The organism is Aquimarina sp. Aq78, assembly GCF_900299525.1.
Taxonomy (GTDB): Bacteria; Bacteroidota; Bacteroidia; order Flavobacteriales; family Flavobacteriaceae; genus Aquimarina.
In genome coordinates this window covers 1-57,671 of sequence record NZ_OMKA01000029.1, presented here as the reverse complement: position 1 = coordinate 57,671, position 57,671 = coordinate 1, and the positions used below count along the sequence as shown (strand labels likewise).

Here is a 57,671-nt window from a genome sequence, read left to right as displayed (position 1 = left end):
TATTTATTTCAATACTATTTATTGCCGGAAGTTTTTTTGTAATGAATGAATTAGGAATGGATAAACATGTCGAAATAGCTATAGAGGCAAGTAAAGATCAATTCGGGAACGAGTTAAGTAACACCTCTAAACAGCGAGGAATAAATTATACTGCTGCTATTATAAGCCCACTCTTAATTGCTGGTGCAATTATTACTCCTTTCCCTTCATTATTGGATTTTGAAGCTGCACAATTAGGTATCTATTCGCATTTTCAAAATGAAATAGTACGAAACTGCTTATACTTTTTTGTATTTCTTGGATTGTATAACGCTTATAAAACCAAAAATAGAAAAGTCATTTTTGTTGGCGGATTTGCCATCATATATATTGTAATTCTTGCTGTATCTGGTATATCATTTCAGGATCGATTTCAAATACTATCCCTACCATTTTTAATCATTTTTATGGCAGACGGTATCGCTACAAAATATCCTAAGCGTAATCAGCATTGGTTGAGTTATTTAACATTCATTTTTGCAGCAATATTGATGTGGAATTTATTTAAACTATCAAATCGAGGACTATTATAAACAGGAAAAGCTATGGGCGATTTTATACTACTTAACAAAAAGTTGATTTCTAAATCAGAGGAAAAAAAATTACTCCAGTTAACTGCTGATTGGTATTTGTCATTTACCAGTGCAAACTATTTTGAATATAATATTGGAAATTTTAAAGTAATAGTTATTGGCGATTATATTGGCTCTGTCGAAGAAGTTTTTAGTGTTAATGACTATGAAATTGCTAAACTTAAAGGTCATTTTTATGCAATCGTAGCAAAAGAGAATTCTATAAAAATATACAATAGCTTTTTTAGCATGTTACCTATTTATTATGCGAATAATGATTGCCTAATCTCATCATCATTACACTTAATTAAAGAACATCTTACTACAAAACTAGAAATAGACAAAAAGTATATTCTAGAAAACCTTTTGTTTAACTACGGCTTTTTTAATAGAACACTATATAAAAATATCAACTTACTTGCCTGTCATTCTTTTATTACCTTAAAAAACGATAAAATTACTGTTACCAAACATTTTGATATTTCTAGTTTGTTTGTTCCGTATCCAAAAGGAGGTAAAAAAACAGTAGATCTCTTAAGTAATCTATTCATAAAAAATACAAAACAATATTTTCCGAAAGAAGAATTCGATATTGCATTTACGAGTGGTTTTGATGGGAGAACATTGGTTAGTTGCGCTACATATCACCATCAAAAGTTTAAAACATTTTCCTTTGGTAAACCAGAAAATGATGATGTAAGTATTCCACTGGCCAATGCCAAAACTCTAAAAATACCATATCAATATTTTGATCTTGGGGGTACTAAATATACAGCGTCAGAGTATTACCAAAATGCACTAGAATACACAACTTCTGGTTATCTGGGAAATGGGTTTTTATATCCTCATTTTTTATATAGCACAAAAAAAATATCAGAAAACTCTAAATATTTACTGTCTGGAGCAGGAGGTAGCGAATTGTTTAGAGCATTACATGCTGCTGGTGCAGTTACTTCAGAAACATTGACAAATGTTTTTAAAATACAAAACGAAGAAGAATTAGTAGAAACTATTAAAAATGCAGAGCCTCTTCGCGTTTTAAATAGATCCGAATTTACTGTAGAATTAGATGAGCTTATTGAAGAAATTATAGAATATAAAAAATCTCTTCCTCAAAATATAACGAGGAATCAACAATTTTACATTTTTGTATTTGAAGAGATATTCAGAAAATTCTTTGGACAGTGGATTACACTACAGCAAAAATACGTTTCGGTTAGAACACCATTTCTAGATTACAATTTTGTAAAAATATTACTTACTACAAAGTATGCAGGCGCTAATAATGATTTTTTTACAGACAACCCTATAAAAAGGATGAAAGGTCAATACTTGTATACAGATATCATAAAGAAAACGAATCAACAAATTTACACCCAGGTAACAGGAAAAGGATATCGTCCTATAGACGTAAGAGACCCTAAGTATATTTATAATATTATTCTTCCGTTTTTAAAGAAAAAACTACTTAAAAAAGTTACAAAAACCAATTTGGACAATCTGGGTATCATTTCTGGAGTCAAAGCAAATGAGAAAGAGTTACGCTCGATAATGAATAATGATCAATTGCTTTTTGATAGTAAGCTATTAGATACAATGTTTACCAATTTATCTCCCTATACACCAGAAAAAAATCGAGACACATTATTAATGTCTTTATCGATACTACATAATATGTCTAATCATTCTGTTTCATCAAAAATAAACACCTATGAAGTCTATAATAGCATTAATGGATTATAAAGCAAAATTTGGATCTAAACATTTTGATAGTCCTTATCGTAGCGGGATGGATAAAGATAAACTGTCTGATTATTTTAGTGATATAGGATTTCGGTTGGAGTATATGTATTTCAACAAAATTAGCCTGAGCAAAAATACTTTTAAAGGTAAAGATGTGATCTACACCTCTTCAGAGGATATAGGGTATAAATATAAATCCTATATAGAAGATATGATTTATGCATTAGAGCTATCTGGTGCTAATGTAGTTCCTGCATACAAACACTTAAGGGCTAATAATAATAAAGTTTTTATGGAACTCATGAGGCAGTTCGAAGACTTAACAAACAATATTAATGCTCAGGTCTATGGCTCTATGAAAGATCTTTTGATGCATTTGGATAAGATCACTTACCCTATTGTTTTTAAAACTTCTGAAGGGGCTTCGGGAACAGGAGTTTGCTTAATAAAATCCGAAAAAGAACTACTCGCTAAAGTAAAACAAATAAATCAACGTGATTATAATAGTGACCTAAGAGATTATGGAAGATCTCTTAAACATAAAGGATACATAAGAGAATCCTTATATCGGCAAAAATTTATACTACAAGATTTTATACCAAATCTTCAAAATGATTGGAAGATTTACATTTTTGGAGAAAAACTATATGTGTTTAAAAGACCATTGCTAAAAGGGCGTGGTATTAAAGCCAGTGGAGGAGGATATGATAATTATTTCTACGGATTAGAAGCCGAAGCACCTGATGGCCTTTTTGATTTTGCACAAGAAATCTATACCAAAATGAATGTTCCTCATATCTCGATTGATATTGTATTTGATGGAAACGAATTTTATCTGATTGAGTTCCAATCCCTGTATTTTGGTACAGCAGGGATTCCCTATTCTGAAGGATATTTTACGCACAAAAATGACAACTGGGAATTTGTAACCAAAAAACTAGAGGTAGAGAAAGTATATGCAGATAGTATCGTGCAACATTTAGAAAAAAAGAAAATAAAAAATACCGAGCATATATATCACAGTTAATAATTAAATAATAATGCCTTTTATGGAAGTACTTTTTGTAAGTAGCGGAAATACAAAGAATGGAATATCCCCTATTGTTTTTAATCAAGGTAATTCTCTGATTAAACTAGGGCATGATGTTTCTTTCTTTACCATCAAAGGTAAAGGACTTAGTGGATATCTAAAACATGTTTTTATACTAAGAAAATTTCTGAAACACCATTCTTATGATATTGTTCATGCGCACTATTCCCTTAGCGCTGTAGTTGCAGCTTTGGCAGGAGGAAAACCATTGGTGGTCTCACTAATGGGAAGTGATGTAAAAGCTTCTTTTTTATTAAAATACCTGATCAGAATATTCAATTTCTTTTTCTGGAAAAGGATTATTGTAAAATCCCAGGATATGAAAGCATCTTCTGGTATTAAAACAGCAAATGTCTTACCCAACGGAGTAGATTTTAAAAAATTTAGACCATTTTCGAAGAAAGAAGCCTTAGAAATTACGCAATGGGATTCTAATAAACGACACATCCTTTTTGCAGCAAACCCAAAAAGAAAAGTGAAAAACTATCAGTTAGCAAAAAGTGCTTTCGAATTGCTTAATCACGAAAATATAGAATTACAATCACTCGTAGATATTCCTAACAAACAAATGCCCGCATATTTTAATGCAGCAGATGTAATTGTTCTAACAAGTTTTTGGGAAGGTTCTCCCAATGTAATTAAAGAAGCAATGGCATGTAATTGTAAAATTGTAGCTGTTAATGTAGGGGATATAGAAGAGACTATTAGAAATACACCTGGATGTTTTGTTACCAATTTTAGCAAAACAGATATAGCTAATAAAATTGATGAAGCATTGCAATATCCAAAAAGAACGGAAGGTAGAATTCGTATCTCTCATCTGGATTCAGAAGTTGTTGCTCCTAAACTAATATCTATTTATAAAGAAGCTTTATAATGACTAAAACGCTCACCATACATACAAGTACCAGCGGACTAGATCCTAAGCAATTAGAAGTGCTTTTTGAAAATGATTCTGCAAGTTTTTTCCAAACACCAGAAGCAATTTCCTTTTTTATCACTGCTGGACATGAGACCTTTACTTTTGCTATAGAGTATGACAAAAAAATCACTGCATTTGTTTCTGGAATCATTCAAAAGGAAAATGGAATTAAATCTTCTTTTACTCGTAGGGCGATCATTTTCGGAGGACCTGTTTTTTCTAAAGAAGTAGAAGAGCTTCATGTTACAGAACTGTTTAAAACGGTGATTAAACATTTAAAACATAAAGTAATTTATATCGAAACTCGCAATTTTAATGATTATAACCAATATAAAAATGCTCTAAATACAATAGGGTTTGTGTACCACCCTCATTTAAATTTTCATGTAGCATGCGATACAGAAGAAAAAGTAAAACAGAGGATTAGCAGTAGTAAACTAAGGCAAGTTAAAAAGAGTTTAAAAGAAGGCGCAGTAGTACGAGAAGCCAAACATCAATCAGAGATAGAAGCATACTATACAATTCTTGAGGATTTATATAAAACAAAAGTAAAAACACCACTTCCAAAATTGTACTTCTTTACCACTTTATGGAGTCAGAGAGTAGCTAAATTTCTTTTGGTTTTTTATAAAGATGAAGTTATTGGAGGGATTGTTTTTCCAGTTTTTAGAGATAAGGCAATCTATGAATGGTATGTGTGTGGTAAAGATAGAGAATATAAGAATATGTACCCTAGTATTCTGGCTACATGGTCTGCTATGTTATATGCATGTGAAAATAACATAAGGAGATTTGATTTTATGGGAGCAGGAAAACCAGAAGAGGATTATGGAGTAAGAGAATTTAAATCAAAATTTGGGGGAGATTTAGTAGAGCATGGTAGGTTTATTTATGTAGCTAATCCATTTTTGTATAGTTTGGGGAAAAGGGCAGTTAAAATTTTAAAAAACAATTGATTAGAAAATAAAAAACTAAACGCATATGAAGATCCTTATCGATATAGGTCATCCAGGTCATGTTCATTTGTTTAAAAATTTTGCACTTGAGATGCAAAAAAAAGGACATGAATTCCTTTTTACATGCCGTGAAAAAGAATTTGAGATCGAATTATTGAAAGCTGCTGGGCTTCGCTTTATTTCATTTGGTAAAAAATATAATACCACTATTGGAAAAATATTTGGCTTAGTAAAGTTCGATATTATGGAAATTCTTCATGGATTAAAGTTTCGTCCAGACATTTTGATGAGCCATGGCTCTCCTTACGCAGCACATGCATCGGCTATATTAGGAAAACCACATATATCAATGGAAGATACAGGAAATATGGAACAAGTACGTTTATATTTACCTTTTACAAATAGTGTGTTAACGTCTAATGCGTTTCATAAAGATTTGGGAAATAAGCAAATATGGTATAATGGATACCATGAATTGGCCTACCTACATCCTAATAGGTTTGTTCCTGACCCTGGTATTTATGATATTCTAAAAATTGATCCTGATACTAAATTTGTTATACTCAGATTTGTATCATGGAACGCAAGTCATGATGTAAATCAATCGGGGTTGTCTATACAAGAAAAACGAGAGCTAATCGATTATTTAGAAAAGAAATATACTGTCTTTATATCTTCTGAAGGCAAATTACCCGATGAGTTCAAAAAATATCAGATAAGTATACCCCCAGAAGAGATGCATAATGTATTGGCTTATACCTGTATGTTTATTGGAGAAGGAGCTACAATGGCTTCAGAATGTGCCGTGCTTGGTACACCTGCACTATATATAAATAGTATCATGGCAGGAACAATCAGGGAACAAGAAAAATACGGGTTGCTGTTTAGTTTTAAAAATGGAAAAGGTGTATTGTCTAAAATTAAAGAACTTGATGAGATCCCGGATGTGAAAGAAGTTTTTAAAAAAAGACTAGAGAAATTATTAGAAGACAAAATTGATGTTACCTCTTTTATGGTATGGTTTGTAGAAAATTATCCCCAAAGTAAAAAAGCTATAATTGAGAATCCAAAAATACAACTTGAGTATAAATGATAGATTTTACCGTACAGCGATATAGAGAACTGCTACGAGCATTAATGAACAATGGTTATCAATTTCAAACTTTTGCAGAATTTATAGCAAAACCAGAAAAGAAAAGCATTGTTCTAAGGCATGATGTAGATTTATTACCTAAGAACTCATTGGCTTTTGCAAAAATTCAGACTTCTAAAGGAATTAAGGGAACCTATTATTTTAGGGCAGTTCCAGAAAGTTGGAATGAAAAAATAATCTTAAAAATTGCAGAACTTGGCCATGAAATAGGATATCACTATGAATGTTTAACAACTACACAAGGCGATTTGAAATCTGGAATTCAGGATTTTAGAAATAACCTTTTTGCGCTAAGAGAACTTGCTCCTGTATCTACTATTTGTATGCATGGTTCACCATTATCTAAACATGATTCTAAAGACCTATGGAAAACATATCAATATCAGGATTTTGATATCATTGGAGAACCTTATTTTGATGTAGATTATGATAAAGTGTACTACTTAACAGATACCGGAAGAAAATGGGACGGTCATAAAACCAGTGTAAGAGATCGGGTACACACTAAATTTACCAAAACTTTTCATAGCACTCCCGAAATTATTGAAGCATTAAAAAATGGAGCTTTTCCTAACCAGGTCATGTTTACATTTCATCCTCAACGATGGAATGATAATATCATAAAATGGAGTAAGGAATTAGTTTTACAAAATGTAAAAAATATAGTTAAGAAGCATTTTTATGTAAAAAACAGCTTATGATTTTTAATTCAATCGATTTTGCATTATTTATACCAATCGTATTTGTATTGTATTGGTTTATATTTAATAAAAATCTAAGAATACAGAACCTTCTTATCGTTATTGCCAGTTATATTTTTTATGGCTGGTGGGACTGGAGGTTTTTATCCTTGATTTTTTTTAGTAGCATCGTTGATTATTCTGTTGGATTGGGATTAAAAAAATACGAAGAAACATCCAAACGAAAGCTATTACTGTGGACAAGTATTTTAGTCAATCTCGGGTTTTTAGGTTTTTTTAAATACTATAACTTTTTCCTGGATAATTTTATCACAGCTTTTACTTTTTTGGGAGCCAACATTAAAGGCAATTCACTCAATATTATTCTTCCGGTCGGAATTAGTTTTTATACTTTTCAAACACTAAGCTATACCATTGATGTTTATAGAAATAAATTGGAGCCTACAAAATCTTTTATTGCATTTTCTGCTTTTGTTGCTTTTTTTCCTCAACTGGTTGCAGGGCCTATAGAAAGAGCTACTAATCTCTTACCCCAATTTTATAAAAAGAGAAGCTTTAGTTATGATAAAGCCACAGATGGTTTACGACAGATTTTATGGGGATTATTTAAGAAGATAGTTATTGCCGATACTTGTGCAGGGTATGCAAATACGATATTTAATGATTCAGAAATGTTCTCAGGCGGTACTTTAGTTATCGGAGCCTTGTTTTTTACATTTCAGATTTATGGAGATTTTTCTGGATACTCAGATATTGCAATTGGTACTTCTAGATTATTTGGATTTAATCTTAACCGTAATTTTGCCTACCCTTATTTTTCGAGAGATATTGCCGAGTTTTGGAGACGATGGCATATTTCATTATCTACCTGGTTTAGAGATTACCTATACATCCCATTGGGAGGAAGTAGAGGAGGGAGTTGGATGAAAATAAGAAACACCTTTATTATTTTTCTTGTTAGTGGATTTTGGCATGGCGCCAACTGGACCTTTATTATTTGGGGTGCATTAAATGCTATATATTTTCTTCCACTTCTTTTATTGAACAAGAACCGTTCGAATCTTAATGTTGTAGCTTCAAATAGTGTTCTTCCTTCCTTTCGTGAACTAATAAGTGTCCTTGTCACCTTTGGACTTACTGTTTTTGCCTGGATTTTTTTTAGAGCAGAAAACGTAACTCATGCCTTTAATTATATAGATGAAATTTTTTCTTTGTCACTATTTAAATACCCAGAAATATTTCCAAAAAAAGTGTTGTTACTCATTATCTTGTTTATGGGGCTAGAGTGGTTAGGTCGTAAAAACGAATTTGCAATAGAAAATATTAGCTATAGGCTTCCTATTCCTGTTAGGTGGGTTAGTTATCTTATGCTAATTGGAATGATATTTTATTACTCAGGAAAAGTACAACAATTCATTTATTTTCAATTTTAGTATGAAAAGGTTTATCATAAAAAGCTGCCTGTTTTTTGGTCTAGTAGTACTATTAGCTAGCACTTTGTTTTTGTTTGAAGAAAGCCATGAAAATACAACAGAGTACTTAGCTTCGATGACAGACAAACATCAAAGAATAAGAGATGTAAAGAGACAAAAAATAATCCTGGCGGGAGGCTCTAATCTGGTATTTGGAATTGATAGTCAACAAATAGAAAAGGAATTTAATGTTCCTGTGGTTAATTTAGGATTGCATGCAAAATTAGGTTTGACATTTATTCTAAATGAATTAAAAGATGTAGCTGCCTCCAAAGATGTTATCGTTCTATCCATAGAACATTTAATGACTGTAGAAGGAGATCGAGAATTACAAACGATGACTTCGTATTACAACCCATTTGCATACAAATATTACCATCAAAAGGATAACAATTGGAGTGCTCAATTTAAAATGGAACTTGATAATCACCACATGTTATTTAAAAAACTAATTTCAAATACTGTCGAAAAAGCTAAAAACGATCCTGTTTATACTAGAAATGGCCTAAATAAATATGGAGATGGTATAAATCATTTAGGGCTAGAAAAAAAAGATAAACTAGGAAGTAAGTCGATTATAAAAGATAATAAAGATGAAGAAATTAAAGTATTAAATGATTTTTATGCTTTTGCTAAAGACAAAGGAATAGAAGTCGTTTTTTCTTACGGAGCATATGAAGCATCAGAGTATAAAAAAAACATGAATGCACTTAAAAAAACACATAAAAAAATGAAACAAAATCTAAACATAGAAATGATAATGGATATTGACGATTTTGTATATCCGACCTCATATTTTTATGATAGTGTTTATCATCTAAATCAAAAAGGTCGATCGATTCATACAAAAAAAATGATTCAAAAATTAAAATCTAGTAGAGCATTAAAAAGCATCTAACAATAACATTTAAAAACAATGTTAATTACATACCATTTTCTTTTAACCATAGGATACTATTATACATTTTTAACTAGATGAAACTATTCTTTTTTAACTCAAGATCAATAATATGATTGTTGTGTAAAGTTATTTCATCTTTTTTTTGTATCATTTTGTCGATGTTTAATCGATTATTTAACAAAAAATGTAAGTTTTTTTTGTTAAGGTTAACTTTTCTTCCTGTTAAAACCCATTATTTTTCTTGGTTTTTACCTGTAACATCTTGTAAAACAAGATGTTTACATAACTATTTTGCGGTAAAACCGTTACCGATTTTACTCTTCTTGTAGTATCTTTAAACTGTTAACCAAATCTAAATACCTATGCTACTAAAACATAGTTTTCTGAGGACAAATTCACTTGTCTTCAGCTCATCAGATTGTTTGTTTTCTACATCGTTTCCATCTTTTAAATCTAGTATTGAAGTATGATTATCAGAACTATAAGTGCTGAAGCTTATGCTATTTTGGATAAGAAGAACAGAAATCTTACTAATTCTATTTCTTCTGGCACTAAATCTTATGCGCTAAGAGGTAAAAGTAAGGTTGCGATAGAAAAGATTATTACCAGAAAATTGGGTAATGATGCTTATGATTTTATAAGTAGTCATCTGCAAGAGTTCAGGCTATTTGATGTACTGCTTTGTGATACAAGAGATAAAGATAATATTGATGCTTATCAAAAAGAATCTTTTCGTGCAATTGTAAATTTACAGGAAGTCAATCACTACAGACGAATTAATAAATTTCTTGAAATGGTAAATAATAAACTACCAGAAGAAGGGTTGTTTATTAATTCTATCGAAACCTATGAAACTCGTAAAGAAAGGATACTTAAAAAATTTCCTAAGCCTTTAAATTACCTGTATTATTTAGGTGATTTTTTCTTTCATAGGGTTAGTCCGAAGTTAAAATGGTCTAAAAAATTATATTTTAATATTACAAAAGGCTATGGTAGAGTATTAACAAAGGCAGAAGTTTTAGGGAGATTATATAGTTGTGGTTTTGATGTAATAGAGGAAAAAATAATTGATAATAGATTATATTTTGTAGCAAAAAAGAAAAAGCTTCCTTTGTATGATATGAATCCTACCTACGGCCCTTTAATTAGTTTGAAACGTGTAGGCAAAAATGGAAAATTAATTAATGTATATAAGTTGCGAACCATGCATCCGTATTCAGAATATCTGCAGCATTATGTTTTTCAAAAAAACAACCTGAAAAAAGGAGGAAAATTAAAAAACGATTTTAGAATATCCAACGTAGGTAAATTACTTAGAAAATACTGGATAGATGAACTTCCTATGGTTCTTAATTTTTTAAAGGGTGATATGAAACTCATAGGAGGGCGCCCTCTTAGCAGCCATTACTTTAGTTTATATACCAAAGAATTACAGGAAAAAAGAATTAAATTTAAGCCAGGACTCATTCCTCCGTTTTATGCTGATATGCCCGAAACACTAGAAGAAATTATAGCATCTGAAATGAAATACCTAACAGCGTATGAGAGAAACCCAATTTTGACAGATCTTAATTATTTATTTAAAATCATTAAAAACATTGTAGTAAAAGGAAAAAGAAGTTTTTAAAACCATTGTTTTAGTTTTTGAACTTTTTAGAATATTCAGCTTCAAATACCTCATAGAATTTGAAATTCTTTCGTGATAGTTCGTATATAATAGTTAAATTTACAATAGTTAAATTCTCTTTAAACCGAAAGAATTCATAAAATGAATTATGAGATCGATGATGATTCTGAAAATCTATTCATCAAAGAATTACTAGAAAGATATATAGCTCATTGGAGGTTGTTTATTGTTTCTTTTGTAATTTGTTTTGTGATAGGTTTTTTCTATTTAAGATATACTCCTAAGATGTATCGCGCTACATCTACTATATTGATTAAGTCAGAAAATAATGGAGCAATGTCTGAACTTTCTGCTTTTGAAGACCTCTCTATTTTTAAAAATGCTAAAAGAGAAGTAGAGAATGAGATAGAAATACTTAAATCTCGACCTTTACTCGAAAATGTTGTTAGAAAACTACACTTAAATATTCAATATTTTAGTAAAACCAAATACTCTAAACGATTTGTAGAACTTACTAAAAATCCACCTGTTAAAGTTAAATTCCTGGAAGATTCATATTATGAACTGGGATTAAATTTTATCATAACGATCTTACCTGAAGGACAATTTGTTATTAAAGATGCTCAAGAAAATTTCATTCTAAAAGGGGAATATGGAAAATGTATAGGTTCTCCCTTTGGGGATATTTTGATTGAACCAGATTTTAAAATTCTTAATGAGTATGTTGGTACTAATATCTATGTAAATAGTACTCCTCTCTTGGATATGGTAGAAAGATATAAGTCGACGATAAAAATAGGCCTTACAGATCAAAATACAAGTGTGGTCACTTTAACACTAACTACAATAGCTCAAGATAGAGCTAAGGAAATTTTGAATAGCCTTATTGAAGAATATAATAAAGATGTTATTAAAGATAAAAACCAAATTTCTGCTAATACTGCCGATTTTATAAAAGAACGAATACATATTATTAATCAAGAATTAGATAACTTAGAAAAAAATGTCGAATTCTTTAAGACCGAAAACAACTTAACAAATTTATCTTCAGAAGCTTCTCTAATGTTAGAAAAGTCTTTTGTTAATGAAAAAGAACAGCTAGCCGCAACAATACAAATTGGATTAACAGATTATTTAATGGATTATTTAGAAAATTCTAAAAATGATCTCCTTCCTGTGAATCTTGGATTTGAAGACCGTAAGGCAGTTACAATGATTTCCCGGTACAATGATATAGCATTGCAAAGAAATAGAATACTTAAGAGTTCGGGGGTAGAAAATCCACTATTAATAAACTTGAATGGTAAGCTTTTTGATTTAAGAAAAAGCATACAACAAAGTCTCATAAATCTAAAAAAAACACTTCAGCTTAAAATTGATAATCTTAAACATAGTGATGCCAAAGTAAATGCTCAAATTTCATCATTACCAGAAAAAGAAAGAAAACTAAGAGATATACAGCGACAACAACAAATCAAAGAGACCTTGTTTCTGTATTTGTTAGAAAAAAGAGAAGAAACTGCGATCTCCCTTGCTGCAACCGTTTCTAATGTAAAGGTAATCGAAAGAGCATATATTTCTCGTAGCCCTATAAAACCGAAAAAAAATATTGTATTTCTAACGGGCGTTCTTGCAGCTTTAATTGCACCTATAGTTATCGTTTTCTTTAAGGATTTAATGAATACTAAAGTTAATGATATAAAGGAATTAAAAAAGAAGTTAAAATTACCACTACTAGGTAGTATTCCTTCATCTCCAGAGGATAAAAGATTGGTAACACCTAAGGCAGATAGATCAATATTAGCTGAGGCATTTAGACTGTTAGAAACCAATCTGGATTTCCTATTGGCACATTCTAAAGAAAAAGGAAAAACTATTTTGATTACTTCTAGTATTAAAGGAGAAGGGAAATCTTTTGCAGCCAGTAACCTAGGGATAACTCTTGGGCGTTCGGGAAATAAGGTAGCTTTGTTAGAAATGGATTTAAGATCTGCAGAGTTAAAAGAACGAATGGATGTTGATGGTAAAAAAGGAATTACCAATTACATTAGAGATGAATCTATACAGATCGAGGATATAATGTCTAATATGAAAGGCTTTAAGAATTTAGACGTTTTTACTTCGGGACCTAAACCTCCAAACCCTGCAGAATTATTAAAACATGAACGAATTGAAGAACTGTTTAAGTATCTAAAAAAAGAATACGATTATATTCTAATAGATACGCCTCCTATTACTGTTGTGGCAGATACATTATTATTAAGTTCTTATGCCGATTTGTGTGTCTATGTAGTAAGACAAAAGTTTTCAGACAAAAGACTTTTAGATATCCCTAAAACATTAAATCAAGAAAAACGATTTACTTCTATAGCAATTTTGTTTAATGATGTGGATTTTAGAAAAATTGGATACGGGTATGGATACGGGTATGGATACGGATACGGATACGGAGAAAAACAAAAGTCAGGATTCTTTAGAAGAGTGTTAGACTTAATGATTAGTAGATAATTTAAATATCTATAAACATTAGAATTTTAATAAACCAAAACCGTTTTATTCACTACACCTTATATATACTTTACAATAGTATGCACATAAATAATGATCTTAGTATAAAACAAGTTTCTTTATTGTATAAGAATTGAGTTTTTGCTATATTCATATTGTAAATACAGTCTGTCATATAATCTTTAATCAATCAAAAATTTACTCTAAAAGAAGTTTATGTCTTCTCAAGTAAATAAGTTGAATTACCAGTAGAATTTGTAATCATTATTTTGAATTACAAAACAGAAAACAACTTAATACAATTACATAGGACACTTGTGCTTTTATGTAAAAACGATATATAACAATGGCTGAAAAAATTTACACAGAAGAAAATAGCGAGTATTTAAAAAAGAATCCTACCTGGCACGCCGAAGACTCACCTTGGAAAGCTAAACAGATCATCAAAATGTTAGATCGTAATCCGGTTCATCCAAAATCTATTGCAGAAGTTGGCTGTGGTGCAGGTGAGATATTAAATCAATTACATGGATCAATGCCCGATGATGTAAGCTTTACTGGATATGACATTTCGAATGATGCTATCAATATTGCCAGACAAAGAGAAAAATCTAGATTAGAATTTAAATCTGAGGATTTTTTAAAAACAGATGCTAAATTTGATTTGTTACTCATGATAGATGTTTTTGAACATGTTGATGATTATCTGGGATTCTTAAAACTATGTAAGCATAAAGCAAAAAATACAATATTTCATATCCCGTTAGATATATCTGTTAACCGACTATTGAAAAATGATCTTATGTCTTTACGAAAATCTGTGGGACATTTACATCATTTCACAAAAGAAACAGCAATAGCTACACTGAAAGATTGCGGGTATGAAATCGTTGATTTCTTTTACACCACAAGTTTTCTGGATTTCCCAAGAAAAACGATAAGCTCAAAAATCACATATTTACCCAAAAAAATAATGTATAAAGCCAATAAAGATATAACCGTAAAACTATTAGGTGGATGTTCTTTATTGGTCATGACAAAATAGCGTTAATACAATCGTAGTGATTTGTATTTAGATACGCTTAATTTTTTAATAAAATTTCAGATACAGTCTATAGAGACAATTAAAACTCTGAGGTAAAATGAAACTCGATCGACGGATATTTTTGTTGCGTCATTTGTAGGCTAAAAGAAGAATCAGCCAAAAATACCAATTGATCGTGTTTATCTTTTGCCAGAAATTTACTTTTTACACGTTTAAACTCTTTAAACTCATCATTGTCCTGATCTTTAGCTTCTACCCAACAAGCCTTATGAACATTAAGATTCTCATAAGTACATTTTGCGCCATATTCATGCTCTAGCCTATATTGAATTACTTCATATTGTAAGGCACCAACCGTTCCAATAATTTTTCTTCCGTTCAATTCTAAAGTAAAAAGCTGGGCAACTCCTTCATCCATTAATTGATCAATCCCCTTTGCTAGTTGTTTAGACTTCATAGGATCTGCATTGTTGATATATCTAAAATGCTCTGGAGAAAAACTAGGTACTCCTTTATAATGCAAAATTTCTCCTTTGGTGAGCGTATCCCCAATTTTAAAATTTCCGGTATCGTGTAATCCAACAATATCACCTGGATATGATATATCTACAATCTCTTTTTTTTCAGCAAAAAAAGCATTAGGGCTAGAAAACTTAAGCTTTTTATTATGTCTTGTATGTAGATACGGAACGTTTCTTTCGAAGGTTCCGGATACAATTTTTATAAATGCCAGTCTATCTCTATGTTTTGGATCCATATTTGCATGGATTTTAAACACAAATCCTGTAAAATCTTTTTCTTCAGGATGCACTAATCGTACATCACTTTCCTTAGGTCTTGGTGGAGGAGCAATGGTAACAAAACAATCTAATAATTCTCTAACACCAAAATTATTTAATGCCGATCCAAAAAACACAGGTTGTAAATCACCATTCTGATACTGCTCTTTTTCAAATTTTGGGTATATACCTTCTACCAATTCTACTTCTTCACGTAATGTGTCTGCAGCAGTATCCCCGATTATATCATTGAGACCCTGAGAAGATAAATCAGATATTTCAATGGTCTCTTCAATGTTTTTTCTACTATCTCCACTAAAAAGATTAATATTTTTCTCCCAAATATTATAAATTCCTTTAAAGTCATATCCCATTCCAATAGGAAAACTTAATGGAGTAACGGTAAGGCCTAGTTTTTGCTCTATTTCATCCAGAAGTTCGAAGGCATCTTTTCCTTCACGATCCAGTTTGTTAATAAAAACAATCATAGGAATATTTCTCATTCTACAAACAGAAACTAATTTTTCGGTTTGTTCCTCAACACCTTTTGCAACATCAATCACAACAATTACACTATCCACAGCAGTTAATGTTCTAAATGTATCCTCGGCAAAATCTTTATGCCCGGGAGTATCCAGAATATTAATCTTAATGCCTTTGTACTCAAAAGCTAATACAGAAGTAGCAACAGATATACCTCTTTGACGTTCAATTTCCATAAAATCACTGGTAGCTCCTTTTTTAACTTTATTTGATTTTACGGCCCCTGCTTCTTGAATAGCACCCCCAAAAAGTAATAATTTTTCGGTCAATGTAGTCTTACCTGCATCAGGGTGAGAGATGATCCCAAAGGTTCTTCTTCTCCCAATTTCGTCTATAAATTTCATTTGATTTTGTTTATTATTCTAAATATTTAGATACACTCTCAATAGCACCAAATTTCTTATCAAAATAAGCTCTTAGCTACCTATTCATTTTATGATTCCTATAAGTTTGATGATATGTTTATTATCTGCCCTTATATCTAAATGAGGATGCAAATATAATATTAAAATAGACAATAAAGCTCCTACGATTTGATAGTGTAGGAACATTGAAATGTCTGGTACGAAAAAATAGATTTGAAGATTTGTCTGTATGTATTTAATCGATAAAAATAATTTTTTATCGATTATTTCAAAATTTGATATAAAGCTAAATGTTAAAACGATTAGATTTATATCTAGTTTCGTAATTATTAAGGTGTTATTGGGGAAGATTAATTAGCAGCTTATGCGTACAACTTCTTATATTTTGCTTGAAAAATGAAGATTATAGCTTTATAGAATTAGAAATGTTGAGTGCAATTAGAATTAAACAACAAGGAGGGGATTCCTTTTTTTAATATATATAAAAACTTTGGCGAGCATGTGTATTTCACCGGTTAAAAGTGATTTGCATCGAGAAAACTGGAAAATAAATTTTATTAAATAGTTAAGAAATTTATTTTCTTAGTTTTGTAACCATATTATGGTAAAACCGTATTTTTATTACGGTTTTACTGTGTGATACTAATTATGTTTTATAAATAATTTGTAAAAATTCATTTCATAGAATTTTTGTAAATGATATTATAAATGTTCGTCATATGAAAAAAATTACTTTTGGGGGAAATTCTGGATCAACATTCAGAATTAAAGTATTTGTATTATTTCTTTTTTTTAGTGCTTCATTTACAGGTGTTACAGCACAATGTCTTGGTAATTCTCAAACTTTTGATTGGAGTCTTTTGACTCCCAATCCATGGGATGAAACAACAATTCTAAACTCTACTTATACGACTTCGGTGTGTTCGGCTCCTGCAACATTAACATTAACGTTACAAGATCCTGATAATGTTTTAAGTACTAGTGGAACAGAAATCGATAATAAACGATATAAAATGGCTATAAGAGATGTAGCTGTAGGAGATCAAATGAGCCTTACTATAGATTTTTCTACGCCTGTTATGATCAATGATTTTAAGGTTGATGATATTGATTATAATGTTACTTTTGATGATAATGTAACTTTTACCGCATCTGTTGGAGGTGTAAATGTTCCTTTAATACTTACTGCAGCTGGAGATATACCTACTTTTACGATTATTGGACAAACGGCCGACGGACAATCAGATAATCCATCGAGTACGAATGATAACGGATCTGTATTGGTTAACTCTAATGGAAATGCAATTGATAAATTAGTGATTTCCTATGCCGCAGGAGTAGCAAGAAGTGGCTTAGATCAAACAATATGGATATCAGAAGATTATAGTATTTGTTGTCCTGTAATTGATTCATGTGACTCTACAATTTCAGGAAATATTGATACAGACGGAGATACTGTTTCAGATATATGTGATAATGATGATGATAACGATGGTATTTTGGATACAGAAGAAGGGATATGTACACCAATACAATCTGGAAATTGGAGTGGTACTGGCTTTAATAATACAACAGTAATTGCTCCAAATTTAATTGTTAGAGCTACTACAAATACAACCACGGCGTTTTCTAATGGAAATTTCAACCCTATAGGTACAGGTTTTTGGTCAGAAAATTTGGCAGGAAATGTTTCATTACAAAGCGATTATAATTGGAATTCAACACTAACTATTAGTTTTGAAGATGCTTTGGGAAATCCTGTAATTGTAGATAATCCAATATTACATTTAGATCGTATAGGATCATTTAGTGGGCCTACCCAAAATTCTGCAGATATTACTCTGCTGGGAGGATTAACATGGAGAAAACTAGGAGGAACGAATGATTTTCATACAACATCAACAACTGCAAGGGATGGAGGAGCAGACTCTTCTTTTTTAGGTATTTATACCAGAGAAAGTAGTATGAATGATGCCGATGGAACTGCTTCTGGTTCTTTACAGATACAAGGAGCGATTTCTTCTTTTACACTCCAATTTATTCAGGTTGGTGGAAGTGGAATAGGATATGATCGTTTAGAATTAATAGTATTTACCTGTAAAAGTACTGATACAGATAATGATGGGATTCCGGATTATCACGATCTAGATAGTGATGGGGATAATTGTAATGATGTTATTGAAGCAGGATTTACAGATGATAATGATAATGGGCTTTTGGGGAATGGTACTTTTGGAGCTGGACTTACCGTTGATGGAAATGGCTTAGTTACCTCGGGAAGTGATGGTTATACCGGGACTAATACTAATGTTATTACCGCTGGAGTTGCTCCGATTATTACTACGCAGCCATCTAATTCTACAATATGCGAAGGAACAGATACTACGTTTACCATATTGACTTCTAATGCAGATACATATCAATGGCAATTATTTAATGGTAGTTCCTGGGATGATTTAACAGATAGTGGTATTTATAGTACTACAACTACCAATACATTAACAATTACAAATGCTTCAGTATCTGATGATGGAAATCGATATCGAGTAATTGCCTCCAGTTCGACATATGCATGTGATTCTAAGATTTCAGCAGAAAGAATACTTACAGTTAATGCTGCTCCAACTATTAACGTGACAAGTGCTCCAACTTGCTCGGCTGATTCAACAACATATTCTCTAGAGGTAACCGTAGACTCGGGTACGGTGACTAGTACTTCGGGGACCGTAAACAATATTTCTGGTAATGTATGGAGTATTGAAGGGATAACCCCAGGAGTAAACATTGATGTTACAGCAACAGCGATTAATGGTTGTAAACGAATACTACCCGTTAATATACCTTTGTCATGCTTGATAGCAAATGATGATACGGTGACTATAGATGGTGATACAGGTGGTAATTCTATCAATGTTGTTAATGACAATGATATTTTAGATGGAAATGGAGTTACACTAGGGGTCGATGTTACGATAACAACAGTTGCAGATCCCAATCCGGGAGATGGTGTTAGCCTAAACCCAAGTACAGGAGAAGTAACAGTTTTACCAAATACTCCACCGGGTGATTATACCATTACCTATACCCTATGTAGTGTAGCGATCCCATTAGCCTGCGATGATGCAGTGATTACAATAACAGTAGTTACTGCTCCAAATGGTACTATAACTGGTCATTTGTATAGTGATTTAAATGATAATAGCACACAGGATATTGGTGAGCCAGACTTAGAAGGAGTGGATGTTAAAATTATCGATGTTAATGGGGTAGAACAAATCGTAGCTACAGATCTAAACGGAGATTATATTGCGAATGTTCCTGTAGGGGCAACTGTAGTAGATATCGACAATACAACACTTCCGTTAGGGAGTTTACAAACAGAAGGAACCGATCCAACAACAGTAACTGTAATAGGAACCGGAATAACGATAGAAGAAAATAATGGATTTGTTGTAATTGCTGATGTTGATGATCAAATTGTTGTATATACCGGGATCTCTCCTAATGGAGATGGTATTAATGATCAGTTTAGAATAGTAGGATTAGATAATTTTCCTAATAATACATTACAGATATTCAATCGTTGGGGAGTTAAGATATTTGAACAGGATCGATATGAACAATCCGGAACTAGATTCTTTGAAGGAATTAGCGAAGGAAGAGCTACAATAGGTAGTAATAAAGAACTGCCAGTAGGGACTTATTTTTATGTTTTAGAATATGAAAACGCTAGTGGAATCAACATGTCCAAAGCTGGTTACTTGTATATAAATAGATAAATGTATCTGGAATATCATATATTTGTTATTCCCTAAATCGAATTAAATACTTATGAATACATCGTCAATAATGTTTCTGCTTGTAGTTTTAGGTTTTGCTACAACTTCTATTTGCGCACAACAAGATGCCCAATATACCCAATACATGTACAATACGATAAGTGTTAATCCTGCTTATGCTGGTAGTCGTGGAGTATTAAGTATTATGGGACTTCATCGTAGTCAATGGGTTGGCTTAGATGGTGCGCCACGTACTCAAACCCTTACTCTTAATACTCCCATAGGAGGTAATGAACGTCTTGGTTTAGGTGTATCTATTGTTAATGATGAGATTGGCCCTACCGATGAAACGTATTTTGATATTGATTTTTCCTATTCTATTCCTACTTCAGAACAAGGAAAACTAAGTTTTGGATTAAAAGCGGGTGGTCATTTGTTAAATGTAGATTTTCAAAAACTAAACCGGTTTAATAGTAATGATGCTTTATTCGAAAACAATATTGATAATAAATTTAGCCCTAATGTAGGAGTTGGAGTCTATTATCATACAGATCGTTTTTATGTGGGACTAAGTGCTCCTAATCTACTAGAAACAGATCATTTTGATGAAAGTACTACAGATGTTAATAGTACGGCAGTGAGTTTTTTGGCAGAAGAGCGAATCAACTATTATTTGATAGCTGGTCATGTTTTTGATTTGAGTGATGATATAAAATTTAAACCTGCTGTTTTAAGCAAACTAGTATTTGGAGCACCATTGCAAGTAGACGTATCTGCAAACTTTTTATTGTATGATCGTTTAACCTTAGGAGCAGCATATCGTTGGAGTGCAGCACTAAGTGGTATGGTAGGTTTTCAGATATCAGACTCAATGATGATTGGATTTGCCTATGATCGAGAAACAACACAGTTAGGACAATCACAATTTAATGATGGAAGTTATGAGGTAATGCTGCGATTTGAACTTTTCAAAAAATATAATAGAATGCTGACACCGCGTTTCTTTTAATTAAGTATTTAAAATGTAATAGTAAAAAAATGGGGAAATATTTACTTAAATCATTATTGATTTTTATGTTGTTGTTTTTCGGAAACAATACTCTTTTATCTCAAGAAAAAAAACTCAAAAAAGCCAAAGAACAATACGACAAGTATCAATACATTGATGCACAGGAAACGTATCTTAAAGTAGCTAGAAAAGGATATAAGAGTGCGGATCTTTTTATGAATCTGGGAGATAGTTATTATTTTAATAGCCAGTTTGAAGAGGCACTAAAATGGTATGAAGAATTAATGAATTCTTATCCTGATCAAGTTGAGCCCGAGTACTACTTTAGATATGCGCAAACCCTAAAAACGGTAGAAAGGTATCAGGATTCTGATACGTACATGCAAAAATTTGCAGCTGCTAATGGAAATGACCAACGTGCAAAATTGTTTTTAGATGGATCTGATTATCTAAAACGTATCGATTTTCAATCAGGTAGATTTGAGATAGAAAATGCCTCAGTGAATTCTTCTTTTGTTGAATTTGGAACCGCTTTTTATGGAAAAAGTATAGTTTTTAGCTCTTCTAGGGATACATTAACATTTAAAAAGGCTATTCATCAATGGAATGGAGAGGCTTTTTTAAATCTTTTTGAAGCAAAATATGATTCTGTAAATAAAAGCTTTTCGAAAATAAGAAGGTTTGATAGAAAAATAAATTCCAAATTTCACGAGTCAACACCTGTTTTTACAAAAGATACACGAACTATCTACTTTACAAGAAATAATTTTGAAGAAGGAAAACTAGGTCGTGATCAAAGAGGAACAAATAAGTTGAAAATATATCGTTCCTATAAAAATCCAGAGGGAGGATGGACAACACCGCAAAATTTACCATTTAATAGTGATGAATATTCTGTAGCACATCCTACACTAAGTAGTGATGAAAAAATACTATATTTTTCATCAGATATGCCTGGAGGAAAAGGACTTTCTGATTTATATGAAGTAGCTATTAATGGAGATGGTAGTTTTGGAGAGCCAAAAAATTTGGGAGATAGAATTAATACAGAAGGAAAAGAGACATTCCCATTTATAGGAGCAGACAATGAGTTATATTTTTCGTCCAATGGACATGTGGGCTTAGGAGGACTAGATGTATACGTAACTAAGATTAATCCGCAAACAGACAAAGAAAAATTAGTAGTTAATGTTGGTAGACCAATTAATGGACCTAAAGATGATTTTGCGTTTATAATTGATGAAAACACCAAGAAAGGATACTTTTCATCCAATCGTGAAGGAGGAAAAGGAAGTGATGATATTTATAGCTTCGTAGAGCTAGAGGATTTAAAAGATTTTTGTGAAACTACAATTGCGGGATTGGTTACTGATAAGGATACTAACGAATTACTGCCAGGAACCAAAGTCTCTATATATGATAGTAATAATAACTTAATACAAAGTTTTGTTATGGGTGATGAGGCTACCTACTCACAACTAGTAGAATGTGAATCCAGTTACTTTGTAAGAGCAGAGAAAGAAGAGTATAACACTCTGGAGAAGCTTGTGAATACATCCGATAAATCTCAAACGATAGATACTCCACTTGCATTAGAAAAGAAAATTAAATCTGCAGATGTAGGAGACGACTTAACAAAGATATTATCGCTTAAGCCAATTTATTTTGATTTTAATGGATATACAATACGTTCTGACGCGAAAGTAGAACTGGCAAAAGTAATTGAAGTGATGAATCAATATACTGATATGAAACTAGAAATAAGATCACATACAGATAGTCATGGAGAAGATCAGTATAACTTGTATTTGTCTGAAAAAAGAGCTGAAGCTACAGTAAATTATATGATCAATAATGGTATATCTGCAGATCGCTTAACAGGAAAAGGATATGGAGAAACGCAATTGGTTAATGACTGTGGTAATGAATCGAATTGTAAAAAAGATAAACACCAATTAAATAGACGAAGCGAATTTATCATCATTAAATAATTTTTATAACGATAAATTCTGTACATATATAAAAGACGCCTCATACTGTTGAGGCGTTTTTTATTGAAAAAATTCTGTTTTTGAAAAACTACAGGATAATAAGCTCAAAATAAATATTAAAACCAATTCTGAGATATGGTAGATTTTTTGCTTTACTATTTTAAAATTTTATAGTAAAGTTTTCACTAAGAACAGATACAGCTAAATTAACATCTATAAACAAGATGGATTATGAATTACTCTTATGATTTTGTAATTTTGGAGCAATTAAAAGCAATGAAAGAAGAAGAAAAAGTTATCCTGGTTAACGAAAATGACGAGCAAATCGGGTTGATGCCTAAACTAGAAGCACATCAAAAAGCTGTATTGCATAGAGCCTTTTCGGTATTTATTATTAATAGTAAAAACGAATTAATGCTTCAGCAAAGGGCGCTTCATAAATACCATTCACCTGGTTTATGGACTAATACATGTTGTAGTCACCAAAGAGAAGGAGAAACTAATGTAGAAGCAGGAATACGAAGATTACAAGAAGAAATGGGGTTTACCACCTCATTAAAAGATTCTGTTTCGTTTATATATAAAGCTCCTTTTGATAATGGACTTACAGAACATGAGTACGATCATGTATTATTAGGAGAGTATGAAGAAGATCCCGTCATTAATACTGAAGAAGTAGTCGATTGGAAATGGATGCCTATAGAAGCTGTTAAACATGATATAGTAGTACATCCCGAACAATACACAGAATGGTTTAAAATCATTTTTGAAAAATTTTATTCACACATAACCTTATGAGGATTAAAGCCTGTAGAAAAGCTCATTTTAATGCAGCACATCGATTGTATAGAAAGGATTGGAGTGATGAAAAAAACCTTCAAATATTTGGCAAGTGTAGCAATCCAAAATATCACGGTCATAATTATGAACTTATTGTGGCTGTAATAGGAGAGACTGACCCAGAAACAGGTTTTTTGATGGATCTTAAGATTTTAAAAGAGTACATTAAAACAGAAGTCGAAGACTATATGGATCATAAAAATCTTAACGAAGAGGTTGAAGAGTTTGAGAGTTTAAATCCTACTGTAGAAAATATAGCCTTTGTAATATGGAATAGATTGCGTAAAAAGATAACTTCACAATACGATATTGAAGTTACACTATATGAAACACCTCGCAATTTTGTAATCTATAAAGGAGAATAGGGTATGGGGTTGCAAGTAGGTGATGAGATTCCCGAATTTATCGCTACTAATGATAAAGGAGAACAATTTTTGAGTTCTGATATTATCGGAAAAAAAAATCTGATACTTTATTTTTATCCTAAAAACTTTACTCCTGGTTGTACAAAAGAAGCCTGCAGCTTTAGAGATAGTTATGTAGACTTTGTAAACATGGGCGTAGAAGTGATAGGTATAAGTGCTGATAGTGTAAAATCACATGCGAGGTTTAAAAGTAAATATGCACTTCCCTTTATGTTCTTGTCTGATCCTAAAGGTGAATTACGAAATCTTTTTGGCGTGAAATCAGAGTTATTGGGATTACTACCAGGAAGAGAAACCTATGTGATAGATGAAAAAGGAATCATACAACTAAAATTTAATAGTATGAAAGCTTCAGAACATTTAGGTAAAGCAATAGAAAAAATAAAAGAAATGGCAAATAAGTAACAAGCTCTTTCTTAAAATGAACTCGTCTCGACTTTTTTGATTCAACCGAAAAATAAGATTTTTTTGTACAAGAGAAGGCTTTTTAGCGTTGCATAGCATCGCTACGGAACAATGAAAAGGCAATTTTGAGTAAAAAAAGACATTTTTATAAGAAATTATAAAAAGTCGAGACGAGTTCAATAAAAATTTGGGAAGGAGTTCGTCTTTTACATACTCATTATTGAATTGAAAACACTAATTTTGCACAAAACAAATTAGATATGGCAAATAAGAGAGACCTTAAAAAAGATATAAATTACGTTTTAGGAGATATTATAGAAGAAGTTTATATGTGGGAATTAGAAAATCCTGGTAAAGATGGTAAATCTGGAGAAGCAATCATTGATGAAGCAATTACATCTTTTGATGGATTTATGGCTAGGGCTAATGAACGAAAACTTGAAAACCCTAAAAAACATTTCAAATCTCTTCGTGAGGATTTAGAAAAAACGGCTAAGGCTTTGGTTAAAAAAGTAAATGCATTGTAATTTTCTTTAAAAAATATTTGTAAAAACGGTTGTAGAAATTATATTTGCAACCGTTTTTGCCGATATAGCTCAGCTGGCTAGAGCAGCTGATTTGTAATCAGCAGGTCGTGGGTTCGAGTCCCTCTATCGGCTCTTAAAAAAAAGTCCTAAACTTATGTTTAGGACTTTTCTTTTTCTAAATAGAGAATGAATTCAAAATGTCTTAAAAAAGAACGAATTATTCTGTTTAAAAAATCTAGATACAGCAACCGTTTGATGGATGATAAGAGCATCCAGGAATATAAGTAGCACCACAACTAGGGTTGTTTAATGCTACATGAGAAGTTGTACAGCATCGTAATGCAGGATTACAACATTTTCGAAGTACTGGAATACGACCACCGTTTATTCCTTTTTGTTCACTTTTTTTAAGACTTTTTGTTCCTTCTAAATTTAAGATGGTTTTTAACATGATGTTTAGGTTTTAAGTTTCATTACTAAATTAAGGAAAATACATATCGATGATATACGGTAATACCTCAATTAACATTTTGTGATAGTGGCAGGGTAATTATAAATCAAAATGGTAACAAGGTTAGATGAATATTATTTTTTCATTGATGCTCTTAACCATTTTTTTGTTTGCTTTCTTGGTAAAAAAGAATGAGAACCTTTTTTTGAATCTTTTAAAAAAGACAAAAAAACTCATTTTAGTCTTAATTATGAACATCTGATTTATGTATCAAAAAAACCTGTGAAGCTAGCTAGCTTCACAGGTTAAATATAAATTATCTAAAAATTGTCAATATATTTTGAATCCTTTTAAAATATATTCTTTCTGTTATTCTATCATACCCGCTCTAGGGCCTCCAGGGGCTAAGGTAGCTCTCATTCTGGTAACTTGCCCCTTAGTAAAGATGGTTAGGCATTCATCATGTGCATAGCTCATTAAATTCATGGTCATATCCAAAGATCCACAAGTATTTCTGTTGGGTATTCCTTCGCAAAGGAATTCGCCCCTCCTTGGGTTCGGTTCTGTCATTTTTGGGGTATCAGCTACATGGTCATCATCTCCAGAACCACAAGAACCTAGGAACGGATGATCTAAATTGAAATAATGACCCATTTCATGAACCAATGTTTTTCCTTGATTATAATCGCTAAGATTTCTTGGATTTATCCCAAAGTATCTATAATCGATTAATATCCCATCATATTTTTTTGAAGGAGCCATGCCTGGTTTATAAGCACTACCAGCGTAGTGTATATTACATACCCATATATTCACATACTTGTTTGGTTTGAAAGCATCAATACCATCTGTTGCAGAGTCTTTCATTTCGTCATTAAATACTCTCCAACTCTTTTTTACCGTTGTACGCTGGATTTTTTTTAAAACAAATTTTATTCTTGGATTTCCTCTTAATTTTGCAAATTGGTTTGGCAGATTATTAATTCTAGGACCTTTTTGGGTAAAGAATCTATTGAGAGTATTTAACTGCCCTATGATTTGACTACGTTCAATTGTATGCCAGTCATCTTGCCAACTTGATTCTTTTATTGGCTTAATAATGTTAAATACTACAGGTATGGTTATGATATTATTCTTAGATTTTTTGAATTCATCAGAGTTTATGATTTCTGCAATTTTGTCATTAGATTGCTGAATTATACTTTTTAGTTGTGGGTTTTTCTTTAGAGCTATTTTCTGTATTTCATCAACAGTACAGTATGTTTTTTTAGTTTGTTCTTGCTCGATCCTAGATTCGTTTATATCTTTTTCTTCAATTTGCTCTTCTGAACAAGAACTAAAGAATACTGCAAAAAATAGAAATGCCAAATAAAGAAAGTTACTTTTCATGAGTTTGTGTTTTTTTAAGTTAGTATTGATGCTAAGCTAAGAAAGGATATTAAGAAAAACTGTGATCGATGTCTCAATGGGACGTTGATCACAGTTCTTAAGATTTTTAGTTATTCGTATTTCTTTCTTATATTGGTTAGATTATTAACCTTTACATATATATCATGAAAAAAGTAGATATTAAGTCGTTAAAACTTAACAAAAAATCTATTTCTAAATTGGGTTTAACTCATATTAAAGGAGGGAGAGCAACTGACGATTGCGATTTTGAATCTTTTATGCGTACATGTCCTAAAAAATGTTGGCCATAAAACTTAGCGAACTTCGGTTCGCTTTTCTTTTTTTATGATTTCAAATTTTTGTGGAATTTACTTAATAGTTCTTGTATCGAAAACTTATGGCTTTAAGAATCAAAAAACACTTTAAATATTAGAAAATCTGCAGAATTTTAAAAAGTTATTCTTCTATATTAACCTTTACTTCTGCTTCTTTGGCTTTGCGATCATCAATATACTTAATCAATTGTTTTCCGTATAAAGATTTTTTTACTTTAGGACTTAAAGATCTGGCAACGGTATCCAAAAATTTTATGTTAGCATCAAAAACTTCATTAAGTGTGATATAAGGAGCAACTTCTAGCTTTCTATTTGTTACAGCAAAATTAATAGTATATAGATATTTTTGGCGCATTAAATTTTTGTATGCTTTATCATTTTCAATGAGTTTTTCATCATCTTTTTGCTTACTGGCTTCAAAATCTTCTTTAATGATTCTAAGATTTCTTTCATTGAATCGTTTAAGCATTTTTTTGTATTCAGTATACTTCTCTTGATTTTTTCCACCTTTTATTTTTACATCATTTTCAAAATCAAGTAAATTAGTGGTTATAGTAATCTCTCCTGGTTCTACAAAAAAGTCGATACGATCATTATATTGTTTTCCGTCGTTTTTGTCAAGGTATAGGTAATGAATTTCAGGTTCTTTAACCTCAGATGTAAGTACAAATTCAGAATTACCATCAATACTTACAGAATCCACATTCACCAATAGAGTATCCTGTATTCTTTGTAAGTATACTTTTCCTTTTTTTAATCCTTTGATGTTACCTATTACTGTTACATTCCCTTTCTTAGTAGGTGAACTGCAATTTGTTAATAATACAGTTAAAAATAATAGAATAGAAAAATACTTCATGTACTGATTTTTGTTTTTTAGTAGGGCCACAAAGATGCGAGTTTTATTTTAAATGAAACAAAAAAATAGAATCTAATGGTTAAAAACGTGCTCTCTTTTTTTATTAGCTTCCAGAAGCTATTTGCATAAGAATAGTACATAAAAGAGCTCCATATGTTCCTACAACATATCCAAAAACGGCAAGAAGTACACCTACTGTTGCCAGTGAAGGATGAAATGCTGCTGCAACTACCGGTGCAGATGCTGCTCCTCCGATATTAGCTTTACTGCCTACGGCAAGAAAAAAGTAAGGAGCTTTGATCAATTTTGCTACTCCTATAAGAAGCAAAACATGTATGGCCATCCAAACAAGTCCGATGGCGATAAGTCCAGGGTTTTCAAAAATCTTACCAATATCCATTTTCATTCCTATGGTAGCTACCAGGATATAGATAAAAACACTTCCTAGTTTACTAGCTCCAGCTCCTTCATATTGCTTGACTTTGGTATATGATAACAGAATTCCAATTGCAGTAGCAATGGTAATCATCCAGAAAAACTTAGAAGTAAACGAAGATAATGCAGAACTCTTATCGTTAAAGATTTCAAAATTATCAGATAATAGACTAGAAATTCCTGCTGCTCCCCAATGTGCAATTCCCACTACGGTGAATGCAATAGAAAGCATAATGATATAATCAGATAGAGTAGGGGTTCGGGTTATGCTTTCTGCATAACTGGATACTTTTTGTTTTAAGGCTTCGATGGCGCTATTATCAGCTTTTAACCAACGATCGATTTTATCACTCTTACCAATACCCAATAATAGTATGGCCATCCATATATTGGCAACAACAATATCCACCAATACCATTCCCCCATATTTTTCGGGATTATATTGATAAATTTCTAGCATAGCAGCTTGATTTGCTCCTCCACCAATCCAACTACCAGCTAAGGTGGATAAACCTCTCCAAATGGCATCAAAACCAGCTCCGCCAACAGTTTCTGGTGAAACGAGAGAAATAAGTAGGATTGCAATAGGACCACCAATAATGACACCAAGGGTTCCTGTTAAAAACATAATTAACGCCTTTGGACCTAAATTAAAAATACTTTTGAGATCGATGCTTAATGTCATTAATACCAAAGAAGCAGGAAGTAAAAATCTACTGGCAACATAATATACATTAGAAGATTTCTTTACTAATACCCCTTCTGCATCTAGTTCTTTCCATTCTGGAGAAATGATTCCTAACGAGTTGAATATTGCAGGTAATAAATAACAAAGTAGTAATGCAGGAACAAATTTATAGAAGGTTTTCCAGAAATTATTACGAATAGAAGATGTATAAAAAACTAACCCTAAACAAAGCATTAAAATTCCAAAAACTATGGTGTCATCTGTAAAAAAAGGAACGTTCTCCATTATTAATTATTTAGTTTTAAAAAAGATATCTCGCAAAATACATTTAATTTGAAGAAGCCAAAAATGATATCAAAATAGAAGTTTCTAGTCATTAATCCATTTTTTTAGTAACATCTTTTGTTGTTCTGAAATCTTTGGATCTTGTTCTAAAATTATTTTCTCTACAGTAGGTTTGGTTACATTGGATTTAAGCGTCATAATCTCGTTATTACGCTTAATTCTAAATGTAATTTCATCTCCTATTTTCCATTTATTAGAATCACCAAACAGATCGTATATATTATTAAGATTATATTCTTTTTTGTTAATACTTAGTAAAACATCTCCTTCTAAAATCCCAAGTTCTTTTAGAAAGCTATTAAATGGGATGTCTGATGTGAAAATAACTTCTTTGGTAACTTCTGAACCTGTTACAAAAGGGTCTTGTTTAAAAATAAAATAAGAAGAAGGTGCATTCTTTATTCCATAAAGTACTCCGGCTTTATTAAGATAAAATTCATAATCAATAGGAGTGTTGTTCATAACATGTGTTTGTAAAAAAGCACTCACCTCTGGATATGAATCTTCTTCTATTGCGTTAATAAGTTCTTTATCATCAAAAGGGACATCAATACCATATCGAACCGATAAATTTTTGATAAGATCAAGCAGTCCATAAACTCCGTCACTTTTTTCGCGCATTATAATATCCAGACACATAGAGATTAATGCTCCTTTTTCATAAACATTTCTGTAGCTATTACGATAAGGATCAACCAAAATGTTTTTACTCATAGTTGTAAAAGCTATAGAATCATCAAACGAGGAAGATGCTTCAATCTTACCAACGATTCGTTCAAAAAATTCATCTTTAGTAATAAGTCCTTGTGTAATTTGAAATAGCATTGAGAAATACTCTGTAGTACCTTCGTATAACCACAAATGCTCAGACATTTTTGGACTGTTATAATCAAAATTGTGAATTTCTTTAGAATGGATGGTTAATGGTGTTACAATATGAAAAAACTCATGAGAAACAACATCGATAAGTGCTTCATTAAGTTTTTCATGAGATAGTGATTCTGGCAATACCACTACCGTAGAGGTATTATGCTCTAAAGCTCCAAAACCATGTGCGTCATCCGATTTTGCAGAAGAAAGGTAAAGTAATATGCTATACTTTTTTGTAGAATTAATATTGCCCAGAAAATCCTTTTGTGCTCTAATCATGCGTTCCATCTGAGGCATTATTCTTGCTGCTTTGTGAGTTTTGTTTTTAGAATAAACACTTAGAAGTACTTCTATGTCATTGACTTTAAAGCTTGCTTTATCCGGAATAGAGTACATAATTGGATTATCTACTACATCGGCATATCTTTTAAACGCAAAATAATCGATATCGTTTTTAGAAGTATTTGTTGCGTTGTCAAAAAGTATTTCCTCGATAGAAGCCGAAGCTTCCAGAGAAGAAGGATGTTTAATAAATAATTTGTATTTATTTTCTTCCATCCCACCAAAATAACCTACAAACGCGTATAGATTTAGAATGTAATTTTTATCTTTTATAATATTAGACCCTGTTGGAGAGAAAACATCGTGAGAACTTTCAGAATCAAAAGTGTCATTTACCCAATATGTAATTTTATCTAATTGTTTGGCATCGCTTATTTTCCAACGATTGTCACCATATTTTTGAACATAAATAGAATTGCTCTCGTGATCAAATGCTTTAAGATCGTCAATATATTTTCCAAAGCTGTTATTTTGATAAGTACCGGGGACAATTTTTGGTAAGTAGTAACTTATTGTGTCCGAATTCAAGTTATCGATTTGGATTTCTACTTTTACTTTATCGTCTTTTACATTAACAAGATCAATAGAAGCGCGTATAGTAGATACGTTTTTTGATGTAACAGGATGTTGTGTGGTTTTGCAACCAGTAGCCAGATTAAATATAGCAAATGCAAATACTAGGTTTTTTATGGTATGAATCGTTCTTTGCACAGTTATAAAATGTTTTTTTGAATATACGTTGCTACTCCGTTTTCTTTTCCCGAAAGCGTAATAACATTTGCTACTTGTAACGTTTCTGGTTTTGCATTTGCTACAGCTACACCAGTTCCTACTGCTTGGAGCATTGCAATATCATTATAATTATCTCCAAATGCAACTGCTTCAGAAATAGGAATCTTAAAATAAGAGTCAAGCAGAATTTCTATAGCTGTTAACTTTGAAATACTTTTATGAGCAATCTCTATATATGTTGGTTTAGAACGGTATAAATGAAGAGTGTCTTTGAAACTATCTTCTAAAAAAGCATAAGCTTGATCTATATAGGATTCTTCACCCATACACATAATCTTATGGGCCCCTTTGTTATCAGTTTTCCATTCTTGTATCACATGTTGAGTTGGTTTTACCACCGGATTCACTTTGGTGTTATTTGCTTCTCGATTTGCCCAAAAATCCATCTCGGGAACAAACCAATCATTATTGTGATATAAACTTATATGAAATTTTTGATGTTTATTAAAATTACTTAATTCTTCTATAATATCTGGAGATATAAAAGTAGAATGAACAGGTTTTTGATCTATCAAAATTAACCCTCCATTATAGCATATCATTGGTTGGTCTTTTATATCTAGCTCTTCCTGCAAATGATTCATAGCATCTGGCATTCTGGAAGAGATTAAAACTACAGGTATAGTGTTCTTAACTCTCCTGATTTCTGAAATCGTAAGTTCAGAAAGCTCTCTTTCAGAATTTAATAGCGTTCCATCAATATCAGAGAATATAATGCGATGTGGCATTAGGTGTATTGGATTAGGGTTATATAATTTTTTAAAATAAACTATTGATTCACAAAGTTAGTAATCCCGGTCAGAACTTCGGGCATTATTTTTCTATAGGGTTCATTATATGATTTGTGATTTTCTAGTCGACCTCCTTTAATTTCTTTTAAAATATGATTCATATCCATAACAAATAGATATTCGGCTTGTGGTATAATCTCTTTAAATTTTTCTGCTTGTACCAATTCTACCTGGATATCTTTATCACCGTAAATTATAAGAACTGGCATTTCTAATTTTAAAATTTCCTCAGAAGGATTATATTTTACCCAGGAACTCATAAATGGTTGTAAATTATATCTAAAAATAGATTCTAGTGCTGGATCATAATTGGTAGCTCTACCATTTTCTTTTAATTGTTTAAAAGCAACAGAAGCGCTTTTATCCAAACCAGGAGCTTGCTTTGCAATTTGTTCTATAATTACCTGATCTATTGATATTGCATTTCCTGTGATAGAAATAAAACCATCTGCTCTCCCCTTGGCAGCAATCATACCAACTAGAGAACCTTGACCATGACCAGCAATAATGACTTTTTTGTATTTTCCGTTTTTATTGAAATAATCTACTATTGATATCGCATCTTCAATGTAATGATCTAAAGAAATTTCATGTTCCTTAATACCTAAACCATCCATCTTAAAAAGCCTTTTGTCATAACGATAGGTTGCAATGCCTTCTTTTGCAAGCTCATAGGATAGCTGCTTAAAAGTATCATTTTTAGACATTCGATCATTACCATCTCTATTAATCGCTCCGGCATCCATTATAAAAATAACCAAAGGAACATTATCTTCAGAATAAGGCGTTACCAGAGAACCTTCTATATATCTATTGATTTTAACCACTGCAGAGTTAAATTCTTTTTTTTGAGCAAAATTCAATGCAGAAATCAAGATCATAAATAAATAAAGTTTACTCTTCATAGTAGCGTAGGGTTTGTTTATATAGCAAATAAAAAAATGAATAATAATCAAATTGATATTGGCTAAACGTTTAATATGAATTGAATTGTGTTTGATAAGTAAACACTAGATACATAAACAGCTAAAACGACAAATTTGAAAGCATATTTTGATTTGAGACAATTACTATTTGTTATTTTTAATATTATTTATGTGTAATTAATCATTTTTAACGAATCACTAACATACCCTTTTTTATCTTTGCTTCAAAATATATATAAATGAAACTTCAATATAAATGGCTACTTGTTTTATTCATAATTTCTTTATCTGGATTTTCTGCAGATTATGATTGGGGAAAAACAGGGCATAGAGCTACGGGTGAGATTGCAGATTCATATCTGACTAAGAAAGCAAAACGTAATATTGCAAGACTTCTTAACGGTCAAAGCCTTGCCTTGATTTCTACATTTGCTGATGAAATTAAAAGTGACAAAAAATATAGAGGTTATAGCCCCTGGCATTATGTTAATTTTCCATTTGATAAGAAATATGGGGAAGAAAAACCTAGTGAATATGGTGACTTGGTAAAAGGAATAAATACATGTATATCGGTATTAAAAGATGAAAAATCATCTAAAGAAGATGTTGTATTTCATCTTAAAATGCTAGTGCATTTTGTTGGGGATTTACATCAACCACTTCATGTAGGAAGGGGAGAGGATAAAGGAGGAAATGATATCCAGGTACGTTGGTTTAGAGATGGATCTAATTTGCATAGAGTTTGGGATAGTGATATGATAGATTATTATGGGATGAGCTATACAGAGTTGTCTATAAACAAGACAAATTTATCTAATGATGAGGTTAAAACGATTCAAAACGGTGGTATAGTAGACTGGATACACGAATCTCAAAAGCTTGCACAACAGGTTTATGGATCAGCAAATGTAGGTGAAAAACTTGGCTATAAATATATGTATGATTATTTTCCTATAGTACGCTCTCAATTACAAAAAGGAGGAATACGACTGGCCAAAATATTAAATGAAATTTTTGGATAATACTACTATTAACTAATAGAAATCTCATTACGGTATTGTTTGGGAGACATCGAAAAATGCTTTTTAAAAGTTTTGGTAAGGTGACTCTCATCTGTATATCCCAATTGATATGCAATTTCTGCAATAGTAAATTCGGTGTGTTGTAAGCGATACTCTACCAATTTCATTTTGTACTTTGTAACGTATTGATGTATAGATTCTCCTGTTTTTCTCTTAAAATATGTGCTAATTGAACTCTGAGACATATTAAACTTATTTGCCAAAAAATTAATCTTGGTAAGATCATTGTCATAAACATGTTGTCTAATATGACTCAAGATCGAATCTATTTTATTGTGAGAAACAAGCATGTTTTTTTGATGTGAATTATATTTTTCAGAGATATTACGAACTATTATACTTAGGATAGTACTTATCGCATTAGAAATGATTTCTTGATAATATACTTTCTCATTTTTAAATTCTTCTAAGACAACATTATGAATGTCCCAAATAATACTTCGATCTTCTTCATGAGAAATTACATCTCCTGGTATAATATTGGGTTGGTGTAATAATTGCTCAATACGTTGTAACCAATATTTCCTGTCAGGAAGATTGACTTTACTAGAAAATAAAAGTTCTGTGAACTTGAAATAAGTAAAATTAGTGCGTTTTTCAATTTCGAAGTGATGAGTATCTTCTGGTGCAAGTAAAAAGATATTGTTTTCTTTATAAGGAAACCGTATATCATTAATGGTGTGATATCCATTTCCTTTTTCAATAAAAATGATTTCAAAATAATTATGATTATGAGGTTCCGCTTCCCATTCATCAATAGCATATTGATTTACTACAAAAGTCTCATTCAAGGTATAACGGTTCATAAACAATTCTTTAACATTTTAAAGTTACAAAAATAAAATCAATAAAACAGTAATTCTTTTATACAAGTATTTTTGGGTAGATCCTTTTGATTGTATTGATATCTAATTGGTTACGTCATTTTTTGTACAAGTTATATACAAAATTATACAAGTACCAGAACGAAGGTAAGATTTAAATTTGCCGCTCAAAATTACACACAAATCTATCATGAAAATTAGAATTTATTTATATCATCTCACCAGATTGGTATTTGGGGTGTTGCTGGTGTTGTACGGTACTTATAATGTAATTAGGTATTCTGAGTTTTTAGAGAGGCTAGACATATATTTTGGTAATGCTGGAGTATTTAATATAGCTTATATAGAAGCCCTTGCTCCATTAGTACCTTTTGAAGAATTTGTATTAGGAATGTTTTTGATTTTAAAGATTTTCGTTAGGAAGGCTTTAATCGCTATCATCATACTATTTACTTTTTTTACTTTGTTTTTAGTTGATGCAGATTGCTTGCTTTTCGCATTTGCCCATCTTGTTTTTTGTGGTATTGCTATAGTATTGCTAAAGAAAGATAATTATGATATGAACTCTATAAACTATGATAAAGATTCATATCAAGTCATGTCATAAAATATAAAAAAAATAGCTGCCTCTTTGCAGAGAGGTTTTTTTCATAAGTTAATTTTGTTTGTTGTTAAAAGCGCCCTTGCAGTGATGTAGGGGCTTTTTTTGATGAAGTATCGATCACATTTTGAAGTGAATAAAAAAAATTAAAGATAAAGATATGTCCAATAGATCAAACCGAATTGGAGTAACAATCTAGTAACTAAAACGAATTTCGGAAAATTTAAACTAGCTTTTTTATGTACAAGCATATGTATATGAACCGGAAAAAATAGAATAAGCATAAAAATTATACTCCATGCAGAAAATGTTCTGGTTGGTGTAAATAACAGACCAAGACTCACAAAAATTTCTGCAATACCGCTTAAATATACCAATAGCTTATGGTAAGGAATATACAATGGCATTACTCTCATGAATGCCTTAGGACGGATTAGATGAAAAACTCCTGCAATACCAAAAATGAATGATAAAATATATAAATGCCAACTCATTAAATCTCAGTAGTTTTCTCTTTTCCAGCTTTGCTTAGTGCATGATTTTTGTTGCCACCCATCATTCTAATAAAACTTATCTTTCTAAAACGCAGAGCATTCCAATCTGTGTTGATAGAAACTTGATTTATGGCTTCGAGGTTATAATCCCCAAGTACTCCCCAACCGTAATCTCTATTAATTTCTGAAGTATATTTTTTAGAACTTTTTTTGGGGTATGCAAACCAAAGTATTGCATCTCCTACTAGTTTTGGATATACGGTTTCTATACGATTTTCTATTTGTTTCTTTTCAGTAACAAATATAATGGCAAAATCAACTTCTGATACCTGAATCAAGGATTCTTTAACATTTACACCTTTAAGGCAATCAAGGTCTTCACAAAACCCTTCGGGTTCATTAAGAATCAATATCTCATCTAGTGAGAACGGTAATTGTAATTTTTTGAAGAGTGGTGTCATGAGAATAAATTTTAGAACAAAACTTGTGTCTTTTAAAGATACAAAAAAAACCTGTCATTTTATATGTAAGATGTTTTGGAAGTTGATAAATATCAGTTCTTTATGTAGATTTAGTTACTCATAATTATTATTTATTACAGAACAATAAAAACGAGAAAATCATAGTTAACCTTATAACACAAACTTAAAAATATTAATTATGAAAACAGTTTTTAAGAGCACCTTACTAGGTGCTTTAGCATTCGCTGCGTGCACAACTTTCACGTCATGCGAGAATGATCAGGACAATTCTCACGAACAATTAGAAAACCAGACAACAGTCGAAAAAAGACTCTTACAGGAACAAGCTTATCCTGGTCAAAAAGGAGAAGTCGTCACTATTCAACTCAATGGACAATCTGTTGAAGTCGAAAAAATTAATGGCGAATTTATTATGGGGGGCGATATGCATGTTATTCCTGATGATATGGTATCATCAAAAAATGGAAAAAGCACAGGGCGTACCGGAAGCAGGTGGCCAAATAATACAGTGTATTATGAAATACAAAGTAGTTTACCAAATCAAGCAAGGGTAACTAATGCGATTGCACATTGGGAAGCAAATACCAGTCTTAAATTTGTAAGAAGAACAAATCAGACTGCTTATATCTATTTTAGAACAGGTGGTGGTTGCTCATCTTCTGTAGGTCGCACAGGAAGAAGACAAAATATCAATCTGGCAAATGGATGCTCTACAGGGAATACAATTCATGAAATAGGTCATGCTGTTGGGTTATGGCATGAGCAAAGCAGAAAAGACAGAGATCAATATATCACAATCAATTTTCAGAATATACAAGCTAATAGGGACTTCAATTTTAAAACATATTCTCAACAAGGATATGATGGTGATGAGTATACTAATTCGTTAGATTTTAATTCGATCATGTTATACGGTTCTTATGCTTTTTCTGCAAATGGTCAACCTACTATTGTGAAAAAAAATGGATCTACATATAATGCACAAAGGAATGGACTTTCTAGCGGAGATATCGCTGGGATAAAAACGATGTACCCTGGCGGTGGCGGAAATGATATTTGTGATGGAGTAGCTCCTTGGTCTAGTTCGCAAAATTATCAGGTGGGAGATCGTGTAACATATAGAGGGTATTTGTATGAAAGAACTTCTAGTGGTTGGACTCGAATAGGACAATGTGGTAGCTCAAAATCATCAAGCACTCAAGATGTACCCCATCTTAACGATGTAGCAAAAAATTAGAACTTCATTTTTATAAAAGAGTAGTATGAAAAATAAATCCCTCAAGAACTTGTTCTTGAGGGATTTTTAGTATTCAAGCTATATTATAACTTTATCTCTTTAGCGTTATCCGGAGTCTCAAAAATAGAACCTTCGTCTTCTAGAAAAGTAATATCTGTAATAGTTGCTTCTCCTAGTTTATTGGTTATTCCTTTTTCTTCGGTCCAACCATAAAACTTCCACTTAGTAGCAAATGGAATTCCTTCTACAGTTTTAAAATCCTGATATTGGATAATATGCGGATCACCTTCTGCTTTGGTAATATCGCCTTTGCTTCCAAATGTAACAATATAGACCGTGGCTTGTAAAGTGTGGTCTTTGGGATCTGTATAAATAATATACCAATCATCGGGTGAATCACCAATATTTTTTTCAAAAGTAAGTTTAGCTGTTTGATATTCTACTTCGTTTAAAGCTCTCATATTTTCAAGCTCTAATTTACTGCCAGGGTCATTTAGCTTATATGGCATTCCGAAGAAATAAGTCCAGGTAAAGATATCGAAACGAGCTCCTTTATCGCTTGCATCTTCTGGACACAAAAAAACTTTTTCGCCAGTATAAATCAATTTACTCTCATCTTTTTTGTCGATTCTAATTTTTGTCGAATTGGTTAACATGGTAATTTTACCATCCAGGCGTAATTTACCGCCAAAGGAAATAGCAATGTTAAAACTTACTGCTTTATGCTTTAGGAAATCAGCCTTTTTATGTGCTTTCTCAATGTTTTTAATATGATGATCCATAATGGATACAGCACCATCCCCCATACCACCATCCGGTTCTACCGGAATCTTTTCAGTTTTATCATCTATAGCATCTGTAGCGTGGCTTTCTTCTTTTTTATTGTTACCACAGCTTGAAATGATAATAGCCATAATAAAAATCCATAGGTTTTTCATAAATAATAGTTTGTGTTACAAGTATTAAAATTACTAAAACCAATACTTCAACAAACAGTTTTTAGGAAAAATGTAACAGAAGATATGCTAATCTTATAAAAAACTAATCCATACGTTTGGCAGGAGTTTTTTTGCCTCCTTGTTCAAGGACAGCTCTAACAACCTTATTATTTTCTTTTATAAACTCCAGAGAAGCAGAGAACTCTTTTACAAAAAATACAGTTTCACTTTCTGGGTATATTTTAAAGCTTTTTTGACCCGTTGCTTGTGAAATTAGCTGTCCGTTTTCTAAAGATATTGTAAGATTAAATCCTTCTTTAATCTGGTAAATACCTACATATTGGCTAAGTATGTTTTCTGATACAGTAATTGCCTTTTTGTCTTCAGGGATAGGTGCATTTGTTTTAAAACCTTTAGATTCTTTAGCTCTATTTTTAAAAATAGCTTCGGGTTTTTTACTATCTGTTTTAAACAAGATTTCAGAAAAACTATCCTCAAAGAAAAATGTGTTTTCTGCTTTAGGAAAAATTTTAAATTTTTTACCAGCATCTCTTTGACTGTATAATTGACCATCTTTTAGGCTAATACTTCTTACGGCACCATCCTCAAATTCATATACACCAGTTAATTTTTTTAATGCTGAGGCAGAAACATCTGCTATTTTCTCTTTACCATATGGTTTGTCTATTGCTATTGCTGCAATACGAATTGTAATATCTGTAGGACTATTGCAGTTACAATTGGTTAATATTGCTGCATGCACATCTTCTTCTGGAATATAAATCTGATAAGATGTATATCCAAAGATTCCCCCACCATGTTCAATTGTGGGTATTCCTTTGATCTCATTCACACTCCATCCATATCCATAATAAGTAGGTTTTCCGTTTTTTAGAGTTGTATTCTGAAATGCTTTTTTAATTGTCTCAGCTTTGACCAAGACATTGGTGTTAACTGCATTTTGCCATTTATGTAGATCTTCTACTGTACTCATCAATGAACCAGCAGCATAAGGTAATGTCATGCTTAGGTAAGCAGAATTAACATACCCTTCTCGAGTTTGATATCCCGAAGCCCTGTTTTTGATAACTTCCCTTTTACTGCCGTAATATGAATTATTCATCGCTAAAGGTGTAAAAATATTTTGCTCTACAAAATCCTCATAAGATTGCCCCGAAATTTTTTCGATTATAAAACCCAGGATAATATATCCAGAGTTATTATATAACCATTTCTCACCAGGATCAAAATCCATAGGTTCGTTTTTAAAATAATTAATCAATTCGGTAGGAGTCATATCTTTTGCGGCTATCTCTGATAAATTCATAGAGGTATAGCTCTTAATCCCCGAAGTATGATTTAAGAGGTGATGTATTGTTATTTTTTTTCCATGTGTAGGATAGTCTGGGATGAATTTGGTAATTTCATCTTGGATGGTAAGCTTACCCTGTTCCATAAGCATTAGGATAGCAACAGAGGTAAACTGTTTTGTGATAGAACCTATTTCGAAAACGTTATTGGGCTTCATAGGAACCTGGAGTTCTATATTAGCAAGTCCAAAAGCTTTATGGTAAATGATTTTTCCCTGTTTGGCTACCAAAACAGTAGCTCCTGGTCCATCTGGTTTATATCTTTCTTGTAGAAGAGTATCAAATTTTTCTTCAATACTTTGTGAAAAAGAAGTTAGTGGTATAGCAATACATAATAATAGTAACAAAAATGTAATCCCTAGTCGATGTTTTGTAGATATCATAATACTTATTTTTAATTGATGTATTTGTATGACGTTTATATTCGACTTTGGTTACCAATGACCGAAAAATCTTTTAAAACATATTCATGATTAGGGGCGAAGTGTAATGCATCTATATGATAAATTTCTTACGGCCTCTCTTCAAAGTCAGCACAATCTAATCTAATATCCACATCTTCAAGCTCTGTTTGTATAAAATTACAATAATGATTGTTTTTGTTTTTTTTATAGAACTTACAAGCATAACAAGTTCTTTGTACAGATAATATTCCTGATCTGTTTAGCTGATAAATTAAGATGTTTATGGTCTTTAACAAAGATTCTTGTTCTTCTGTATTAAAACTTAAAAGTTGTTTTTTAATGGGGTCTGCAAAATTTTCAGCCTCAGAAACATTTTTTTGACCTTTTGGAGTTAAGCTTATATAATAACTTCTATTATCTGCCGAAGTCTTATTTTTGAAGATCATTTCTTTTTTTTCTAATGCTTTAACAGCATCACTAATCGTAGGTTTAGTTACATTAAATTCTTTTGCAAGATGACTAACTGTACATAAATCTTCTTTATGATATGCTATAAAAATTATAATCTGTATCTGTATGGGACTTAAACCTACAGTTTTTGCATGTTCCCATAACAAAGTTCTAAAGACCTCAGAAATACGCTCCAGGCCAATTACAATTTTGCTATTGATATCTTTATGTTGAAATGATATGTCAAAAATGCTCTTGCTCATATAAAATGCTTAAGAGAAAGTGTCACCTTCTCTTAAGCAAAGTTAGTAATCCTAATTATTTATTTGTCGTTTTTAGCAATTTTCCATTTCGATAATCGAATATCCTTTGGTTTCGATATCATTACTCATTTCTGGAGTCGCTTGTTCGATATGACAGAGTTTACATTCATTAGTGGTAATTTTCTCTGTTTTAAAGGGTTTAGTTTCCAGATAATTTTCTCCGAATTTAAACACAATATTCTGATCTGTTATAGAATCGGGGACGAGTATGTCAAAATGCATTATGACCCCATCATCTCGTTGTACGTAAGTATCCCAAACGGCTATTTTTGTCATTATAGTATTATTTTGATTGTACAGTATATGGAAGAGATAAATCTTTGCTTAAAACACTATATACCTTATAAACACCAAGCATAGGTTTATCTTTTGTTTCGGTATTTACCTGCATATAGGCAGAAACAGCATCGAACTTAAAATCGGTTTTATTGTTTATCCTATAATCTGGTATTACTACTTTAATACTGGTTTTATTGGTAGTGACCTGAAATCCTGGAGAATCCATATACATGGGCATTCCTGGATTAGTGGGAGGTAATTTTACAGATGTATCTGTTTTTTTGAATTGCTTTACAGATAATCCACCATCAACCCGATCATCTTTATGAAGAACTACCCAATGTGGATGCCATATAATTCCATCGTTATCATAGATAAAATCATTGTTCTCATCCCATAGTGGGGTATCATCAAAGTCGGGGTGAGATGTTAAAGCCAATGCTACAATACCCTGAGTATCATTAAATCCTACATCAGTTGGTTTTAGAGTAGTAGGGAAAACATAACCCAATACAGGAGCGCCATGCAATTGTCCTGCTGGAACCGGGGTTGTTTTTCCCGCGTTTCCTTTGACATTAATTTCCCAAATAGTACTATTAATATCGGTATTGTGTATAACAGAAGCTTTTACTATCTGTACATCATCATTATTATATTTTTTACATTCATCGCAGGCAGTTAGAGTGCTGCTAAGTGCCATGAATACTATAGTTATAATTGTATTTTTCATCTTTTTATAGTTGTATTGTTAGTTAAAATGAGCCAACAATTATCAATGATTGGCTCATTTTAGAGTTGATCTAAACAATTAGGATTCCTAACTATTTAGATTAAAAAAATTACCCTTTAACATCTGCCATAGAAGCCCCAAAGTTGATATGTAGCACATTTCCATTAGATGTTAGTAGCGCAGGAACAGATTGAACTCCTGCCGTTTCAGCATTCTTGATTTGAGAACGATCTTCTCCTAAATGAACAATCTCTACATTGTCTGATCCGATTAGATTAACAATATCATGTTCTGCACTAATGCATACTGGACATCCAGCATGATAAAAAATTGATTTACTCATTTGTATATATTTTAAGGTTATGCAAAATTGCAATGCAAATATAGTAAGGAATCCTAACTAAAAAAAAGATTTTCACTATTTTTATACAAAAAGAGTGCTTTATTCATCTATCTACACAAGATTGTACGATAACAAATAAGAAATTAGTGATTTATTACCGTATTCGATCCAGGTTATCATCTACATCTTTATTTTTGAAGGATAGCTTTTTGACTTTACCAAAAGCGTATTTGATAGAAAATGAAATTTCGTTTCCATCTACATAAAAAGTATCCTGAACATCAATATTATTAGAAGTATACTTGTCTTTATAGGTCATGTTCTTAAAAATGTCATTAAAATTTACAGCAATTTGTAAATTTTTAAAATATGTTTTTGAAAAGGAAGCACTCATAATAAAAAGCGCATTTCTTTTAAAAACACCTTGGTTTCGTTGAGTGAATCCCCAAAAATTTAATCCAAGAGTAGTTTTTGAGGCAAGTTTAAATTCATTATTTGAATAATAATAGAGATACGGCTTACTTTCTTTAATAACTGCTGTTGGATTTTTAATTTTATTGTGAATTACTGTTAGTGAATTTGTAGTATTCCAAAACCTATACGTGGCAGTATTAGTAAATCGGATTTGATATCCTGATTCTTTTTCAAAGTTTTGAGGAGAAGATATAACTCTGTTTTCAATACTATCATATGCTACGTTATAAAAAACAGGATCATTTTCCTCATAATAACTGATATTACATGTGTATTTTTTGTATTGAAGAGTAGTTGATATTTCTTCAATTGTAGTAGATTTTAAGTTAACATTTCTTGAAAATTCTACAAATGGATTGATAAATGTACTAATAGAACTGGCATTAAGATAATTAGGTCGATTTATGATTGTACCATAATTTAAAGCAATACTTTTGGTACTATCTATGGGGATATTTATCCTTATTTTAGGAAAAAGACGTGTTTGTTTTCTATCTACTAATAGTTCATTGGCATTTCTAAAACCACCTTTTATAATATTCGTTTCAGATCTTATACCAGTAGAATATTCTATTTTGTTTAGATTTCCTGATAGCTGTATATAAGATGCATAAATAGATTCTCGGTAATCGTATTTTGAAACCTTTTTGTCTACAGGATTTATGAATTCGAAATCTGAAAATGCAAGACCATTGGCATTTGAAAGGCTACCACCAATTTCTAATTTTATATGATCATTAAAGTTTTTGTCAATGTCAATTTTACTGGCAAAGACACTAATTTCGTATTTCTGATTTCTGTTTTGTGATAATTCAAACCCGGTTTCATTTATATTATTAAAAATATGACTTTTTAGGTGTCTGATATAATTTGAATACTGAAGCCCAAAAAACAAATTTGAGGTACGAGTGATTTTTTTATTGAAATTTATATTACTAGTTAAAAAGTTTCTTTTCTCATCATTTTGCCCTTCGGTAATAATATGATCTTCTATAGATTGATCTTGCAGAAGCGTATTTGTTTTGATTGGAAATTTGTCAGTTTGAGCTCTCAGATTTACTTGTCCCGAGATATAATCATTTTTGTCGAGTTGATAAAAGAAGCCACTCCCAGTGATAAATTGTGGCCTGGGACCGGTTGCTCTTACTTGATATTGAGATTTAATATCTTGATCTAAAACATTAAGCCTGGAGTCTACACCTTCCCATGGACCAAGTTGATTGTAATTAAAGTTACCTCGTAATTCTAATTTATTGTTTTTATAGTTGGAGTGTATCCCTAAATAATTATTAAATCGCTTTTTAAAAGAAATAATTTCTGATAATCGAACCTTGTAACCATCGACCGAATTATGTTTTCTAGTGATTAGGATAAGACTTCTTCCTTCGGCTTCATATTTTGCAGATGGATTATCGATAAGTTCTATATCTTTTATGTTTTCTACAGATAACGATTTAAGTTGATCTAAGTCAGTCTTTTGGTTGTCTATATAAATTAGAGGAGCCCCTCTTCCCACAACAGAAATAAATTCTCGATTAGGACTGATTTGAATTCCTGGAAGCTTAGATAATATATCTACAGTTGATGGTAATGACTCTAAAACAGAGTTTTCAATATTTATTTTCAAATTACCATTTCCCACTATGATATTGTTTTTAATAGTTTTAACGGTTACTTCGTCTAATATGACTGTGTTTTCTTTGAGTTCAATAGTAATGGTTTTGTTACTGTCTAGTAGAATTACTTCTGAATTTTTTGTATATCCTATGGCAACTATAGATAAAGTATATTCATTAGCTTTTAATCTGTCGAAAATGAATTTCCCATTTTTTATAAAAGTATATTTTACAAGATTTGAATTTTTGTCATAAAGAATGACGTCCCCAGCTTCTATCGGGGTATTATTTTGATCCAAAACGGTTCCGGATAATGAATATTCTGATTGCCCATATCCAATATAAGAGAGTAACAGAAATGAGAAATATATAATTCGCTTCATTGTTTTTTGAAACAAATAACTATTGAAATCGAGAAAAAGAGTAATTATACCAAGCTGAATAAGGTGCTAGTACCGGTATGATTTTATTTTTTGAGTAATAAATCTTGTCTGCTAGAGATGTTTAACTTACTGTAAATATTGGTGATATGTGTTTTTACAGTACTTAAGCTGATAAATAATTCATTTGCAATTTCTTTATTGCTTTTTCCTGATATGATGAGGTTTTTTACCGCTTTTTCTTGCTTACTTAAAGGGGTAGGAGCAAGGACTTTTATGGTTCTTCTAGATTTTAGAATAAACCCGATTAATAAAATAATAACCAAAGAAGCTGCACCATTAACCCATAAGCTTACTTTGTATTTATGATTAACGATTTCTTGAGTAATAAAGTTGAGTTTATTTTCAAGATAAGCATAGGTAGATGGATCAAGTTCACTGGATTTTAATTCTTTTAGAAAGCTCAAGTAATATTCTGGATTGGCTTTAGCATCTTTTTCTAATAGATTCTGGTCATCTAGTTTTTTAATACCAATAAGTTTCACCAAAAGTATCTGCAGAGAATCTTTTACATACCCTTTGGTCTCTATGAGGTATTGTTTAGGGTCAAAATCATCGGTTAGGTTTTCATATTTGGCTTCAAATTTTTTTAATTTTTGCCATTCTAAATCTGCAGTATTATTTGTGGTATACTCCCCAAACATTCTTTCCCCTTTAGTGAAGTGAACAGTGTCTTTTTTGGATAGTATAAATAGTTGAAAATTCTTTATTTTGTTTGAAAGTTTATTTTTTTCTTCGCCAGATATAGGGTTAAGTTGTACCTTATAAATATGATCTTTTGAAGTAAATAAATTTTTGTTAAAAGCAAAGAAACCATCCTCTGTTAAGAGAGTCGAAGCAATGGCTGTTGTATTGTAGGTATTCGTATTTTCTTCGAGTTGGATTTGACTTAAATAAACTTTTTGCTCCCATTTTTCCGGATCTTCAATATGTACATATCCCGAAACACCATCTTGACTACGTATGGTTGCATAAAAAAATAGTAAAATGATTAAAATGTAATTTTTAGTTCTCATTTTTTTGATGCTATAAACTTGAAACCGCTGCTATACTTTTATATATCACAAAGGTAATAAAATATAAACTGCTTAAAATCTCAAAAAAAAAATGAAGAATCGACGTTAAAGCTTATTGATGCACGCAACTTATAGTGAAATGATACATCTATTAGGTAGAAAATCAACTGATTATGTTATGGGTGTGAAAAGAATTATTTTGGTTATTACTATAATTGGATTTCAATTTTTACTATTTAATTGCTCACGGGATGACGACTCTTCAACTTCTGATGAAGTGCAAATTAGAACTACAGGCGCGGTTCAAATTAGAATAAAGAATGCAAGTCAATATAATTATTCGAATATTCTGGTAAATACTAATGGAGGAGAAAACAATTATGGAAATATTTCTGCTAGTAAGACCACGAAGTATGGAGGTTTTGATTTTGCATACAGATATGCATTTGTAGAGTTAAAAATCAATGGACAAATATTTACAATCCAACCTATTGATTATGTAGGAGAAACTAAATTGACTCCGGGGAAGTATACTTATGAAATAGGAGCTAACGACTCTGCCCAACGATATGGTAAGCTTACTATAAAATTGTTTAAGGATTAACTAAGTGTTATAAACAAAAATAAAAAACCGCTTCAATGTGTTTAACAATGAAGCGGTTCAATATCTATATCTACTAGCAGTTTTAACTACTACTTTATCATATCGTAACTACGTTTAATAAAATCTGTCAACTCTTCTCCTTTTAATAAGTTTTGAGAGAGTCTGGCCAGATCCAAAGATTGTTTTATTAAGCGTTCTTTTTTCTTATCTGTTTTGGTAGCAGCAATTTGCCCAATAAGTTCATGATTTGTATTAATAATCAAATTGTACATTTCTGGCATATTACCAAACATGTTCATTCCTCCTCCTCCAGTTTGTTGCATCTCTTTCATACGACGCATAAATTCTGGTTGAGTAATCATGAATGGAGAGGCATTGCTATCCATAGCTTCTAGTTGTACTGTATATGTTTCTTTTGGAACTACTTTTTCAAGATCAGTTTTAAGAGCTTCTTTCTCTTCATCTGATAGCTTAGAGATAGTTTCTTCATCTTTTTTGATAAGATTGTCAATGTGGTCTCCATCTACACGTGCAAAAGAAATATTTTCTTTGCTAGTCTCCATTTTTTGGATCAAATGAGAAACAATAGGAGAGTCTAAAAGGAGTACTTCGTATCCTTTATCTTTGGCAGCAGATATGTATGAGTGTTGTTCATCTTTATTAGAAGCATAAAGAAGAACAAGCTTACCATCTTTGTCAGTTTGAGAATCTTTAATTTTTTCTTGTAATTCTTCAAACGTAAAGAAAGAACCATCCACTGTTGGGTATAATGCAAATTTGTCAGCTTTTTCGAAGAATTTGTCTTCTGAAAGCATTCCGTATTCGATCACAATTTTAATATCATTCCATTTTTGCTCAAAATCTTCTCTATTGTTTTTAAACATAGAGCTTAGTTTATCAGCTACTTTACGAGTAATGTAACTTGATATTTTCTTTACATTACCATCGGCTTGTAAATAAGATCGAGATACATTAAGAGGGATATCTGGAGAATCAATCACACCACGAAGCATGGTAAGGAATTCTGGAACAATACCTTCTACATTATCAGTAACAAATACTTGATTTTGATATAATTGGATTCTATCTTTTTGCATATTCATATCCTGACCCAGTTTTGGAAAATACAGAATTCCGGTTAGGTTAAAAGGATAATCTACATTAAGGTGGATATTAAAAAGAGGCTCTTCAAATTGCATAGGGTACAATTCGCGATAGAAACCTTTATAATCCTCATCTTTTAGATCAGCAGGTTGTTTTGTCCAAGCAGGATTAGGATTATTGATAATGTTATCAACTTCCTGAGTTGGTGCAGGATCTTCTTCTTTGGCATCCTCTGGTTTTGGTAACGTTTCCGTTTTAGTACCAAATTTTATAGATACTGGCATGAATTTATTGTACTTCACCAATAACTCACTTATTCTACCATCTTCAAGAAACTCGGTATCATCTTCTCCAATATGCAGGATGATTTCTGTTCCTCTTTCCGTTTTATCATGTTCCTCTATACTATAGGTTGGAGATCCATCACAAATCCAATGTGCTGCGGGCTCATCTTTATAGGATTTTGTAATGATTTCTACTTTGTCTGCCACCATAAAGGCCGAATAGAACCCAAGACCAAAGTGTCCTATTATTCCAGAATCTTTAGCACTATCCTTATATTTTTCTAGAAATTCTTCAGCACCAGAAAAAGCTACTTGATTAATATACTTCTCAACCTCCTCTGCAGTCATACCAATTCCCTGATCGATAATATGTAGCTGTTTTTTGTCTTTATCGACTTTAATCTCGATAAGAGGATTACCATATTCTACTTTAACTTCACCAATACTTGTTAAATGTTTTAGCTTTAAAGTTGCATCTGTTGCATTCGAAATAAGTTCTCGTAAAAAAATCTCATGATCAGAATACAAGAATTTTTTAATTAATGGAAAAATGTTCTCTACAGATACATTAATACTTCCTGTTGCCATTTTATATTGTTTTTAGTTTAATTGTCATCTTATGGTATGGTGTATTCAAAAAAAATACCAATAATATGTATCTGCCAAACTGGCATTGAAGTAAGTTTTTTTTATATCTATTGTAATGATTTGTTGACACAATGGACTAAGAATATAAATAGGTTTTTTGAAGCATATAATTTGTTTACAACTCAATATATAAATGCTATGAGTATTGGTCGGATATGCATAGCCAATTTAGAAGGGAGAAACTTTGCTATGAGAATAAATACCCTTGAGTTATAAACAACATAAATTCTGATTTGGCGATGGTTTTTACTATCGCCATCAGGATGATTAGTTTTAAAAAAGACTAAAAAATAAAAATACTTAAAAATATATCAATCATATATTTTTTGAAAATACGATCTGTTACTTGATCTAAAAGTAGAGATTTTGAAGAGTACTATAGTCAGTCACCCGACTGGCTTGGTTTGTTTATTTATTGGTTAGGTTGTTAGAAAGATGCGCTGTGGTTGGCGCATCTTTCTCGTTTTAGATTCTGATCGTTTTAAGTGCAAAGCCATAAATAATGATGAAATTAAGTGTATAGTAGAGCAGAATCTACTTATATCAGGTATGATGTTTCCTGATATGTAAAGTATGATAAAACAGTTGATCGAATTAATATTGTTTTATGGCCGCACTTGATTAAGGTTTTGTAGGGGTTTTCTGGTGTGGTAAATGTGGTAAGTCAAGGAGTTGAGGTCATTTTTTTATAATACAATAGGAATTTTGATGTGTATCTATGTTGTTGATTTACAGGTGTTAATGTAGTGTTTTGAAAGGGGTTTAGTATGTGGCTATCTATTAATTTTTTATATTTCTCAATAAGAAAGAGGTTTAGATACAAAAAAATTGAGGGCTATCATGCAATTTGAAAATACAATTATATGTATCTTCACAATTAGAACCCCCTAGAATGTTAAGAAGCAAAATATACATATTTATTATTGTTGCTGCATTTCATTTTTATGCTTTTTCGCAGCAAAAAGAGACTGTTTTAGAATTAATCGATAAAGTAGAAAATGTAACAAATAAAGAAGAAAAGCTTTATTTATTAGATTCGCTATCGAATGTATTAAACGAGAGGAGGAATTCAGATTTTGAGTTTTATAAACAAAACTATCCGAAATACACACTTCAATACATCGATTTGGCTAAACAACTGGATAGCTTTGATCTGGCAGCTTTTAAGACTTCGCGACTTACATTTCACTATCTTCAAGTAGTTGGTAAACCTGATTCTGCATTGGTTATTGTAAATAATAGTATTAAAGATAGCTTCAAAATTAAAAATAAAATTAACCTGGGACATCTCTATATTAAAAGGGCGGGAGCGAATTATCAAATTGATAACTTAGAAAAAGCAATTGTAGATTATACTAATGCAGAGAAAATATATCATCAGACCAAAGATTCTATTTTTGAGGCAGATGCAACTTATTTTAATGGACAGGCATATGAGCGATTGGGTAAACTTTCTAAGGCAATTTTAAAATATCAGGCAGCTAATCGATTATATACCAAAATGAAAGATACTGCTTATATAGCATATAGTGGGTTGGCAGTATCCGGAATTTTTAGCCAACTTTATCTTTTGGAGAAATCTTTTGAAGAAAGGCAGAAAATTAGAGCATTATTAAATAGTCAAAAGAATAAGGATTTTCAAGCTTTATCTGAGTTAAGTGTAAATGATGCTCGTGATTTTGTAAAGAAAAAAGAATATAAAAAAGAAGGAGAAGCTTATCTAACTGCCCTTGCATTGATGAGAAAAGAGAAAGGTCGCCATGGCAATATGTTTAGGTTAAGGGCATATGTTTCAGAATTTTACTCTAAACAAGGCAAGCCAGATATTGCCAAAAAGTATTTAGACACCCTCGAACTTTCTCCTGATTTAATAAATAGCCCTTATGATAGAATATTTTATTTAAAAGCATTAGGTAGATATAAAGTTGCAAAGGGTAAGTATAAAGAAGCGATTCCTGTTTTTGAAGAAGAGATTGAAATTTTTAAGAATTCGAATGATATTCAGGGACAGGTACATTTGGAAAAAGAACTCTATGAAGCAAATAAAAATCTAAATAAACTACCACAAGCTCTAATCCATTTAGATAGGTATCAATTATTGAAGGATTCTATCTATAATTTAACCAGATCTAATAGTGTTATTTATTATCAAACGCTCTATGAGGCCGAAAAAAGAGATAGTAAAATTGCAATTCAGAAAGCTAATATCGAGATGCTTGAAGCAAAGGATAAAGCAAAGAAAAACCTATTGATATTTGGCGGTATAGGTCTAAGTCTTTTGTTTTTATTGATCTATTTATATAGAAATAGAATATTTCTGATTCGAAATAAAAAACTACAACAATCATTTTTACAAGAACTTTTGCAAACCCAGGAGCGAGTTGGGAAACGTATTTCTAAAGACCTTCATGATAGTGTTGGCCAAAGTTTGTTACTCATTAAGAACAGAATTTTACAGAATAAAGATACCAAGACTGCTACTGTGGTAGATGGTGTAATTGACGAAGTACGTGCAATATCAAGAAGTCTACATCCATTTAAGTTAGAAGAACTAGGTCTTACGGTAACTATACAAAGTAGTGTAGAGATGATCGATGAAAATTATGATATTTTTATTTCGGCAGAAATAGATAATATTGACCAAGTGTTTGATCAAGAAAAAGAAGTTAATATCTATAGATTGGTGCAAGAAAGCTTTAATAATATTATTAAGCATTCTAAAGCAAGATCTGCAGAAATTAAAGTGATTAATAAAGAAAATGATGTTGAAATAATTATTAAAGATAATGGTACGGGGTTTGATGTTTCTAAAGAAAAAATATCGATTTCTAAAATAGGTCTTAAAACATTAAATGAGCGTTCAAAATTTTTGAAAGCTACTTTCAATATACTGTCTGAAATTGATCGGGGGACTACGCTTATATTTAATATTCCGAAACATGCTTAAACCTAATATACTTATTGCAGATGATCACCCTTTATTATTAAGAGGGTTAGAGGAATTTTTGAAAGAACGAAAATATAACATCATAAATACTCATTCTGATGGGCTTTCTGCATATAACGCAATCATTAAAGATAAACCGGATATTGCTATTTTGGATATCGAAATGCCTAATCTAACCGGTGTAGATATTGCCAAAAATTGTAAGCGACACCATATCGATACCAAAATCATTTTGATTACTCTTCATAAAGAAAAGAAATTTTTTGAAGATGCCGTAAAATATAATATTCATGGCTACCTATTAAAAGAATTTGCTTTAACAGAGATCGAAGCTTGTATAGCAAGCGTTAGTAGAGGAGAACCATATTTTAGTGAAAAAATATACAAACGTTTCACAAATGTTTCAGAGCGTAATCCGGACATAGAAAAACTGACTCCTTCCGAAGTTAAAATCCTAAAACGTATTGCAGAAGAGATGACAAGCACAGAAATTGCAGATCTTCTGAGTATTTCTGTGAGAACAGTCGAAAAACATAGAGCAAATATAATCCGAAAACTTACTCTTGAGCAAAAGCCAAATGCTTTGCTTATCTGGTCCCAGAAAAATAAACAACTACTACTCTAACTTTAATGTACTTACTATTGTTGCCTAATTACGTGGGGCTACGTATGTTTTGAGGAGATGAATATCTATATATTTGTCTATATAATAGTTGAATAGAAATCTTTTTGATTTTGACAATAGAAAAGAAATGAAGTCGATGCAGGATATTATTACTGAAATAAATAGTTCTAGGGGTAGTTCATTTTCAGTTTATCCAAATCCCTTAAAAGGGGAGGTTTATATTGATTGTAAAACTGAAATACCTAATGCTAGTTGTGAAGTTTTCGACCTAAAAGGGCATTTAATTGCAGGGAACAAAAGTTTGTCGATTAAAAATACAATTTCATTTACCTCCTTTCCATCAGGAATGTATACCATTAAGGTATGTGATGGTAATAGGGTAGTGATAAAGAAATTTCTAAAACTCTAGTTTTAGGAAGATTGGGGAATGGGGACTACTAATTTTAATTAGTAGTCTCTTTTTTATACACGTTTTTAGCGCGTTTTTCTATTCCCGATTCGAGATATTAAGTTGAAAATATGGAGAGTCTGTATTTTAAATTAGTTTAGAAGTTTGAAATACAGTTGTTCAAGATTTTTTTATTATGCACGCATATAATATAATTAGGGTTTCTTTTATCAAAATGTTAAGAATACATATATTGTGTGATAACTTTTAGTTAAGTATAAAATAACTCACAACACACACAATAAATTAACAACATGTATACTTCAAAAATATCAGGTTTAGGGTCTTATGTCCCCGAAAATGTCGTAACCAATGATGATCTATCTAAGGTGATGGATACAAATGATGAATGGATTCAGGAACGTACCGGTATAAAAGAAAGACGTCATATCAAAAAAGGAGATGGTAATAGTACCTCTATTATGGGGGTTAAAGCTGCTAAAATTGCTTTAGAAAGAGCTAAACTTACTACAGATGATATAGAACTTATCATTTTTGCGACTCTTAGTCCTGATATGTATTTTCCCGGAGGTGGAGTTAGAGTTCAGGAAATGATGAACATGAGAACTATTCCGGCATTGGATGTTCGTAATCAATGTAGCGGGTTTGTATATGCTATATCTGTAGCAGATCAGTTCATCAAGACAGGTATGTATAAAAACGTATTGGTAATTGGGAGTGAAAACCATAGTGGTGGTTTGGATATGACAACTCGAGGGAGAGGAGTTTCGGTAATTTTTGGTGATGGAGCAGGAGCTGCAGTATTAACGAGAAGTGAAGAAGAGGGGAGAGGGATTTTGTCTACACATTTGCATAGTGAAGGAGCCCATGCCAAAGAACTATCTCTAGAAGGTCCTAGTACAGAACATTGGGTGCCAGAAATTATTTCAGAGAATCCTCAAGAAAATATTCCTTACTATCCATATATGAATGGTCAATTTGTGTTTAAAAATGCAGTTGTACGTTTTTCTGAAGTAATTAATGAAGGATTACAGGCCAATAATTTATCAGCCACAGATATAAATATGTTAATACCACATCAGGCAAATCTGAGAATTTCTCAATTTGTGCAACGACAATTTAAATTATCTGATGATCAAGTTTATAATAATATTCAGAAATATGGTAATACTACAGCTGCATCTATTCCTATAGCATTGACAGAAGCTTGGGAGCAAGGTAAAATTAAAGAAGGAGATTTAGTAGTCTTAGCGGCCTTTGGTAGTGGGTTTACCTGGGGTAGTGCTATTATTAGATGGTAACCTGGTAAAGTAAAAAAAATGAAAAACGCGAAGCAATTAAGCTTCGCGTTTTCTTATCTAATAACTCGGTTATTAATTTTTTAAAGGCTAATTCAAATAAATCATAACCATGACTATACTATATTAAACGTTGTAAAATGTAAAGTGTTACAGAATTTGTTATTTTTTTGCATTTATTTAACTTTAATAAGGTTTTTAAGAAAACTGTATTAAATTTAACAAATATCTGAGTTATTAGTTATAATATTAACATTTTTTTTGAGAAAAACCCGATTATAATATTCCTCCGCCAGATTTTTCATTATTATCTCTTCGTTTTCTTGAAGCTTTTCTGTTTTTTCCACTTCCGAATCGGTAGGACAGGCCTAGGAAAACGGTTTGTGTTTCACCTTGAAACTCTCCGTTTTGCGGATATGGGTTGTTTGCAGAAAATCTGAAACGCATTGTGTTAAAAATATCGTTAAAGTTGATACTAAAGGTACCTTTACCTTTTAAGAAATTATAACGAGCTCCTGTATTTACAAAATAGAATGGTTTGGTTTTAAATAATATACCTTCCTGTTCTCCTCTATAAAATCCAAATACCTGAAAAGTCAAGTTTTTTGTCGCTTTGAAACTATTATTGAGTCTAAAATTGTAAACTACAGCATCTACTTCTCTATTGATATTATCGACCACACCTTTTTGCGTTTGCGAATACAGATCAAAACTAGCGTTAAAACTCCACCATTTTGTAGCTCTATAGTTACTAGATATCTCAACTCCATAAGAAGAATTATTATCAAAATTTTTGAATGTTAATATCTGACCTTCCTCAACATCTGGATTTTCTATAAGTGCCTGACTTATTTCATCATTGATAATTCGGTAAAATACTCCTCCGGTTATTGATCCCTTTCCTAATTTTCGTGTGTAATTAGCTTCTATAGAATTAGTAAACTGAGGATTCAACTCTGGATTTCCAATAGAGACTATTCTTGGTGTACTCCATTCACGTATAGGATTTACCTGATTTAATCCAGGTCGATCAATTCGTCGACTATAACTTAATTGATAGCTGTTTTTCTCTCCTGGAGTATAACTAATAAAACCAGAAGGGTATACAGTAAAGATATCATCTTCAAATATTTTTTCTCCATCAAAAACAGCTTCAACTTCATAGTTTTCAAGACGTGCACCTAGCTGATATGACCACTTTTCAAAAGTTTGACCATATGTACCATAAAAAGAATGTATGTTTCGGTCATAATTATATTTTGAATTTTCAAAAAGTGTAGAACGATAGTCATTGTCTGTTCTCCTTAAACGAGTTTCATATCCTAATTCTAATTTAGTCTTTTCTGATAATGGGTTTACATAATCAAGGTTTATTGTGGTGTTTTTTCGCTCATTATTAATAAGGTCATTATAATTTGTGAACGATCCGTCTCCTCCTACAAAATTAAAACGATCATCACTATCACTTTCAAAAACATTATAATCAACTTCTAATTCAATATTATGTCCTTCTTTTTTAAAATCATGTTTATAATCGAAGTTATATGTAGAACCTTGATTATCACTATCACTTAATAGTTTTTGGGATAAATTATTCTGATCATTATTGAAAAAAGTAATATCCGTAGTTCCATCTGTAAGTCCGTCAAACAAGTTTTGATTAGTATATACAGAGATAGTATTGTGGTCATCAATAAAATAATCTAAGCCTATTTTGAATAGGTGAGACTTATTATTATCTAAGAATTTAAAATCTGTTTGATAATTTTGATCTTGTCTAAAAACACCTCCCGCATTTTGTCGTTTGGTAATATTATTACCATAATTACCATAAAAGTTAACTTTTCCTGTTCTGTAATTTAAATCTATAGAGCTATTGAAACGGGCATTTTTATCAAAATTAAGCCCTAGGTTAAAATTACCATTAAAACCTATATTACTATTCTTATGTAATACGATATTAATGATACCACTCATTCCTTCAGGATTATATTTAGCAGAAGGATTAGTAATCAATTCTATTTTCTTAATAGAAGTAGAAGGGATTTGTTTCAATAATTGTGTAGCATCAATATTAGTAGGTTTACCGTCTATGAGGATACGCACATTTTGATTTCCACGTAACGCAATATTACCATCCTGATCTACATTAACAGAAGGGATATTATTCATGATTTCTGCTGCAGTACCTCCGGTTGTAGTAAGATCTTTTCCTACATTTATAACTTTACGGTCAATTTTTTGTTCTATTGTAGTTCGTTCGGCAACTATAGTTACATCGTCTAGAGATTCGGCCTCTTCTTCTAATGATACAGTACCAACATTGATGTCCTTATTTTTTCTAGAAATCTCGATAGGTTGAGAATACGTTTTGTATCCTATAAATTGCACTTTTAACGTATAATTTCCTTTCGGGATATCAGAAATTAAGAAGTTACCATCATCGGTACTGATACCTCCACTTATAATTTTATCTGTTCCATCATGAATTGCTACAGTAGCATAGGGTATGGGTTGCTGTAAGTTTTTGTCTATTACTTTTCCTTGTATAGTACCTACTACAGCTTCATTACTTGGTTGTGCTGTTAGAAATAGACACCAAAATGACAGAAAAAATAAAATAACTCTTTGATTGATTGTTTTCATCTGAACGTTTATTTGATTGATAATTGTTATGCATTGTACTTTGTATTACATAATACAAATACGTGATTGTTTACAAAATTGACACTGTGATTAATCGTGTTATAAGTGTAAGACGACGGTAAAACCATTCTGTTACACCTTATTTTGACTTTAACAAAATATTAAATAATTAAAAACCGCCTCTAATAATAGAGGCGGTTTTTTTTAATAAACAAAAAATAAAACTAACCATCAACTATGAAAAAAAATTTATTAATAAAAAATAAATAAAAAAATTTTTTTTTTTTTTGTTTAATTTTTTTTTTAAAAAAACCATTATGAATTTTTAAAATAATTTTTTTTTTTTTTTTTTTTGATGGGGGGTTGTTTTTTTTTTTTTTTTTTAAAA

At 31.4% G+C, this 57,671-nt stretch carries 48 protein-coding genes and 1 tRNA gene (1 of these 49 running past the window's edge); 28 read left to right on the top strand and 21 right to left on the bottom strand.

What is annotated here, in order from left to right:
• From DG435_RS19750 to DG435_RS19695, 12 genes are all read left to right on the top strand, one after another.
• Window positions 1-572 carry the end of a glycosyltransferase family 39 protein gene (locus DG435_RS19750; protein ID WP_106792261.1) on the top strand. It extends 838 nt beyond the left edge of the window, so the window shows 572 of its 1,410 coding nt (coding positions 839-1,410); the start codon falls outside the window, past its left edge; it ends in the stop codon at window positions 570-572.
• A 12-nt stretch (window positions 573-584) separates the two neighbouring features.
• Window positions 585-2,354: an asparagine synthase-related protein gene (locus tag DG435_RS19745; RefSeq protein WP_106792262.1), complete on the top strand. Its 1,770-nt coding sequence runs from the start codon at window positions 585-587 to the stop codon at window positions 2,352-2,354.
• Window positions 2,323-3,381 carry a RimK family alpha-L-glutamate ligase gene (locus DG435_RS19740; protein WP_106792263.1) on the top strand — a complete coding sequence of 353 codons (1,059 nt, stop codon included), beginning with the start codon at window positions 2,323-2,325 and terminating at the stop codon, window positions 3,379-3,381. Before DG435_RS19745 ends, DG435_RS19740 begins: the two co-directional genes overlap by 32 nt.
• A gap of 22 nt (window positions 3,382-3,403) precedes the next feature.
• On the top strand, window positions 3,404-4,321 hold the full coding sequence (locus DG435_RS19735; protein WP_159025540.1) for a glycosyltransferase family 4 protein: 918 nt from the start codon (window positions 3,404-3,406) through the stop codon (window positions 4,319-4,321).
• Entirely contained in the window at window positions 4,321-5,322 is a 1,002-nt protein-coding gene (locus DG435_RS19730) for a peptidoglycan bridge formation glycyltransferase FemA/FemB family protein (RefSeq protein WP_106792265.1), read from the top strand. The genes DG435_RS19735 and DG435_RS19730 overlap by 1 nt, the downstream gene beginning before the upstream one ends.
• A gap of 25 nt (window positions 5,323-5,347) precedes the next feature.
• Window positions 5,348-6,415, top strand: coding sequence for a DUF354 domain-containing protein (locus DG435_RS19725; protein ID WP_106792266.1), 1,068 nt, complete (start codon window positions 5,348-5,350; stop codon window positions 6,413-6,415).
• Complete coding sequence (locus tag DG435_RS19720; RefSeq protein ID WP_199852659.1) at window positions 6,412-7,176, top strand: hypothetical protein; 765 nt, start codon at window positions 6,412-6,414, stop codon at window positions 7,174-7,176. The genes DG435_RS19725 and DG435_RS19720 overlap by 4 nt, the downstream gene beginning before the upstream one ends.
• Complete coding sequence (locus tag DG435_RS19715) at window positions 7,173-8,609, top strand: MBOAT family protein (protein ID WP_106792267.1); 1,437 nt, start codon at window positions 7,173-7,175, stop codon at window positions 8,607-8,609. Before DG435_RS19720 ends, DG435_RS19715 begins: the two co-directional genes overlap by 4 nt.
• A gap of 1 nt (window position 8,610) precedes the next feature.
• Window positions 8,611-9,546 carry a hypothetical protein gene (locus DG435_RS19710; protein ID WP_106792268.1) on the top strand — a complete coding sequence of 312 codons (936 nt, stop codon included), beginning with the start codon at window positions 8,611-8,613 and terminating at the stop codon, window positions 9,544-9,546.
• A 469-nt stretch (window positions 9,547-10,015) separates the two neighbouring features.
• Entirely contained in the window at window positions 10,016-11,176 is a 1,161-nt protein-coding gene (locus DG435_RS19705; RefSeq protein WP_106792269.1) for a sugar transferase, read from the top strand.
• A 141-nt stretch (window positions 11,177-11,317) separates the two neighbouring features.
• The gene (locus DG435_RS19700; RefSeq protein ID WP_106792270.1) at window positions 11,318-13,684 is read left to right on the top strand and encodes a tyrosine-protein kinase; all 2,367 of its coding nucleotides are present in this window, start codon (window positions 11,318-11,320) and stop codon (window positions 13,682-13,684) included.
• A gap of 346 nt (window positions 13,685-14,030) precedes the next feature.
• Window positions 14,031-14,729 (top strand): bifunctional 2-polyprenyl-6-hydroxyphenol methylase/3-demethylubiquinol 3-O-methyltransferase UbiG, encoded by a 699-nt coding sequence (locus tag DG435_RS19695; RefSeq protein WP_106792271.1) that lies wholly within the window; start codon window positions 14,031-14,033, stop codon window positions 14,727-14,729.
• A 79-nt stretch (window positions 14,730-14,808) separates the two neighbouring features.
• On the opposite strand, the gene DG435_RS19690 is transcribed toward DG435_RS19695, so the two are convergent.
• Window positions 14,809-16,395, bottom strand: a complete 1,587-nt coding sequence (locus tag DG435_RS19690; RefSeq protein ID WP_106792272.1) for a peptide chain release factor 3 — start codon at window positions 16,393-16,395, stop codon at window positions 14,809-14,811.
• Window positions 16,396-17,135: 740 nt separating this feature from the next.
• Between DG435_RS19690 and DG435_RS19685 the strand changes: the two genes are divergently transcribed.
• The 8 genes from DG435_RS19685 to DG435_RS19650 all read left to right on the top strand — a co-directional run bounded on the left by DG435_RS19685 (window position 17,136) and on the right by DG435_RS19650 (window position 25,524).
• The gene (locus DG435_RS19685) at window positions 17,136-20,195 is read left to right on the top strand and encodes a gliding motility-associated C-terminal domain-containing protein (RefSeq protein ID WP_106792273.1); all 3,060 of its coding nucleotides are present in this window, start codon (window positions 17,136-17,138) and stop codon (window positions 20,193-20,195) included.
• A 52-nt stretch (window positions 20,196-20,247) separates the two neighbouring features.
• A complete protein-coding gene (locus tag DG435_RS19680; protein WP_106792274.1) occupies window positions 20,248-21,204 on the top strand; it encodes a type IX secretion system membrane protein PorP/SprF in 957 nt (318 codons plus the stop codon).
• A 29-nt stretch (window positions 21,205-21,233) separates the two neighbouring features.
• Window positions 21,234-23,195, top strand: coding sequence for an OmpA family protein (locus DG435_RS19675; RefSeq protein ID WP_106792275.1), 1,962 nt, complete (start codon window positions 21,234-21,236; stop codon window positions 23,193-23,195).
• A 231-nt stretch (window positions 23,196-23,426) separates the two neighbouring features.
• Entirely contained in the window at window positions 23,427-23,993 is a 567-nt protein-coding gene (gene idi, locus DG435_RS19670; protein WP_234387081.1) for an isopentenyl-diphosphate Delta-isomerase, read from the top strand.
• Entirely contained in the window at window positions 23,990-24,400 is a 411-nt protein-coding gene (locus tag DG435_RS19665) for a 6-carboxytetrahydropterin synthase (protein ID WP_106792276.1), read from the top strand. Before idi ends, DG435_RS19665 begins: the two co-directional genes overlap by 4 nt.
• A 3-nt stretch (window positions 24,401-24,403) precedes the next feature.
• Window positions 24,404-24,865: a peroxiredoxin gene (locus DG435_RS19660; RefSeq protein WP_106792277.1), complete on the top strand. Its 462-nt coding sequence runs from the start codon at window positions 24,404-24,406 to the stop codon at window positions 24,863-24,865.
• Window positions 24,866-25,125: 260 nt separating this feature from the next.
• The gene (locus tag DG435_RS19655; RefSeq protein ID WP_106792278.1) at window positions 25,126-25,392 is read left to right on the top strand and encodes a hypothetical protein; all 267 of its coding nucleotides are present in this window, start codon (window positions 25,126-25,128) and stop codon (window positions 25,390-25,392) included.
• A gap of 58 nt (window positions 25,393-25,450) precedes the next feature.
• A tRNA-Thr gene (locus tag DG435_RS19650) sits at window positions 25,451-25,524 on the top strand.
• A gap of 103 nt (window positions 25,525-25,627) precedes the next feature.
• Here DG435_RS19650 and DG435_RS19645 read toward each other — a convergent pair.
• From DG435_RS19645 to DG435_RS19615, 7 genes are all read right to left on the bottom strand, one after another.
• Window positions 25,628-25,843, bottom strand: a complete 216-nt coding sequence (locus DG435_RS19645; RefSeq protein WP_106792279.1) for a hypothetical protein — start codon at window positions 25,841-25,843, stop codon at window positions 25,628-25,630.
• A 369-nt stretch (window positions 25,844-26,212) separates the two neighbouring features.
• Entirely contained in the window at window positions 26,213-27,232 is a 1,020-nt protein-coding gene (locus DG435_RS19640) for a M43 family zinc metalloprotease (protein WP_106792280.1), read from the bottom strand.
• A gap of 456 nt (window positions 27,233-27,688) precedes the next feature.
• Window positions 27,689-28,426, bottom strand: a complete 738-nt coding sequence (locus tag DG435_RS19635; RefSeq protein ID WP_106792281.1) for a DUF4369 domain-containing protein — start codon at window positions 28,424-28,426, stop codon at window positions 27,689-27,691.
• A 103-nt stretch (window positions 28,427-28,529) separates the two neighbouring features.
• Window positions 28,530-29,834 carry a DUF819 domain-containing protein gene (locus DG435_RS19630; RefSeq protein WP_106792282.1) on the bottom strand — a complete coding sequence of 435 codons (1,305 nt, stop codon included), beginning with the start codon at window positions 29,832-29,834 and terminating at the stop codon, window positions 28,530-28,532.
• Between the two features lie 84 nt (window positions 29,835-29,918).
• Window positions 29,919-31,817: a peptidase M61 gene (locus tag DG435_RS19625; protein ID WP_106792283.1), complete on the bottom strand. Its 1,899-nt coding sequence runs from the start codon at window positions 31,815-31,817 to the stop codon at window positions 29,919-29,921.
• Window positions 31,818-31,819: 2 nt separating this feature from the next.
• Window positions 31,820-32,626 carry a Cof-type HAD-IIB family hydrolase gene (locus DG435_RS19620; protein ID WP_106792284.1) on the bottom strand — a complete coding sequence of 269 codons (807 nt, stop codon included), beginning with the start codon at window positions 32,624-32,626 and terminating at the stop codon, window positions 31,820-31,822.
• 41 nt (window positions 32,627-32,667) lie between these two features.
• Window positions 32,668-33,594 (bottom strand): alpha/beta hydrolase, encoded by a 927-nt coding sequence (locus DG435_RS19615; protein WP_106792285.1) that lies wholly within the window; start codon window positions 33,592-33,594, stop codon window positions 32,668-32,670.
• Window positions 33,595-33,854: 260 nt separating this feature from the next.
• Here DG435_RS19615 and DG435_RS19610 point away from each other — a divergent pair, with 260 nt between their 5' ends.
• Window positions 33,855-34,637: a S1/P1 nuclease gene (locus DG435_RS19610; protein WP_106792286.1), complete on the top strand. Its 783-nt coding sequence runs from the start codon at window positions 33,855-33,857 to the stop codon at window positions 34,635-34,637.
• 8 nt (window positions 34,638-34,645) lie between these two features.
• Here DG435_RS19610 and DG435_RS19605 read toward each other — a convergent pair whose 3' ends face one another.
• Entirely contained in the window at window positions 34,646-35,503 is an 858-nt protein-coding gene (locus tag DG435_RS19605) for an AraC family transcriptional regulator (protein WP_106792287.1), read from the bottom strand.
• A gap of 208 nt (window positions 35,504-35,711) precedes the next feature.
• On the opposite strand from DG435_RS19605, the gene DG435_RS19600 reads away from it, so the two are divergent.
• A complete protein-coding gene (locus DG435_RS19600; protein ID WP_106792288.1) occupies window positions 35,712-36,128 on the top strand; it encodes a hypothetical protein in 417 nt (138 codons plus the stop codon).
• 140 nt (window positions 36,129-36,268) lie between these two features.
• Here DG435_RS19600 and DG435_RS19595 read toward each other — a convergent pair whose 3' ends face one another.
• Window positions 36,269-36,616 (bottom strand): MauE/DoxX family redox-associated membrane protein, encoded by a 348-nt coding sequence (locus tag DG435_RS19595; protein WP_106792289.1) that lies wholly within the window; start codon window positions 36,614-36,616, stop codon window positions 36,269-36,271.
• Entirely contained in the window at window positions 36,616-37,077 is a 462-nt protein-coding gene (locus tag DG435_RS19590) for a hypothetical protein (RefSeq protein WP_199852661.1), read from the bottom strand. Before DG435_RS19590 ends, DG435_RS19595 begins: the two co-directional genes overlap by 1 nt.
• Before the next feature lie 199 nt (window positions 37,078-37,276).
• Between DG435_RS19590 and DG435_RS19585 the strand changes: the two genes are divergently transcribed.
• Window positions 37,277-38,335, top strand: a complete 1,059-nt coding sequence (locus tag DG435_RS19585) for a M12 family metallopeptidase (RefSeq protein WP_108840655.1) — start codon at window positions 37,277-37,279, stop codon at window positions 38,333-38,335.
• Between the two features lie 83 nt (window positions 38,336-38,418).
• Here the strand turns inward: DG435_RS19585 and DG435_RS19580 are convergent, their stop codons facing one another.
• The 8 genes from DG435_RS19580 to DG435_RS26050 all read right to left on the bottom strand — a co-directional run bounded on the left by DG435_RS19580 (window position 38,419) and on the right by DG435_RS26050 (window position 46,718).
• On the bottom strand, window positions 38,419-39,273 hold the full coding sequence (locus DG435_RS19580) for a DUF6503 family protein (protein WP_106792290.1): 855 nt from the start codon (window positions 39,271-39,273) through the stop codon (window positions 38,419-38,421).
• A gap of 103 nt (window positions 39,274-39,376) precedes the next feature.
• Window positions 39,377-41,026 carry a serine hydrolase gene (locus DG435_RS19575; protein ID WP_106792291.1) on the bottom strand — a complete coding sequence of 550 codons (1,650 nt, stop codon included), beginning with the start codon at window positions 41,024-41,026 and terminating at the stop codon, window positions 39,377-39,379.
• Between the two features lie 128 nt (window positions 41,027-41,154).
• The gene (locus DG435_RS19570) at window positions 41,155-41,760 is read right to left on the bottom strand and encodes a MarR family winged helix-turn-helix transcriptional regulator (RefSeq protein WP_106792292.1); all 606 of its coding nucleotides are present in this window, start codon (window positions 41,758-41,760) and stop codon (window positions 41,155-41,157) included.
• A 72-nt stretch (window positions 41,761-41,832) separates the two neighbouring features.
• Window positions 41,833-42,096: a DUF2024 family protein gene (locus DG435_RS19565; RefSeq protein WP_106792293.1), complete on the bottom strand. Its 264-nt coding sequence runs from the start codon at window positions 42,094-42,096 to the stop codon at window positions 41,833-41,835.
• A gap of 7 nt (window positions 42,097-42,103) precedes the next feature.
• A complete protein-coding gene (locus tag DG435_RS19560; protein ID WP_106792294.1) occupies window positions 42,104-42,829 on the bottom strand; it encodes a hypothetical protein in 726 nt (241 codons plus the stop codon).
• Window positions 42,830-42,938: 109 nt separating this feature from the next.
• Window positions 42,939-43,172: a thioredoxin gene (locus tag DG435_RS19555; RefSeq protein WP_024768850.1), complete on the bottom strand. Its 234-nt coding sequence runs from the start codon at window positions 43,170-43,172 to the stop codon at window positions 42,939-42,941.
• A 154-nt stretch (window positions 43,173-43,326) separates the two neighbouring features.
• Window positions 43,327-45,645: an outer membrane beta-barrel family protein gene (locus tag DG435_RS19550; RefSeq protein ID WP_106792295.1), complete on the bottom strand. Its 2,319-nt coding sequence runs from the start codon at window positions 45,643-45,645 to the stop codon at window positions 43,327-43,329.
• Window positions 45,646-45,728: 83 nt separating this feature from the next.
• Complete coding sequence (locus DG435_RS26050) at window positions 45,729-46,718, bottom strand: response regulator transcription factor (RefSeq protein ID WP_106792296.1); 990 nt, start codon at window positions 46,716-46,718, stop codon at window positions 45,729-45,731.
• A 139-nt stretch (window positions 46,719-46,857) separates the two neighbouring features.
• Between DG435_RS26050 and DG435_RS19540 the strand changes: the two genes are divergently transcribed.
• A complete protein-coding gene (locus DG435_RS19540) occupies window positions 46,858-47,322 on the top strand; it encodes a hypothetical protein (RefSeq protein ID WP_106792297.1) in 465 nt (154 codons plus the stop codon).
• An 89-nt stretch (window positions 47,323-47,411) separates the two neighbouring features.
• Here the strand turns inward: DG435_RS19540 and htpG are convergent, their stop codons facing one another.
• Window positions 47,412-49,298 carry a molecular chaperone HtpG gene (gene htpG, locus DG435_RS19535; RefSeq protein ID WP_106792298.1) on the bottom strand — a complete coding sequence of 629 codons (1,887 nt, stop codon included), beginning with the start codon at window positions 49,296-49,298 and terminating at the stop codon, window positions 47,412-47,414.
• A gap of 952 nt (window positions 49,299-50,250) precedes the next feature.
• Between htpG and DG435_RS19530 the strand changes: the two genes are divergently transcribed.
• From DG435_RS19530 to DG435_RS19515, 4 genes are all read left to right on the top strand, one after another.
• On the top strand, window positions 50,251-52,305 hold the full coding sequence (locus tag DG435_RS19530) for a sensor histidine kinase (protein ID WP_108840654.1): 2,055 nt from the start codon (window positions 50,251-50,253) through the stop codon (window positions 52,303-52,305).
• On the top strand, window positions 52,298-52,930 hold the full coding sequence (locus DG435_RS19525; RefSeq protein WP_106792300.1) for a response regulator transcription factor: 633 nt from the start codon (window positions 52,298-52,300) through the stop codon (window positions 52,928-52,930). The genes DG435_RS19530 and DG435_RS19525 overlap by 8 nt, the downstream gene beginning before the upstream one ends.
• 127 nt (window positions 52,931-53,057) lie before the next feature.
• Complete coding sequence (locus DG435_RS26110; protein WP_106792301.1) at window positions 53,058-53,339, top strand: T9SS type A sorting domain-containing protein; 282 nt, start codon at window positions 53,058-53,060, stop codon at window positions 53,337-53,339.
• A 293-nt stretch (window positions 53,340-53,632) separates the two neighbouring features.
• Window positions 53,633-54,640 (top strand): 3-oxoacyl-ACP synthase III family protein, encoded by a 1,008-nt coding sequence (locus DG435_RS19515; protein ID WP_024768841.1) that lies wholly within the window; start codon window positions 53,633-53,635, stop codon window positions 54,638-54,640.
• Window positions 54,641-54,913: 273 nt separating this feature from the next.
• Here the strand turns inward: DG435_RS19515 and DG435_RS19510 are convergent, their stop codons facing one another.
• A complete protein-coding gene (locus tag DG435_RS19510) occupies window positions 54,914-57,283 on the bottom strand; it encodes a TonB-dependent receptor domain-containing protein (protein ID WP_108840652.1) in 2,370 nt (789 codons plus the stop codon).
• Between the last annotated feature and the right edge of the window lie 388 nt (window positions 57,284-57,671).

What these genes read in the sequence shown, in the direction of transcription:
- DG435_RS19510 (WP_108840652.1), bottom strand. Translation starts at nt 57,283, where the DNA reads ATGAAAACAATCAATCAAAGAGTTATTTTATTTTTTCTGTCATTTTGG.
- DG435_RS19560 (WP_106792294.1), bottom strand. Translation starts at nt 42,829, where the DNA reads ATGAAAAATACAATTATAACTATAGTATTCATGGCACTTAGCAGCACT.
- DG435_RS26110 (WP_106792301.1), top strand. Translation starts at nt 53,058, where the DNA reads ATGAAGTCGATGCAGGATATTATTACTGAAATAAATAGTTCTAGGGGT.
- DG435_RS19720 (WP_199852659.1), top strand. Translation starts at nt 6,412, where the DNA reads ATGATAGATTTTACCGTACAGCGATATAGAGAACTGCTACGAGCATTA.
- DG435_RS19705 (WP_106792269.1), top strand. Translation starts at nt 10,016, where the DNA reads ATGATTATCAGAACTATAAGTGCTGAAGCTTATGCTATTTTGGATAAG.
- DG435_RS19635 (WP_106792281.1), bottom strand. Translation starts at nt 28,426, where the DNA reads ATGAAGTATTTTTCTATTCTATTATTTTTAACTGTATTATTAACAAAT.
- DG435_RS19620 (WP_106792284.1), bottom strand. Translation starts at nt 32,626, where the DNA reads ATGCCACATCGCATTATATTCTCTGATATTGATGGAACGCTATTAAAT.
- DG435_RS19575 (WP_106792291.1), bottom strand. Translation starts at nt 41,026, where the DNA reads ATGATATCTACAAAACATCGACTAGGGATTACATTTTTGTTACTATTA.
- DG435_RS19590 (WP_199852661.1), bottom strand. Translation starts at nt 37,077, where the DNA reads ATGACACCACTCTTCAAAAAATTACAATTACCGTTCTCACTAGATGAG.
- DG435_RS19725 (WP_106792266.1), top strand. Translation starts at nt 5,348, where the DNA reads ATGAAGATCCTTATCGATATAGGTCATCCAGGTCATGTTCATTTGTTT.
- DG435_RS19615 (WP_106792285.1), bottom strand. Translation starts at nt 33,594, where the DNA reads ATGAAGAGTAAACTTTATTTATTTATGATCTTGATTTCTGCATTGAAT.
- DG435_RS19540 (WP_106792297.1), top strand. Translation starts at nt 46,858, where the DNA reads ATGATACATCTATTAGGTAGAAAATCAACTGATTATGTTATGGGTGTG.
- DG435_RS19740 (WP_106792263.1), top strand. Translation starts at nt 2,323, where the DNA reads ATGAAGTCTATAATAGCATTAATGGATTATAAAGCAAAATTTGGATCT.
- DG435_RS19695 (WP_106792271.1), top strand. Translation starts at nt 14,031, where the DNA reads ATGGCTGAAAAAATTTACACAGAAGAAAATAGCGAGTATTTAAAAAAG.
- DG435_RS19710 (WP_106792268.1), top strand. Translation starts at nt 8,611, where the DNA reads ATGAAAAGGTTTATCATAAAAAGCTGCCTGTTTTTTGGTCTAGTAGTA.
- DG435_RS19595 (WP_106792289.1), bottom strand. Translation starts at nt 36,616, where the DNA reads ATGAGTTGGCATTTATATATTTTATCATTCATTTTTGGTATTGCAGGA.
- DG435_RS19630 (WP_106792282.1), bottom strand. Translation starts at nt 29,834, where the DNA reads ATGGAGAACGTTCCTTTTTTTACAGATGACACCATAGTTTTTGGAATT.
- DG435_RS19645 (WP_106792279.1), bottom strand. Translation starts at nt 25,843, where the DNA reads ATGTTAAAAACCATCTTAAATTTAGAAGGAACAAAAAGTCTTAAAAAA.
- DG435_RS19550 (WP_106792295.1), bottom strand. Translation starts at nt 45,645, where the DNA reads ATGAAGCGAATTATATATTTCTCATTTCTGTTACTCTCTTATATTGGA.
- DG435_RS19700 (WP_106792270.1), top strand. Translation starts at nt 11,318, where the DNA reads ATGAATTATGAGATCGATGATGATTCTGAAAATCTATTCATCAAAGAA.
- DG435_RS19640 (WP_106792280.1), bottom strand. Translation starts at nt 27,232, where the DNA reads ATGAAAAGTAACTTTCTTTATTTGGCATTTCTATTTTTTGCAGTATTC.
- DG435_RS19585 (WP_108840655.1), top strand. Translation starts at nt 37,277, where the DNA reads ATGAAAACAGTTTTTAAGAGCACCTTACTAGGTGCTTTAGCATTCGCT.
- DG435_RS19655 (WP_106792278.1), top strand. Translation starts at nt 25,126, where the DNA reads ATGGCAAATAAGAGAGACCTTAAAAAAGATATAAATTACGTTTTAGGA.
- DG435_RS19570 (WP_106792292.1), bottom strand. Translation starts at nt 41,760, where the DNA reads ATGAGCAAGAGCATTTTTGACATATCATTTCAACATAAAGATATCAAT.
- DG435_RS19565 (WP_106792293.1), bottom strand. Translation starts at nt 42,096, where the DNA reads ATGACAAAAATAGCCGTTTGGGATACTTACGTACAACGAGATGATGGG.
- DG435_RS19600 (WP_106792288.1), top strand. Translation starts at nt 35,712, where the DNA reads ATGAAAATTAGAATTTATTTATATCATCTCACCAGATTGGTATTTGGG.
- DG435_RS19610 (WP_106792286.1), top strand. Translation starts at nt 33,855, where the DNA reads ATGAAACTTCAATATAAATGGCTACTTGTTTTATTCATAATTTCTTTA.
- DG435_RS19530 (WP_108840654.1), top strand. Translation starts at nt 50,251, where the DNA reads ATGTTAAGAAGCAAAATATACATATTTATTATTGTTGCTGCATTTCAT.
- DG435_RS19680 (WP_106792274.1), top strand. Translation starts at nt 20,248, where the DNA reads ATGAATACATCGTCAATAATGTTTCTGCTTGTAGTTTTAGGTTTTGCT.
- DG435_RS19685 (WP_106792273.1), top strand. Translation starts at nt 17,136, where the DNA reads ATGAAAAAAATTACTTTTGGGGGAAATTCTGGATCAACATTCAGAATT.
- DG435_RS19555 (WP_024768850.1), bottom strand. Translation starts at nt 43,172, where the DNA reads ATGAGTAAATCAATTTTTTATCATGCTGGATGTCCAGTATGCATTAGT.
- htpG (WP_106792298.1), bottom strand. Translation starts at nt 49,298, where the DNA reads ATGGCAACAGGAAGTATTAATGTATCTGTAGAGAACATTTTTCCATTA.
- DG435_RS19745 (WP_106792262.1), top strand. Translation starts at nt 585, where the DNA reads ATGGGCGATTTTATACTACTTAACAAAAAGTTGATTTCTAAATCAGAG.
- idi (WP_234387081.1), top strand. Translation starts at nt 23,427, where the DNA reads ATGAATTACTCTTATGATTTTGTAATTTTGGAGCAATTAAAAGCAATG.
- DG435_RS19730 (WP_106792265.1), top strand. Translation starts at nt 4,321, where the DNA reads ATGACTAAAACGCTCACCATACATACAAGTACCAGCGGACTAGATCCT.
- DG435_RS19735 (WP_159025540.1), top strand. Translation starts at nt 3,404, where the DNA reads ATGGAAGTACTTTTTGTAAGTAGCGGAAATACAAAGAATGGAATATCC.
- DG435_RS19525 (WP_106792300.1), top strand. Translation starts at nt 52,298, where the DNA reads ATGCTTAAACCTAATATACTTATTGCAGATGATCACCCTTTATTATTA.
- DG435_RS19690 (WP_106792272.1), bottom strand. Translation starts at nt 16,395, where the DNA reads ATGAAATTTATAGACGAAATTGGGAGAAGAAGAACCTTTGGGATCATC.
- DG435_RS19675 (WP_106792275.1), top strand. Translation starts at nt 21,234, where the DNA reads ATGGGGAAATATTTACTTAAATCATTATTGATTTTTATGTTGTTGTTT.
- DG435_RS19715 (WP_106792267.1), top strand. Translation starts at nt 7,173, where the DNA reads ATGATTTTTAATTCAATCGATTTTGCATTATTTATACCAATCGTATTT.
- DG435_RS19580 (WP_106792290.1), bottom strand. Translation starts at nt 39,273, where the DNA reads ATGAAAAACCTATGGATTTTTATTATGGCTATTATCATTTCAAGCTGT.
- DG435_RS19665 (WP_106792276.1), top strand. Translation starts at nt 23,990, where the DNA reads ATGAGGATTAAAGCCTGTAGAAAAGCTCATTTTAATGCAGCACATCGA.
- DG435_RS19605 (WP_106792287.1), bottom strand. Translation starts at nt 35,503, where the DNA reads ATGAACCGTTATACCTTGAATGAGACTTTTGTAGTAAATCAATATGCT.
- DG435_RS19660 (WP_106792277.1), top strand. Translation starts at nt 24,404, where the DNA reads ATGGGGTTGCAAGTAGGTGATGAGATTCCCGAATTTATCGCTACTAAT.
- DG435_RS19515 (WP_024768841.1), top strand. Translation starts at nt 53,633, where the DNA reads ATGTATACTTCAAAAATATCAGGTTTAGGGTCTTATGTCCCCGAAAAT.
- DG435_RS26050 (WP_106792296.1), bottom strand. Translation starts at nt 46,718, where the DNA reads ATGAGAACTAAAAATTACATTTTAATCATTTTACTATTTTTTTATGCA.